Consider the following 56,247-nt stretch of genomic DNA (forward strand, 5'->3'; position numbering starts at 1 on the left):
TTTACGAGGAGACCGAGGAATTGGGGTTCAGCGTCGGCATCGGCCGATCGCAGGACCGCAGCCTGATCTTCATTTCGACCGGCGACAATGCGACGAGCGAGGTGCGCTTCGTCTCCGCCGCCGACCCGTCGCAGCCGCTGACGCTGATCTCTCCGCGTCAGGCCAACCGCGAATATCATGTCGATGCGGCGCATGGGAAACTCTGGATCCACACCAACGACGACCATGTGAATTTCCGCATCGCCGAGGCCGACCTGGGGACCCCCGGCGAGTGGCGGACGGTCGTTCCCGGATCGGACCGGACCTACCTCACGGGGATCGCCGCCTATCGCGATCACCTGGCGATCAGCAGCCGCGTCGACGGCCTCGATCAGCTCCGACTACGCACCTATGCCGACGAAGAGAAAGCGATCGCGTTCGGCGAAGCGACCTACTCTGCCGGCTTCCACGGCAATCCGGAGTTCGCGCCCGCCAGCTACCGCCTCGGCTATTCGTCGATGGTCACGCCGATGACCACCTACGATTACCATCCGGAAACGGGCGAGCTCGAGGTGCGCAAGGTCCAGGAAATCCCGTCGGGCTACGACGCGTCGCAATATGCGACCGAGCGGCTGATGATCACCGCGCGGGACGGGGCGCGCGTGCCGGTGTCGGTGGTCTACCGCAAAGGGTTCGAGAAGGACGGCGCGGGCAGGCTCTTCCTTTATGCTTATGGCGCCTACGGCCTCGCCATCCCGCCGGTGTTCAACAGCAATCGCATCAGCCTGCTCGACCGCGGCTGGGCCTGCGCCATCGCCCACATCCGCGGCGGCGATGACCTAGGCCATCAATGGTTTCTCGACGGCAAGCTCCACAAGCGCACCAACACCTTCAACGACTTCGTCGATGTCGCGCGGGGGCTGGTGGCGGAGAAGTTCACGGCGCCTGGAAAGATTGCGATCAACGGCGGTTCGGCGGGCGGCGAGCTGATGGGCGCGGTGGTCAACAGCGATCCCGAGCTGTGGGGCGCGGTGGTCGCCGACGTACCGTTCGTGGACGTGCTCAATACGATGCTCGACGATACCCTGCCGCTGACGCCCGGCGAGTGGCCCGAATGGGGCAACCCGATCACCGACAAGGACGCGTTCGATTACATCCGCAGCTATTCGCCTTACGACAATGTGAAGCGCCAGGCCTATCCGCCGATGCTGATCACCGGCGGCCTGACTGACCCCCGCGTGACCTATTGGGAGCCCGCCAAATGGGGCGCCAAGCTGCGCGCCCACAAGACCGACGACAATCTGCTGCTGGTCAAGATCAACATGGGCGCCGGCCACGGCGGCAAGTCCGGCCGCTGGGAAAAGCTCCACGAGGTGGCGGAGACCTATGCGTTCATCATGACGCAGGTGGGGGACGAGTGACGCGCCCCGTCTTCGAGATGGCGCTGATCGCGGGGCCCGAGCACATTGATGAGCTCGGCCACGTCAACAATGCCGTGTGGGTGCAGTGGATGGAGCAGGTCGCGGTCACGCACTGGCGAACGGTCGCCGATCCCGCGCACGATGCCGCCTACTTCTGGGTCATCGTGCGGCACGAGATCGATTATCTGCGCTCGGCGCTTGAGGGGAGCGGATCATTGCGCGGACCTGGGCGGGCGAGACGCCCAAGGGCGCGCGCTTCGACCGGCACATGGAATTCCTTGGCGAGGACGGGAAGGTCCGCGTCCGCGCGCGCAGCTGGTGGGCGATTATCGATAAGGCCGCGGGTCGCCCCATCCGCGTCCCCGCCGAGGTGATAGCGCCCTTCCTCGGAGAAGCGTAACAGTCGCGCGATGAGCCGCCCGATCCTCTACGATTACTTCCGCTCCTCGGCCGCCTATCGCGTGCGCATCGCGCTCAACCTCAAAGGCGTCGATTATGAAAGCCGGTCGGTCAATCTGGCCGAGGGCGCGCAGAAGTCGGACGACTATCGCGCGATCAACCCGCAGGGGTTCGTGCCGATGCTGGAGATCGAGGGCCTCCGCCTGACGCAGAGCCTGGCCATCGTCGTCTATCTCGACCAGACGATCCCCGATCCACCGCTGATGCCGCGCGATCCCGCCGACGGCGCGCACGTCCGGGCGATGGCGATGACGATCGCGTGCGACATCCACCCGCTCAACAACCTTCGCGTACTCAAATATCTGAAGGGCGAGCTCGGCCAGCCGCAGGAGACGGTCGACGCCTGGTATGCGCATTGGATTTCCGAAGGGCTGCCGGCACTCGAAGCGATGGCCGCACCGCACGCAGGCGACTTCCTGTTCGGCGACCAGCCGAGCCTCGCCGATGTCTGCCTCGTGCCCCAGCTGTTCAATGCGCGGCGCTTCAACGTGCCGCTCGATGCCTACCCCACCTTGTTGCGCGCCGACGCCAGTGCCGCCAAGCTGGAGGCCTTCACGAAGGCGCATCCGGACAAACAAGGGTCCGATCAAAGTCGTACTTTGATGGGGTCCCAGCAGGAGCAAGCCCAATGAACCGCGTCGCGACGATGACCCGTGGAATGGACGGCGCCTCGCCGCTGCAGTCGGTCGACATCCCCTCACTCCAGGGCAAGGTCAGCGACGAGGAATGGGCGGTCCGCGTTGACCTGGCCTGCGCCTATCGCATGGTCGCTTATTACGGCTGGGACGACCTCATCTTCACGCACTTGTCGGCGCGCGTGCCAGGGCCTGAGCATCACTTCCTGCTCAACCCCTATAATCTGATGTTCGAGGAGGTGACCGCTTCGTCGCTGGTCAAGGTCGATACCCACGGCAATCCGGTCGATCCGACGCCCTTCATCACCAACCCCGCGGGCTTCACCATTCACAGCGCGATCCACATGGCGCGCGAGGATGCGCAAGCGGTGATGCATCTGCACACGCCCCACGGCCAGGCGGTGAGTGCGCACGAAGAAGGGCTGTTGCCGCTGACCCAGACCGCAATGCTGATCCGCGGCGCGCTCGGCTTCCACGATTATGAAGGCGTCGCCACCGACCTTGAGGAGCGCGAGCGGCTGGTCGCCGACCTGGGCGACAAGCAGGGCATGATCCTGCGCAATCACGGCACGCTCGCGGTTGGCGGCACCGTCGGCGAATGCTTCCTGACGCTCTATTATATCGAGCGCGCCTGCCAGGCGCAGATCATGGCGTTGAGCGCGGGCGACAGGATCAGCAACCCGCCGCAGGGCACGCCCGAGCTGGCCGCCGAGCAGGGTGCAGTGGGGCTCAAGGTCGCGGCAAATCTGCTCGCTTGGCCCGCACTTCTGCGCAAGGCCTACCGCCTCGACCCGAGCTTCGCGACGTGAAGAAGAACATGCTCCCCGCGAGTTCGCGGGGAGGGGGACCATCCGAAGGATGGTGGAGGGGTTCTACGTCGTCCGAAGAACCCCTCCACCAGCTTCGCTGGTCCTCCTCCCCAGCAACCGCTGGGGAGGATGCGTGACGGCCGCCTCGATCTCCGATTACCGCGCGCTGGCCCGCGCCCGGCTGCCGCACTTCCTGTTCGAATATCTCGACGGCGGATCGTACGACGAAGTCACGCTGGCGCGGAATGCCGCCGATCTGCAGGCGGTGGCGTTGCGGCAGCGGGTGCTGCGCGATGTGTCGGCGATCGACACCTCGACCGAGCTATTTGGCCAGCGCTGGTCACTGCCCGTCGGACTTGGGCCGGTCGGACTCAGCGGCCTCTATGCGCGGCGCGGCGAAGTGCAGGCGGCGAAAGCGGCGGCGGCGGCGGGCGTACCGTTCACGCTCTCCACGCTAAGCGCCTGCCCGATCGCCGAGGTCGCGCGCGCCGCGCCCCTATGGTTCCAGCTGTACATCGTCAAGGATCGCGACTTCACCCGCGACATGGTCGCGCAAGCCAAGGCGGCCGGATGCGGCGCACTGATGCTGACCGTCGACCTTGCCGTGCCGGGCACGCGCTACCGCGACTATCGCTCGGGCCTGTCAGGCGGCCTGCGCGGCAAGCACACGCAATTTCGCCAGGCGCTGATGCGGCCGGGCTGGGCGTGGGACGTCGGCGTCCACGGTCGTCCGCACACGTTCGGGAATATCGCACCGCTCGTCGGCGCCGGCGCCGTCTTGAAGGACTTGATGGGCTGGGTCGCCAAGAACTTCGACGCGTCGGTCACTTGGAAGGACGTGGAATGGGTCCGCAGCCAGTGGGACGGGCCGCTGGTGATCAAGGGCATCCTCGACCCCGACGACGCGCGCGAAGCCGCGGCCACCGGCGCCGACGGCATCGTCGTGTCGAACCACGGCGGACGCCAGCTCGACGGCGTCGCCTCGACCGCGCGCGCGCTGCCGCGCGTTGCCGAGGCCGCGGATGGCAGGCTCAAGCTGCTGGTCGATGGCGGCGTACGCTCCGGGCTCGACGTGGTGCGGATGCTGGCGCTGGGTGCCGACTTCGTCCTGCTTGGCCGCGCCTGGGGCTATGCGCTGGCGGGCGGCGGACAGGCCGGCGTCGCGCACGTGCTGCGCCTGATCGAGGCGGAAATGCGCGTGACCATGGCGCTCACCGGCGTGACCAGCGTCGCCGGCATCGATGAATCGGTCATCGACAGATGATTGGTCGGGGAGAGAGGATTCGAACCTCCGGCCCCTGCCTCCCGAAGACAGTGCTCTACCAGGCTGAGCTACTCCCCGACCGGAACCCGCACGACAGCGGGAGCCAAGGCGCGGGCTGAATAGGAGGCGGTAGGGTTTAGCGCAACCCATTCCTCCCCGAGGACCTAACGCCCCAGGGACTCCAGCCAGTGCGCGACCCGAACGAACTTTTCGCGCGGGCTCCCCGGGCGCGCGTTGGCGGCCTCGGTTTCCTCAATTTTCCGCCAATCGTCATAGTCGGTGGCCATGATGCCGCGCTCGTCCAGCAGCCGCTTCAGGCCCGCCGCGCCCGGCTTGTCGCCGGCGCTGCCCGGCGGCATCGCCGCCGCGACCTGGTCGGCGACTTCGTAGCCGTCGGGCCGGTTGGTGCCTATCGTCCCGGTCGGCCCGCGCCGCGCCCAACCGACGGCAAACAGGCGGTCGCCGATCCGCCCGCTGTCATTGAGGAACTTGCCGCCGCGCTCGTCATAAGCGACGCCCTCGATCGGCGGGGTCGAATAACCGATGCAACTGATGATCAGCGAGGCCGGCACCGCATAGGTCTCGCCGGTCCCGCGCGCGGCGCCGCTCTCGTCGAGTTCGGTGCGTTCGACGATGATCCGCTCGGCCCGGGCAGCCTGTCCTGAGCCCGCCGAAGGGCCTTCGATCGCGACCGGCTTGGCGAAGAAGTCGAAGACCATGCGCTTGGGTTTGTCGCGCGCGATACCCTCGAACTCGCGCAGCAAGGTGACCGACTTGCGCAGGCCGGGTTCGAGCGCCGCATCGGCGTCGACCGGGGGGAAGTCGGCGGGATCGATTTCGGGCACGGCGGCCGCGAGATGCCCCAGCTCGCCGAGCTCCTTGGGGGTCATCGCAATCTGGTGCGGGCCGCGGCGACCCAAAATGGTGATCGTTCGAATCGCCGACCCGTCGAGCGCATCGAGTGCGTGGCCGACGATGTCCGATCCTTCGAACTCGTCGCGCGTCTTGGACAGGATCCGCGCGCAATCGAGCGCGACATTGCCGTTGCCGATGATCGCGGCGTGCGTGCCGTCGAGCGGCGGATCGAGGTCGGCGAATTCGGGGTGACCGTTATACCAGCCGACGAACTCGGCCGAGCCGAACACGCCCGGCAAATCCTCGCCGGGGATGCCGAGCTTGCGGTCGTGCGGCGCGCCGATGGCAAGAATCACCGCGTCGTAGAGGTCGAGCAGTTCGGCGACCGAAATGTCGCGGCCGAGCGTGACGTTGCCGATGAAGTCGACCCCCGGCGCATCGACCACCTTGTCGTAGCGCTTGGACACCGCCTTCAGCGACTGGTGGTCGGGCGCGACGCCGAAGCGGATCAGGCCGTACGGCACCGGATAGCGGTCGAGGATGTCGATGCGCGCCCCATCGCCATAGGTCTTTTGCAGCGCCTCGGCGGTGTAGAACCCCGCCGGCCCCGATCCGACCACCGCAAAATGCCGCATAGACCCTCCGTCATTGCGAGCGCAGTGAGGCAATCCACAAACGCTACGGCTGGATTGCCGCGTCCCCTCGATCATGTCGAGGGTCGTCGCATTAACGAAATCAGCCTTTCGAGTGATCCTCGAGCAGGACATTGCCCTTCTTGCGGAGCGCTGCCTGGATCGGCCCTGCGAACATGCCGAGCATGCCGGGCAGCAGCACCTTCAGGTGCACGCTCTTGTCGTGGATGTCGATCGTCGCCGCGACCTCCTGCCCCATCGCGCCGATGTCTAGCCGGAGCTGGTCGTCGGTCCACGCCGACTGCACGTTCGCCGCGCCCGGGATGTGGTCGCTGAGCGTATGGATATTGTTCGCGATGCGCCGCCGCGCTTCATCCTTGCCCAGCTGGTGGGGAAGATCGACTTCAATCGGGTGTGCCATATCCGTCATACAGTGGGCGGACGTTCAGCGCTTTTCAAGCGCGGCGAGCGCACTATCCTTACGATGGTGCGCTTGATCCTTGCCCTGCTGATGCTGCTTGCAGCCGTCCCCGCCGCCGCGGCCCCGCCCGATTGGCGGCCCGGCATGCCGTGGGCACCGACCGAGCCTTATATTGTCTCCGGGCAGGATGAGCCGGGCTATCGCAACTGGTACCTCGCTTCACCGCTGCATGCCGGGCAGGTCCGCGCGCTCAACGATTATCTGACGGCCTATGGCGTCGCCGGAATCGTTCCCACGTGGCAGCTGCTGCGCACCGCGAGCGACTGGTACAAATGCGGCGCGCCGGCCTTCGAAGTGCCGCCGACGCAGGAATGGCCCAACCTGGTCCAGACGTTGCGTTATGCGCGCGACCGGGTGATCCCCGCGATCGGCCCGGTCGAGCCGGTGTCGGTCTATCGCAACCCGATGCTCAACCAGTGCGCGGGCGGGGCGCGCGAAAGCGCTCATCGCTTCATGCAGGCGGTCGATCTGGTCCCGCTGCGGCCGATCACGCGCGAAAACCTGATCCAGCAGTTGTGCGCCGTCCATGCCGGCAGCGGTGCCGCTTATGGCGTCGGCCTGGGCTTTTACGTCGGGCTTCGCTTCCATATCGATTCGCGCAAGTTCCGGACCTGGGGCACCAATCACGAAGGCAGCATCGCCTGCGCCCGAAGCTTTGACCTGGCGCGGTCGAGCGATCCCGATGCCGCGGCCGCTCACCCGCCCACTTCGCCGGGAGCGACAACGCCGCAGCAAAAGAACTGAGCGCCGACGCTTGTGTTGCCGATGTGCAACACCATATGGGCGGCGGACTGAGGGGCTGACGAATGGATTTGGAGAAACTGACCGAGCGCGCACGAGGCTTCCTGCAGGCCGCGCAGACGATTGCGGTGCGCGAAAATCACCAGCGAATCACTCCGGCGCATTTGTTCAAGGCGTTGCTCGACGACGAGCAGGGCATGGCCGCCGGGTTGATCGACGCGGCCGGCGGCGACGGCAAGGCCGCCAAGCGCGAGGCCGACCTGCTCGTGTCCGCCATTCCGGTCGTGACCGGCAGCGGCGCCACCCAGGCGCCGGGCCTCGATGGCGACACGATCCGGATCCTCGACCAGGCGCAGCAGGTCGCGCAAAAGGCGGGCGACAGCTTCGTCACCGTCGAACGCATCCTGCTGGCGATGGCGCTGGCGACAAGCACCGACGTCGGCGCCGCGCTCAAGCGCGCGGGCGTGTCGGCGCAGAGCCTCAACGCAGCGATCGACAAATTGCGCGGCGGGCGCACCGCGGACACGCAATCCGCCGAGGACCGCTACGACGCCTTGAAGCGGTTCACGCGCGACCTCACGCAGGCAGCGCGCGACGGCAAGCTCGACCCAGTCATCGGCCGCGACGAGGAAATCCGCCGCACCATCCAGGTGCTTGCCCGCCGCACCAAGAACAACCCGGTGCTGATCGGCGAACCCGGCGTCGGCAAGACCGCGATTGCCGAAGGACTTGCGGTGCGCATCGCCAACGGCGACGTGCCCGACGGGATCAAGGACCGGCGCCTGCTGTCGCTCGACATGGGCGCGCTGATCGCCGGCGCGAAATATCGCGGCGAGTTCGAGGAGCGGTTGAAAGGCGTGCTCGACGAAGTGCGCCAGGCAGCGGGCGACATCATCCTGTTCATCGATGAGATGCATACCCTCGTCGGCGCCGGGAAGGCCGAAGGCGCGATGGACGCGTCCAACCTGCTCAAGCCCGCACTGGCGCGAGGCGAATTGCACTGCATCGGCGCGACGACGCTCGAGGAATATCGCAAGCATGTCGAGAAGGACGCCGCGCTCGAACGGCGCTTCCAGCCGGTGTTCGTCGGCGAGCCGACCGTGCCCGACACCATTTCGATCCTGCGCGGCCTCAAGGAGAAGTATGAGCTTCACCACGGCGTGCGCATCACCGACGCGGCGATCGTCGCGGCGGCGACACTGGGCAACCGCTACATTACCGACCGTTTCCTGCCCGATAAGGCGATCGACCTGATGGACGAGGCGGCGAGCCGCATCCGCATGGAGGTCGAAAGCAAGCCCGAGGAAATCGAGAACCTCGACCGGCGGATCATCCAGCTCAAGATCGAGCGCGAGGCCCTGAAGAAGGAGCCCGACAAGGCGTCGAAAGACCGGCTCGGGAAGCTTGAGGAGGAACTTGCCAATCTCGAGCAGCAATCGTCCGAGCTGACGCAGCGCTGGCAGGCGGAAAAGGAAAAGATCAGCGCCGAAGCCAAGGTCAAGGAGCAGCTTGACGCCGCGCGGCTCGAACTTGAGCAGGCGCAGCGCGGCGGCGATCTCGCGAAAGCAGGGGAGCTTGCCTACGGGCGCATCCCCGAGCTCGAAAAGCAGCTCGCCGACGCGGAGACCGCGGCCAAGGGCGCGATGCTGCGCGAAGAGGTCACCGACCAGGATATCGCCGCGGTCGTCAGCCGCTGGACCGGCATTCCGGTCGAGCGGATGATGGAGGGCGAGCGCGAGAAGCTGCTGCAGATGGAAAACATCATCGGCGCGCGGGTCATCGGGCAGGAAGATGCGGTCAAGGCTGTTGCCGCCGCTGTCCGCCGCGCCCGCGCGGGCCTGCAGGATCCCGACCGCCCGCTGGGGTCGTTCCTGTTCCTTGGCCCCACCGGCGTCGGCAAAACCGAACTGACCAAGGCGCTCGCCGAATTCCTGTTCGACGATGCGGGGGCGATGGTCCGCATCGACATGAGCGAGTTCATGGAAAAGCATGCGGTCGCGCGGCTGATCGGCGCGCCGCCGGGCTATGTCGGCTATGACGAAGGCGGCGTGCTGACCGAGGCGGTGCGGCGGCGGCCGTACCAGGTCGTGCTGTTCGACGAGGTCGAGAAGGCGCACGGCGACGTGTTCAACGTCCTGCTCCAGGTGCTCGACGACGGTCGCCTGACCGACGGGCAGGGCCGCACGGTAGATTTCACCAACACGATCATCATCCTGACCTCGAACCTCGGCTCGCAATATCTCGCGGGCCTCGGCGAGGACGAGCCGGTCGAGAAGGTCGAGCCGCAGGTGATGGAAGTCGTGCGCGGGCATTTCCGCCCCGAATTCCTCAACCGGCTCGACGAGATCATCCTGTTCCACCGCCTGAGCGCGGGGCACATGGGACCGATCGTCGACATCCAGGTCGCACGGCTCGGACGGCTGCTCGAGGACCGCAAGATCCGGCTCGAATTGACCGACGCCGCGCGCGCCTGGCTCGGGCGCGTCGGCTACGATCCCGTGTACGGCGCGCGGCCGCTCAAGCGCGCGGTGCAGAAATATCTGCAGGATCCGCTCGCCGACCGCATCCTGGCGGGCGAGATTGCGGACGGGACCGTAGTGCGCGTCGACGAGGGCGACGGCCAGCTCGTGCTCACCCCGGCGGACGAGGTTCGCGCGGCCGCCGAATGATCAGCCGTCGCGCGCGGCGGCCATGGCCGCGAACATGCTGCGCACCATGGCTTGCTCATGCTCGCTCATATGCGGGTTCCACGCGTCGAGGATGAGCACGGCGCGATCCCGGTCGCTGCGGTTCCACGCCTCGTGCTCGATCGTGTCATCGAACGCGAACGCTTCGCCCTCGCGCCATTCGCGAGTCTCACCGCCGACTCGGAAGGCGCAGTCGCCGGGCACGATCAAGGGCAAATGGACGATGGCGCGGACGTTGGTCACGCCCGTGTGCGGCGGGATCGTCTTGCCGGCCTTGAGGATCGAAAAGAAGACGTGTGGGGCGCGCCCGCGGATGTGGCACAGCGGCATCTTGTCGACGATCGCCGCCGTTTTCGGGGCGCGCGCGCAGGCGCCGTCGATTCGCTCACCATCCTTCCACAAATGGAGCGAACCCCAATCGAGCGAATGGTCGAGCCGCGTCCAGATGTTCTCGGGCGTACCCGAGGGCATGTCGATATAGGGCACCAGCCCGGGATCGGGCGCGGCGAGGATCGCCGCGAGCTCCTCACGGATGATCGGGGTCGCCGCCTCCAACTCCGCGAACCAGGGGAAATGCGCGCGATCGAAGAACTCGTCGGCAGGCAGGAACGGGTAATGGAAACCGTGGCATTCATTGACGAAGATGCGCCGCTTTCCGATCAACCGATCGGCCGCGGCCGTTGCGCGGCGCCTGTCACGCTCGCTGGCACGCCCGACCTCTTCCGCAAGCGCGCTTTCGAGCTTCGCTTCAAGCACTTTGCGCTGCCGGGCGACACTTTCGCGCGCACGCGCGAAGGTCGCGGCGAGCTCCGGTGGCGGATTGGGGATTTGCGTGCCGAGCGCGACGACGCCGCTCCAGCGCCCTGCCGCCGCCGCGAGTTCGCCCCGGCGCTCGTGGAGCTCCGCCATGCGGATCAACGCCATGAGGTGAGTCTGGTCGATCCCCAATGCGCCTTCCAACGCCGCCTGTTCGCCCTCGTCATCGCCTTGAAGCCGCCGCGCTTTCGCGAGGTTCATCCACAGCGCGGCAGCGGCCGGGTCGCCCTCGACGGCGCGCTCGAAATGGCCGGCGGCCGTGCGCGCATCCCCCCGCGCCAGCGCGTCGAGCCCCAGGGCATTACGAGCAAGCGGATGGGTGGGGTCGATATCAACGACCGCGCTGAAATGACGTGTCGCTTCGTCCGCCCGGCCCGCCTGACGCGCCTGGACGGCCGCGCTGAGATGCTGGTCCACTGAAACTTTCGGCATGACGGCAGCTTGGGGGTGCCCACTGCCGGAGGTCAAGCGCGCTTGCGCAGCCGCCGGTCAACATGACAGAAGCCAAGTCCATGGCGACCGTCGCGTCCCCTCCTTTGGCGGAATTGATCCGGGACGGGCGCTGGCTTGCCCATCGCTACGACGAAGCTGGCGATGCAATCCAGTTCCGCCTTGTCGACCGCGAACGGCACCGGGCCGCCACGTTCCTGATCGATGCCGAGCTCGACGATCTGCCGATGGTCGCGGCGCCGCGCGCGGACTGCCTGGCGCAGGCGAAAGCGCTGCAGCCCCCGTCGCCGAGGTTCATTTTTCACTCCGCCTATTGCTGCTCGACACTGCTTGCCCGCGCCTTCGACATTCCCGGCACGGCGATGGGCTTCAAGGAGCCCCTGATCTTGAACGATATCGTCGGTCTGCAGCTACGGGGCGGCGACCCGCGCCAGGTCGCTGCGGCGCTTGATGCGGCATTGTGGTTGCTCGCGCGCCCGCTGAACGGCGCCGAAGTCAGCGTGATCAAGCCGTCCAACGTCTTCAACCCGCTGCTTCCGCTGGTGCTCGGGCTTCGACCCGACGTGCGGATCCTCCTTCTCCACGCGCCGCTGGAGCCGTTCCTGGCGTCCATCGCGCGGAAGGAGATCGAAGGTCGCGCCTGGGTCCGTGAGCTGATGTGGAAACTCATACGGTTGGGCCAGGTCAACCGCTTCGGATTGAGCGAGGAAGATCTTTATCGGCAAACGGACCTGCAGGCCGCGGCTACGGGCTGGCTTGCGCAGCAGGCCTTGTTCGAGGACATCGCCGCGGCGCATCCGCAAACGGTTCGGACGGTCGACAGCGAAGCGTTGATGGCGAATCCCGCCACTGCCGTGGCCGAGCTGGGCCGCCACTTCGCGCTCGACGTCGACGCGGCAGCAATCGCCGCCGGGCCCGCTTTTACCCGCCACAGCAAGGACGGCTCCAGTTACTCGGCGGCCGAACGCTCCGCGGAGGCCGATCGAGGCATTGAGGTCCACAAGCGCGAGGTCGGCATCGTGACCGAATGGAGCCGTCGATTGGCGGACCACCTCGGGATCTCGCTCAACCTTCCCAGACCCCTGCTGACCTAGACGCCAAGTCGTCGCGCCACCGGACTTTAGTCTGGCATCAAGGCGCAAAAAAAGGGCGGGTCCGAAGACCCGCCCTTCCCCTTTGATCTGCTTCGCGTTCGTTAGAACTTGATGCGGGCCGCGGCGCCGAAACGACGGCCGAGGGAGTCGTAGGTGCCCGGATAGGTATTACCCGAGTTGAAGGCCGTCGAACCAACCGAGTTACCAACGTTCGGCGGATCCTTGTCGAACAGGTTCTGGATGGTGAACGTGAAGTCGAAATTCTCGCTCACGTTATACCGGGTCGACAGGTCGAAGTAGTGGTAGGTCGGGATGCGGGTGTACTGCGCATCGGTGACGCAAGCGAACGGATCGAAGCCGTCGACGTCCGGGCAGACACCTTCCGCATCGGCACGCTCCTCAGCAAGCTGGATCGGCTCGTATTGCAGCTTGTGGATGTAGCGCCACAAGACCGAGAGATCGACCTTGCCGAGCGACAGCGTGCTGCGCTGGCTGAAGGTGAACTCAGGGTTCGGCGAGCCGCAGTTCACGCTGTAGAAGCCGGTGCAATCGCGGTTGAGCGCGCTCGGCGTGGCCTGGAACTTGCTGTTGCGCGTCCAGTTGCCCGCGAAGCTGAGGTTGATGCGTGCCGGCGAACCGATCAGCGTGCCGAGGCTCCGCCGATAGTTGGCCACGAGGTCGACACCGTCGGTTTCGATCTTGCCGAGGTTCGACAATGCACCGAACAGGCCCGGCGTGGTCGCCGGGTCACCCGACAGCGAGCCCGTCGCGGGGTTACGGCCGATGACCGTACAAGCCGGGTTGGCCGCATTCGGGCTGCCGAAACATGCCGCGATCAGGTCGCCCGGGGTCGGGGTGGTGATCGCCTCGGTGACCTTGATGTTGTAATAATCGATCGTCGCGTCGAAGCCCGGCAGGAAGCTCGGGCGGATGACCGCACCGACCGTCCAGGTCTTGGCCGTTTCCGGCTGCAGGAACGGGTTACCGCCGGTCGTGATGTTGACCTGGCCGGCCGCCGGCGACGGGATCGACCCGATAAACGACGGATCAGCACCCTGAGCGATACAAACCGCTGTGAGAGCGGCGTTACCAACCGGGTTCTGACCTTGGCAGGGATCGGTACCGAGGTTGGTCAGCACCGTGTTCACCGGCGAGAACAATTCGCCGATGTTCGGAGCGCGGACGGCGCGGTTGAAATTGCCGCGGATCTTGAGATCGCGCACCGGCGCCCAGCTACCGGCGACCTTGTAGGTGGTGGTGTTGAACTTCGGCGAGCCCGCAATGTCGATCGTGTAGTGCGACCGGCGAATACCCGCTTCGACCTGAAGTTCCTGCATGAACGGGCGGTCGGAGACGAGCGGCGCGATGACTTCGGCGAAGCCTTCATACACGTCGAACTGACCGGTGATGTCCGGCGACGCACCGCCCGAGCCACCCAAGTCGCCAGCGCGAGCCAAGGCATCGGCGCGGGTGTTGGCGTAGTCCTTGCGATACTCGCCGCCGATGGCGAACGAGATCGGCTGGTCCGACCACAATTGCACCGGCGTGTCGCCGTTGATCGTGGCGCGAGCCTGCGTGCGCTTGTTGAAGTTGGCCGTCTGCGATTCATCCGACAGGAAATCGAGGCTGCCCGGCGTCAGCGTGCCGTTGCCGCCGAAGAAGTTGGCCGGGACGCAGCCCGCGCTCGAGCTGGTGCCCGACCCGGTGGTCACGTTAAATCCGGCGTTCGGAGAAAGGCAGCTCGTGGCGCTAGAGGCGAACACGGCAGCGCGAATCCGCGAGTTCAAGGCGTAGCCCTGAATGGTCTGACGGCGCGTGCTCTGACCGCGCGAGGCCCAAACGTCCCAGCCGATCTCATTGGTGATGTCACCACGAGCGCCGACGCGGAAGTCGAACACCTGCGTGTTATAGCTGCTGATGCGCGGCCCAAGCTCCGTCGCGCGACGCGAGATATTGACGCGCGCAACCTGGAAGTTCGGGTCGGCCGGGGACAGCGCGGCAGCAGCAGCTGCGCAGCTGACGCCCGTCGAGGACAGCAACTGAACGCCCGCCGCTGCGCCAACGTCGGCACGGGCGCACAGAAGGTCACGCTGCGCCGCGGTCAGGAACGGGTTGCTGAAGGGGATCGCGACCGCGATGTTGAACGCACCCGACGGGGCGATGATCGTGTCGACCGTGTTGTTCGAATAGAGGCCACGGGCATAGACCGTGATCGCATCCGACAAGTCATAGTGACCCGCGCTGTAGAGGTTGTAGCGCTTAAACGGGGTCTGGAATACGTTGTAGGGTGCGAAGTTGAACGGACGGTCGGCGATCCCAAAGGCCGTGCCGTCGTCGGTGACCTGGACGTTGGTGGTCGTTGTCGCCGTGGCCGCAGGCGCGCAAACACCAAGTGCCGTGGGCTCCGCCGGGCACAGGCCGAAGATGGTCGATGGGGTCGCGGTCGGCGAACCGAGCAGCGCCGGGTTCGGCGACTGCGAGTTGTTCGCGAACTGCGAATCCGGACGATCGCCGCCCTGGTAGACGGGGTCCGATTCCTGGTAGCCGACGCCGATCACCGCATTGCCGCGGCCGTCGTCGAAGTTGGCGCCGATGGTCAAATCGCCGCGCAAATAGTGGCCGTCACCGCGCTCGGTGATCTGGTTGGAAACACCCAGCTCCATGCCCGCGAAGTCGCTGCGGGTGATGAAGTTGACGACGCCCGACACCGCGTCGGCGCCGTAAGTCGTGGACGCGCCGCCGGTCAGCGCGTCGACCCGGTCGACCAGCGCCAGCGGGATGTTGTTCAAGTCGGTCGTGCCGGTGAGGTTGGTCGGGACGAGGCGGACGCCGTCGAGCAGGACCAGGTTGCGGTTGACGCCAATGCCGCGCAGGTTGACGAACGACGCACCCGCGTTGCCGTTGTTGATATTGCTGCCGACGCTGGCCGCGGCGCCCGGGATGGTACGCAGCACTTCTTCGGCGACGTTGGTCTGCCGCAGCTGCATTTCTTCCTGGCCGATGACCGAGACCGGAGCGGCGCTGACCAGGTTGGGGTTACGAATGAGCGTGCCGGTAACGACGATCTCTTCGGCGCTGGTCGGCTCGGCCGGGCCAGCCGACTCGTTGCTCTGCGTACCAGCTTCCGGAGTCTCGTCGGCGGCCGGGGCAGCGCCCTCAGCCGGGTTCGCCTGTCCGTACGCCGGTGCGGCAAAAACCATGCCCGCAATCACGGTGGTCGCCAGCAGCGAACCCTTAAAGTTGCTCTTCGACATTCTTATCCCCTTCTCGAAACCCCGGCTCGCAGCCGCATAATATGTTGCAGCCGGGAGACCGGCGCTGATTTGCCGTTCCTACGGGTAAGAAGCGGAGCAAATCAATGAGACGCGCGCCGCCGACCGCAAATCATGGCAGCCATGTTGCATTTGAGGCACAGGTTGCTTTCACGGCAAAGTTGCGCAGGATTGCAGGGGGCTAAGCTTCAACCGGAGAATCATCGAATGCGTTGGCGTAATGCGCTGATCCTTGCCGCCATTGCCGCGGCACCCGCGGGCGTCGCCGCCGCACAGTCGCGCGCGCCGCAAGCGATGCCGACCGATGCCAACAACCCGCTGGTCAAGGCGCTCGAAGCCTGCCGCAAGATCCCCGACGCCGCGCAGCGCGTTGCTTGCTACGACGCGGCAAGCGCGGCGCTGGTCAATGCGACGACGTCCGGCCAGGTCCGCGTGGTCGACCGCAACGAAGTGCGCCGCGCACGGCGTTCGCTGTTCGGCTTTTCCCTGCCGCGACTGCCCTGGTTCTCCGGCGACGACAGCCAGAACGACCCGGACGACCGCCTCGATTCGACGATCAAGTCGGCGTGGCTCCTGAAGGGCGCCGGGCGCTACCGGATCGTCTTGGCCGACAATGCGGTGTGGGAAACGACCGAAAGCAAGCTGAACTGGATCGCGCCCCGGCCGGGACAGAAGATCACGATCCTCAAGGGCGTGCTCGGAAACTACTTCCTTTCAGTCGATGGGCAGGTCGGCCTTCGGGGTCGCCGCGTCGGCTAACCGGCAGCGCTCCGCCGCTCGGCCTCGGCGCTCGCTTCGGCATCGGCGTATGGCTCCTGCCGATCGACGCTCCAATAGCGCAGTTCGTGAAGCGAAATGCGCGTCCCGGTGATCGCACAGACGACATGATCGCCGTCGGCAAGCAGCCTGAACGTGCCCGGCAGATAGCGGACCCGCGCCGTCCGACCGCTTCCAGACATCAACATCGCTGCTACTCCTCGCCGTGATCGAACAGCCCCGGTTGCGGGGGCATGTAGTTCGCGCGGCGCTTGCGCTCAACCGGGGGCGGCCGACCGCCCGGCCCGACCGAGGCGTCGACGCGGCCGTCGGCAAAATGCATGGTCACCGATCCCGCCGACCTGGCAGCGTCCGCGCTGGTCATCGTCACGCCAGCCGTGTCGGTGACCCGTGCGAAGCCGCGTGACAGTGGCCGCTCAGGGTGCACCAGCTCGGCCATCTGCCACAAAGCGGCGAGCCGCTCCGAAAGCCGCGCGACGCGCTGTTCGACAAGGTCGCCGCGAAGCCGCCCGGCAACGAGGTTGAGGTCGCCGCGTGCGTGGCCGGCGCGCGCCGACAGGGCGCGCGGGAGGCGCTCGCCCAGCTCATCGAGGCGCTGCGCGACCGGCGTGAAGAGTGTCGGCGCTTCCGGCCAGCGGCAGGCGGTGAGCTGCAGCCGCTCGCGCGCGCGCTCGGCCTGGCGCGACAGACAATTGTGGCCGCGCCGCCCGAGCTCGGAGAGATGCGCGGCGAGCTCGGCACGCACCGGCACGGCAAGCTCCGCTGCGGCGGTCGGCGTCGGCGCGCGAAGATCGGCGGCGTGATCGATCAGCGTGGTGTCGGTTTCGTGCCCGACGGCGGAGATGATCGGGATCGGCGATTCGGCGGCCGCGCGAACAACCTCCTCTTCGTTGAACGGCCACAAATCCTCGATCGACCCGCCGCCGCGCGCAACGATCAGCAAGTCGGGACGCGGGGCGATCGCCGGAAAGCGCCGGATGGCGTTGGCGATTCGGGCGGCGGCGCCATCACCCTGGACTGCGACCGGCCACAGGATGACGTGCGTCGGAAAACGGTCCTCGAGCCGGTGGAGGATGTCGCGAATGACGGCACCGGTGGGCGAGGTGACGACCCCGATCACGCGCGGCAGATAAGGCAGCCGGCGCTTGCGCGCCGGATCGAACAGCCCTTCCGCGGCAAGCGCCTTGCGCCGTCGTTCGAGCAGCGCGAGCAGCGCGCCCTCGCCCGCCAGCTCGAGCCGTTCGATGACGATCTGATACTTGGACCGGCCGGGAAAGGTGGTCAGCTTGCCGGTCGCGATGACCTCTGCCCCGTCCTCGGGCTTGAACGCCAGCACCGCCGCGCTGCTGCGCCAGATCACCGCGTCGATGCACGCGCTTTCGTCCTTGAGCGTAAAGTAGCAATGGCCCGAACCGTGCCGCTTGAACCCGGAAATCTCGCCGCGCACGCGGACCTGGCCGAAGGCGGTCTCGATCGTCCGCTTGAGCGCGCCCGACAGCTCGCTGACACTTAGCGCAGGCGAATTGTCGCCCGAAGCGACGTTCGCTAACAGGCCGGGTCGGCTGTCGTCAGGGAGATCCATGAATATCCTGCTTTTGGGATCGGGAGGGCGCGAGGATGCGCTTGCCTGGCGGCTTAGGCAATCGCCGAGCTGCGGCCAACTCGTCGCGATGCCGGGCAATCCGGGGATCGCGCGCTGGGCCGAATGTGTGCCCGGCGATCCGAGCGACCCGCAAGCGGTTCTCCAGCTGGCGCGTGACCTTGGCGCGGGGCTCGTCGTCATCGGTCCCGAGGCGCCGCTTGTCGCCGGCGTGGCCGACCGGCTGCGCGAAGCGGGGATCGCCGTCTTCGGGCCGAGCGCCGCAGCAGCGCAGCTCGAAGGGTCGAAGGGCTTCACCAAGGACCTGTGCCGAGAGCACGCAATCCCCACGGCCGACTACGTCCGGGCCGAGACGGTGCAGGACGCATTGCAGGCGCTCGACAGCTTCTCGATCCCCGTCGTGATCAAGGCCGACGGGCTTGCCGCGGGCAAGGGCGTGACCGTTGCCATGACCCGCGACGAAGCGGTCGCGGCGATCGAAGCGGCCGGCGACGGTCCGCTGGTGATCGAGGAATTCCTCGAGGGTGAGGAAGCCAGCCTGTTCGCCCTTGTCGATGGCGAATGCGCCATCGCGCTTGCCTCGGCGCAGGACCACAAGCGCGTCGGCGAAGGCGATACCGGGCCCAACACCGGCGGCATGGGCGCCTACGCCCCTGCCCCGGTGCTGACCCCCGCGCTCGAACGCCGCGCGATGGACGAAATCGTCCTGCCGACGGTGCGCGCCTTGGCCGCCGCGGGAACGCCGTTCGTCGGCGTTCTTTATGCCGGTCTCATGCTGACCTCCGCCGGGCCCAAGCTGATCGAGTATAACGTCCGCTTCGGCGACCCCGAGTGCGAGGCGATCATGCCGCTCATCGAGGGCGACTTTGCCGAGTTGTTGCTCAAGATCGCAACCGGGCGGCTCGCCGGGGAAGCGCCGCGGCTGTCGGGCGCGCACGCGATGACCGTGGTCCTAGCCGCGCGCGGTTATCCCGGCACGCCGATCAGCGGCGGCGCGATTCGCGCGATCGAGGCAGCCGAGCAGGTCGAAGGCGTGACCGTGTTTCATGCCGGGACGGCCGAGGACTCGGGCGGCCTTGTGGCCAAGGGCGGGCGCGTGCTCGCCGTCACTGCCGTCGCGGACACCTTCGCCAATGCGCGGGCGCGCGCCTATCGCGCGATCGACCAGATCGACTTCGCCGACGGTTTTCACCGGCGCGACATCGGCTGGCGCGAACTGGAACGGACCCCGGCATGAACAGCCTGTGGAGCTATTTCTGGCCGCTTTTCGCCCTCGGCCTCGTGCTTGGCGCGATTGCCCGCACCACGGCGTACCGCCACCGGCTCGGCCGCCGCGCGCTGGTCATCGGTGGCGCGGTGGCGCTGGCCGCGACCGCGGCGTGGCATATGTATGCCGCCCCGCCCTTCGTCGCGTCGGTCGAGCGGACCACGCGTCAGGCGCTGACCTATTATGAGATGGCGCGGATCGACGCGCGGCTGCAGCGCGGACCGCTGACGCGCGACCTGCTGCTTCGCGGCCAGGCCGATGATTGGCAGCGCGGCGAGCTCGTCCGGGTGCTCAGCCAGGTGCCCGGCGTCGGCAAGGCGCGCTGGGGCCGCAATCCTTATGGCATCCCCATGATCCTCGAGGGGATTGGAGCGACGTTGCTGGGCTTCCTTCTCGGGATGGCGCTTGGCTATCTTGTCGAGTGGCACCGCCGTCACAACGCGCAATGGAGTTGGTGAGCGATGGAAATGATCCGCGAATATTGGCCCTATCTGCTTCTTGCCATTGGCATCGCCCTGATCCTTGCGTTTCTCCTGCTGCGCCCCAAGCAGCGGGTGACGCTGAGCGACAGCGCGCCAATCCGCCCCCACATGACCCAGGCCGCGCCGCCCGAAGGCCGCGGCATCGCCGGCGAAGCGGCGGCGGCGACCAGCGATGTCACCGGGGAATTCCTCCGCGCGCCCGTGCACCAGCACCTCAAGGACGACGATTCCGACGACCTCCTCCTTCTCAAGGGGGTTGGCCCAAAGCTTGCGGACACGCTGCAAAGCCTTGGCTTTTCGCGCTTCGAACAGATTGCCAAGCTGACCCCTGCCGAAATGGAGCGCGTCGATGCCCAGCTCGGCGCGTTCCGTGGCCGGCTGAGCCGGGACCGGATCGTCGAGCAGGCGGACTATCTGGCGCGCGGTGATACCGACGGATTCGAACAGAGGTTCGGCAAGCTCTAGCGTTTAGCCGACGGCCTGGGCCTCGGCGTCGGCCTTGCGCCGCTTGGGGCGCGAGGCGATCAACTTGTCGATCTTGCGGCCGTCGAGATCGACGATCTCGAACAACCAGCCGTCATGCTTGAATGTCTCGCCAACCTCAGGAAGATGCTTGAGCACCGACAAAGCGAAGCCGGCTACGGTCGAATATTCGCGCTCCTCGGGCATCCGCACACCCAGACGATCGCTTAGGACATCCGCGCTCGCCGCTCCGGACACGAGCCAGCTGCCGTCCTCGCGCTCGATCAGCGGCGGCTCCTCGCCCTGCTCGACATCGTGGGCGAACGTCCCGGCGAGCGCCGCGAGGATGCTCCCGGGCGTGACGATGCCATCGAGGTGACCATATTCATCGTGCACCAGGGCAAGCGGAACGTCGGCCGCGCGAAGCACTGCCAGCGCGTCCATCGCATCCATCAAGTCGGGAATGACCGGCGCCGTCCGGCACAGGCGCTTAAGGTCCAGCTCCTCGCCGCGAATCTGCGCCGCCAACACGTCGCGCGTTTGAATGACGCCGACGATATTTTCGATCGAGCCGTCGGCGACGGGAATTCGGCTGTGCGGGTTGTCGAGCAGTTCCTGCCGGATTTCGGCGGGGCTGGCGCCGACGTCGATCCAGTCGACGTCGGTGCGCGGCGTCATGACTTCGCGCACCGGGCGGTCGGCGAGGCGAACGATCCCGGATATGATCGCCCGCTCGCTTTCTTCGAGCACGCCCGCCGTCTGCGCTTCGGCGACGACCAGATGCAGCTCCTCCGCCGTGACCTGATTCTTCGATTCGCGGTCGAAGCCGAGCAACTTGAAAATCGCGATGCTGGTTCGGTCGAGCAGCCAGACGAACGGCGCGGTCAGCTTCGACAGCCAGCGCATCGGGCGCGCCACGAGCACGGCGATCGGCTCGGGCGAGCGCAACGCAAATTGCTTTGGCACCAGCTCGCCGACGATCAGCGAAAGATAGGTGACGACCACGATCACCAGACCGAAACCCGCGGTCTCCGCCGTGTCGGGATCAAGCCCGAGGAGCTCGAGCCGCTGTGCTGCGGGCTCACCCAGGCTTGCGCCAGAATAGGCGCCGTTGAGCACGCCGATGAGGGTGATGCCGATCTGGACGGTCGACAGGAACCGGCCGGGCTCCGCCGCCAGCGACAAGGCGCATTTGGCGCCGCTGCTGCCGTTCTTGGCAAGCGCGCGGAGCCGCGCCTCGCGCGACGAGACGATGGCAAGCTCGCTCATCGCGAACAGTCCGTTGAGCAGGACCAGTCCGAGGATGATGACAATGTCGAGCCAGGGAAGGGGAAGCAGCTGATCGCTCATAGGCGCTTGCGCGAATGTAGCCTTCCGCCCCATGTGTCCACAAGCGGTGCTTCCACGATAGTGCGGAACCGCCGCTCCGCCATGCCGGTTTGACCGGCGTTGGTTGGTCGAACTGGAGCGTGCTTATGCGATTTCACCGTGGCCTCTTGGGAATCTTTGCCGGAGGCCTGGCCCTCTCGGGATGCGGTTTGTCGCGTTCGGCGCCGCCGCCACCGCCTGTCGTCGCGCCTCCGGCCGCTTTCATTCCGCTGGGATTGAGCGCCGCTTACGTCAGCGGCGACGTTGTCGCGGGCAGACGTGCCCGCGCTGCAAAAATGCGCGCCGCCGGAATTCGTCCGCTTCCACCAGCGGAAGCGCCCGCCTATCTTTCGGCAACGGAAGCCGAGCTTCGGCAACAAACGGCAGGGATCGGCCTCGACGTGCTTCGGCTGCCTGACGGCATCCTCATCCGCATTCCGGCAACACTGACGTTCGCGCCCGGCAGCGCCGACGTGCGGCCGGAATTCGGCGCCACCATCCTGGAAATCGCGCGCACGGTGAAGGGCCGCAACCGCACTTATGTCGATGTGTTCGCGCATACCGACACGACCGGTGCCGCACCGTTCAACCAGACCCTTTCGGACCGGCGCGCGGCGGCGGTAGCTGCCGCATTGTCCCGTCACGGGGTGGCGCGGGCGCGCGTGGCTTCCAGGGGCTATGGCGAATCCGCCCCGCTGCATAATCCCGACATCACGGAAGAGCAGCGCGCAGCGAATCGCCGCGTCGAGATTCGCCTGGTGCCCTATCGTTCAAGCGATGCCCCCGCTACCGGCGTTCGGCGAAGAAGGTCGTAAGCAGCGCCGCGGCTTCCGCCTCGCCAATCCCGCCCAATACGTCAGGCCGGTGGTGGCAGGTCGGCTGCGTAAAGATGCGCGGACCGTGGACCACGCCCCCGCCCTTGGGATCTTCGGCACCGAACCGCAGCGCCTTCATGCGAGCAACCGAGACTGCCGCGGCGCACATCGCGCATGGCTCAAGCGTCACCCACAAGATGCATTCGTCGAGGCGTGAGGTCCCGAGCTTAGCCGCGGCACTGCGGATCGCGACGATTTCCGCATGCGCTGTGGGGTCATTCCCCTCACGCATCGCATTGCGCGATTCGGCGAGAACGCGATCCCCAACCGTGACCACCGCACCAACCGGCACTTCCCCCGCAGCCGCGGCTTCGGCGGCGAGGTCAAGGGCTCGGCGCATCGGTTGAGGTAGCGGGAACGTCATCCTGGCGGCGGGCTAGCGTGCCGGCCGGCCGATGTCAGCTACATCGCATTATTGGTTTGTTGCTGCGCCTGGTCCCCCGGCCTGCTGACTTCCAGTGCCGGAACCTTGACGGTTGCATTGGAAGTGCCAACTCGAACCGAACCCGTTTCCACCTCGAACGCTGGGGCCTGCCCGCCCTGCGCGGTGAGGCCGTTTTGCGTGGCGCTGACCTGAGGCGCCTCGATCCCGCGCACCTGGTTGATGTTGAGGAAGCCTGTCGCGATGGCGGCGATCACGCCGACAATGACGACAATGAGGATCAGGATAACGGCACGCATGGTCGCACCTCGCGGTTGAAAGATGTTTGGTAGCCTAACGCAACCAACTGTATCGGGTTGCCGCCTAACGCGCGCAACGTTGACGGCGCAAGGTGGAACCGCTAACGGGCGGCGCTCTTCGGGCCTTTCGAGGCTCGCTTAAGTAATCAGGATTTGAAACCATGTCGCGCGTTTGCGAGCTGACCGGCAAGGGCCGGCAGGTGGGCAACAATGTTTCCCACGCCAATAACAAGACCAAGCGGACCTTTCTGCCCAACCTGCAGAATGTCACGTTGATCTCCGATTCGCTGGAGCGCAGCGTCAAGCTTCGCGTCTCGACCCACGGCCTGCGTTCGGTCGAGCATGTCGGCGGCCTGGACAATTGGCTGAAGAAGACCAGCGACGACAAGCTCAGCCCGAAGGTGCGCAAGCTCAAGCGGGAAATCGGCAAGAAGCAGGCGGCCCAGCCCGCGGCTTAACTCGCCGGCCGCTGCGGCGGCAGGTCGAAGGCGATGAGCAGCGTCCGCATGGGCGCGTGATAATTGTCGTCGGTCATCATCCAGAACCGGATCGTCCCATTCGCCAGCCGTTCGGCGGTAAGCGCTTCGACATTGTCGATCGGCGAGACCGGCAGGCGCACCGCGGCGGCGTAGCGAAAACCCGCGCCCGACGGTTCGAGAATGCCGAGCCTGTTGCGGAAGCCGAAGACGGTCCAGCGACGTTCGATCACCGCGACCCGGCCCCCGCCAAGCATCATTGCATCAGTGATCCGCCCGCGCGGATTGACGATGGGGAGCTGGCGCACCGGCCCGTCCAGCAATCGCAGGACGCGGTTTCCGCGTTCGGGAAAAGCCAATAGCGCCTCCCCATCGGCCGCCATGCCTTCAATGCCCCCATTCCGATCCCGAATGCCGCGGCCCAGGTTGATCCGCGCGAGCGCGCGCTCGAACCGCAAATCAAACAGCCACAGGCTGTGGCGATTTTCGAACCCGACCCACCAGCCGCGCCCGGCGGGATCGCGCACCAGGCTTTCGGCATCGCGCGCGCGCTTGAACTGCGGGTCGCCCGGACCGTCGGGCACGTCGGTGATGATTGCGGCGACGCGCTTCCCGGCGGGCTTGGCGAATCGGACGACTGCGCCCGAATCGGTTACCGCCAGCAGCGCCTTTTCATGAATGGCCATCGCCGAAATCCCGCCGAAGCGCGGATCGTCGCCGGTCAATCGCCATGCGCCGGCCACGCGCAACGGGCCTGCCGTCGCGGGCAACTGAACCGGGGCAAGTTCGATCTTCACCGCCCTCGCCCCGAGCTCCCTCCGGTCGCTCAGGCCGTCCATCCAGGCTTCGAAGCCAATGGCTGACAGCCCCAGGGCAAGTAGCTGAATAGGAAGGAATTTCCTGAACAATGGCTGCATTCGATGTTCAGGCTTGATTGGGTGCGAATCGGGCAGAAGCCGATCTTGCGACGGGGTTCGTCCCCTTTTCCCCGTCATGCCGGCGACAAGCCGGCGAGTTCCCTCGCGTCGCGTAACGAGGGGGGCCCGGCACGAGTAATTGTGCCGGGCCCATTTTTTTGTCCCGACCGGCCCGTCCTCAAGCGTCTTCGAACAGCTGCGCCAGCTGGTCGATCATCGCGCCGCCCAATTGCTCGGCGTCCATGATCGTCACCGCCCGGCTGTAGTAGCGCGTGACGTCGTGCCCGATGCCGATTGCCAGCAGTTCGACCGTCGATCTTTTCTCGATCCAATCGATGACCTGCCGCAGGTGGCGCTCCAGATAGCTTCCGCCATTGGCCGAGGCAGTCGAATCGTCGACCGGCGCGCCGTCGGAAATGACCATCAGGATGCGCCGCTCCTCGGCCCGGCCGATGAGGCGATTGTGCGCCCAGAGCAGTGCCTCGCCGTCGATATTCTCCTTGAGCAAGCCTTCGCGCATCATCAGCCCGAGCTGCCGCCGCGCATGCCGGTAAGGCTCGTCCGCGGTCTTGTAGATGATGTGCCGGAGGTCGTTGAGCCGCCCCGGCGCCGCCGGCCGGCCGTCGGCCAACCACAGCTCGCGGCTCTGCCCGCCCTTCCAGCCGCGGGTGGTGAAGCCGAGCACTTCGGTCGCGACTCCGCAGCGCTCCAGCGTGCGCGTCAGGATGTCGGCGCAGATAGCGGCGATGGCGATCGGCCGCCCGCGCATCGACCCGCTATTGTCGATGAGGATCGAGACCACGGTGTCCTTGAACTCGGTATCGCGCTCGACCTTGTACGACAGCGAATGGCCGGGACTGACGACGACCCGCGCGAGCCGCGCGGCGTCGAGAATTCCTTCCTCCTGGTCGAAATCCCAGCTGCGCGCCTGCTGCGCCAGCAGCCGCCGCTGCAGCCGGTTGGCGAGGCGGGCGACGACATTCTGCAAGCCCGCCATCTGCTGGTCGAGGTAGGACCGCAGCCGCGCCAGCTCTTCCTCGTCGCACAGGTCGAAGGCATCGACGACCTCATCGAAGCGGGTGGTGAAGGGCTTGTAAGCGGTCGGCGGGGCAAGGTCCCAATTGCGTCGCCCCTGCGAGGCGAAGACATTGTCGCTGAGCTCGTCCCCGGCGAGCGACTGGTCCTCGCCCATCTCCATCTGGTCGGACCCCTGCTCGTCCGCCGAGCCGTCCTCCGCCTGCTCGCCGCGGACATCGGCGTCGCTGCCGGCCGGCGTCCCCTCTTCGCCCTGATCGGCCGTCTCTTCGGTTCCGCCCTCGTCCGCATCCTCGTCGTCGCCCGAATCCTCCGGGGCGTCGGCGGTAGGGTCCTCGGCCACGGCAAGCTCGAGATCCTCGAGCAGGCGCCGCGACAGCGCAGCGAACGCCGCCTGGTCGTCCAGGGTCAGCGCGAGACCGTCGAAATCGCCGCCCGCCTTCTCCTCGATCCACGGTGCGACCAGGCCCAACCCCGGTAACGCCGCCTTGGGCGGTGCCTGGCCCGACAGGCGTTCACGCGCAATCAGCCCGACCGCGGTCGCCAGCGGCACTTCCTCGGCATTGCGCGCCCGCGTGATGGCGTCGCCGCGCACGCGCGCTTCGGTGAGTTGCGTGAGATTGTCGCGGACCCCGGCCATCGCCTTCGACCCCAGGGCTTCGACCCGAGCCGCCTCGAGCGCGTCAAATACTGCGCGCGCTTCGGGATCGATCGGGGCATGCGCGCTGTGGAGCCGGGGATCGTGGTGACGGAGACGCAGCGCGAGCGCATCGGCGGCGCCGCGCGCTTCGGCCACCAGCCGATCTTCCAGACCCGGACCCGGGGACGGCACGCGCGCGGTCTTGCCCGATGCGGGCGCGGCGTCCGATGCGAAGACGACGTCGGCTTCGGGATCCCTGGCAAGGGCCCGCGTTGCCCCGGCGAGGGCGCGGCGGAACAGGTCGATCCGCTCGGCCACGCGCTAGCCCGCTTTCGCGGCCACGCTTTCGGGCAGGTCCTGTCCGAACACCCGCTGATAATATTCGGCGATCAGCGCGCGTTCGGTTTCATCGCACTTGTTGAGGAAGGACACGCGAAAGGCGTAGCCGACGTCGCCGAAGATATGCGCGTTCTGCGCCCAGCTGATCACCGTGCGCGGGCTCATCACGGTCGAGATGTCGCCGTTCATGAAGCCCTGGCGGCTGAGGTCGGCGACCTTGATCATCTTGTCGACCGTCGCCTTGCCGCCCGGCTCGTCATATTCGCCCGACTTGGCGAGCACGATCTGCGCTTCGACCGCAGCCGGCAAATAGTTGAGCGTGGTGACAATGTTCCAGCGATCCATCTGCCCCTGATTGATCGCCTGCGTGCCGTGGTAGAGACCGGTCGTATCGCCCAGGCCCACGGTATTGGTGGTCGCGAACAGGCGGAACCAGGGGTTGGGCCGAATGACGCGGTTCTGGTCGAGCAGCGTCAGTTTCCCTTCCGCCTCTAGCACGCGCTGGATGACGAACATCACGTCGGGCCGGCCCGCGTCATATTCGTCGAACACCAGGGCCACCGGGTGCTGCAGTGCCCACGGCAATAGCCCTTCGCGGAATTCGGTCACCTGCTGGCCGTCGCGCAGCACGATCGCGTCCCGGCCGACAAGGTCGATGCGGCTGATATGCGCGTCGAGGTTGATGCGGATCATCGGCCAGTTCAGCCGCGCCGCAATCTGTTCGATGTGCGTCGACTTGCCCGTGCCGTGATAGCCCTGGACCATCACGCGGCGGTTCTTGGCGAAGCCGGCACAAACGGCGAGCGTGGTGTCGGGGTCGAAGACATAGGTCGGGTCGAGGTCGGGAACCCGCTCGTCCGCCTCGCTAAAGGCCGGCACTTCCATGTCCGAATCGACTCCGAACATGTCGCGCACGGTGACGATCTTGTCGGGCGCCGCCATGAGTGTTTCGGCGCGGCTTTCAGGCTGGACGTTGGGCAGGTCGGTCATGGGATTGCCTTAGGCGCGCCGGCGCCGCGCCTCAATGGCCGGGGACCGGGGCTTTGGGCGGCAAATGGTAGAGATCGACGATGCGGTCGAGCAGGGAGCGGTCGCCCGACCATTGGATTAATTCGTAAGGCGCCTTGCCATAGAGCACGGCGGCGAGGTTGGCCGGGGGGTCGGCCGAAATCTCGAGGTCGTAGGGCCCTGAGCCGCCACGGACGATGTCGATCATGCCGCCATGAAGATGGCCCGAATAGCGGTCGTCGCCAAAAGCAAAGCCGATCCGCGCGTCGAGATCGGCGGCCTTGGCGCGGTCGATCATGGTGCGCATCGACAGCAGGATCGACACGCCGCTGATGGGCAGGGTCGGATCATGGCGCGGGCTCCGCGCGGCCCAGCGGCCAAGGCTCTGCACGATCGGCTCAGCCTCCAGCCCCCATTCGGTCGCTTCGTAAACCTGCACATTGGCAGGGGGAGGCAAGCGCTTCTTCACCACAAGCCCCCGCTCCTCAAGCTCGGTCAGGCGCTGCGTCAACACGTTGGCGCTGATTCCGGGGAGGTCCGCGCGCAGCTGAGAGAAGCGGCGCGGGCCGAGCATCAGTTCGCGCAACACCAGCAACGCCCAGCGCTCCCCGACGAGCTCGAGACCATGCGCCGTCCCGCAAGCGTCGTCATAGGCTCGCTTCGTCTCGGATTTGAACCGTTTGGTTGTTTTTTCTAACTTCACAGTTGTTTTTTATAACGAGTCGCGTCAAAAGGCAAGTGAATCGAGTCGCAGCCAAGAAGGAAACGCACATGTCGCGGATGATTTTCGTCAACCTGCCGGTGGCCGATCTGGCCAAGTCCCGTGAATTCCTGGAAGCGCTCGGCGCGACCAACGAGCCCAAGTTCACCGACGAGACGGCGGCCTGCATGACGATCAGCGACAGCATCTTCGTCATGCTTCTGACCCACGACAAGTTCAGCCAGTTCACGCCGCGGCCCATCGCCGATGCCAAGGCCGGCTCAGAAGTTCTGCTGTGCCTGTCCGCCGACAGCCGCGAACAGGTCGATACGACGGTAGAACGGGCCGTATCGGCTGGCGGGACGGCTGATCCCGGACCCAAACAGGACTATGGTGTGATGTACGGGCGAAGCGTGGCCGACCCGGATGGCCACATCTGGGAAGTCATGTGGATGGACCCCGCCGCTGCCGAGAAGGGTGCCGAGGCCGTTGCCGCCTTGTGATCGCGACCGAGCCAAAAGGAGAGAGACGATGACCTATTTCGAAGGATTCGTGGCTGCCGTGCCCGAGGCCAACAAGGAGGCCTATCGCAAACATGCCGCCGAAGCTGCGCCGATCTTCCAGGAATTCGGCGTAGCCCGCCATGTCGAGGCTTGGGACAGCGACATCCCCGAAGGCAAGGTCACCGATTTCCGCAAGGCCGTCGATGCCAAGGACGATGAGAAGATCGTCTTCGCCTGGTTCGAGTATCCCGACCGCGCGACGCGTGACGCCGTCAACGCCCGGATGATGAGCGACCCGCGGATGGAAGCCATGGGCAAGGACATGCCGTTCGACGGAAAGCGCATGATCTATGGCGGGTTCGACGCCATCGTCGAAGAGGGCAGCGATCGCGGCGGCTATACCGATGGGTTCGTTGTCCCGGTGCCCGAAGGCAAGCAGGGCGACTACACCGCGCTTGCGGCCAAGATGGCCAAGACCTTCCGCGAAAAAGGCGCGACCCGCGTGGTCGAAGCGATTTCGGATGATGTGCCCAAGGGCGATGTCACCGATTATTATCGCGCGGTGAAGGCCGAGGTTGGCGAGAAGATCGTATTCTCGTTCATCGAATGGCCCGACAAGGCGACTCGCGATGCGGCGTGGAAGGACATGATGGAAAATGACCCCGCGCCCGGCGAGCCGATGCCGTTTGACGGCAAGCGCATGTTCTGGGGCGGCTTCGAGCCGATCCACGACACCGCAACGCAGGGATCGCAGCAGGCGACCCCCGTCTCCGCCTGAGCAGCGCTTCAACTTGGATCTGAAAGGAGGGCGACCATGAGCGATGTTCGCACCGACACCAACGCCGCGTCAGCGACGCGGACGGCAAATTCGGACGGCGGGTTCATCTGGTACGAGCTGATGACCACGGATCATGCCGCGGCGAAGCGATTTTACGATGCCGTCGTCGCCGGCTGGACGATCGCTACGGAATCGGTGGCGCCGGGCATGGAGTATCGCATGGTCGGCCGTTCCGACGGCGGCAATGCCGGCGGCGTCCTGACCCTGACTGAAGAGATGCAGGCCGGCGGTGCGCGGCCGATGTGGATGGGGTATCTCCATGCCGCCGACGTCGATGCCAAGGCCGCCGCGATCGCGGCCGACGGCGGAACGGTGACGATGGCGCCGTGGGACCAGCCGGGCGTAGGCCGGTTGGCGATGGTCACTGATCCATCGGGCGCCGCTTTCTATTTGATGGACCCGATCCCGCCCGAGGACGAGGCGAACGCCGTCAGCGACGTCTTTTCCGTCGACCGGCCTGAGCATGTTCGCTGGAATGAATTGTGGAGCGGTGACCCCGCCGGCGCGGTCGACTTCTACCAGCGCCACTTCGGCTGGGTGCAGGAAGGCGACATGGATATGGGCGAAATGGGCAAATACCAGTTCGTCCAGCACAACGGCGTGATGATCGGCGCGATCATGCCGCGCATGCCCGACGTCCCCGCCAGCATGTGGAATTTCTACATCGGCGTCGAAGACATCGACCGCGGCGCCGACGCAGTGCGCTCCGGCGGCGGACAGGTGGTCAATGGGCCGATGGAAATCCCCGGCGGCGAATATGCGCTGAACGCGATCGATCCGCAGGGCGCGTTGTTCGGCCTGGTCGGACCGCGCAAGAATTGAGGAGAGAGAAGATGACCAACAAGCTCACTACCGTCCTGTGGTTCGACCATGGTGAAGCGCGCAAGGCCGCCGAATTCTACGCCGCCACTTTTCCCGACAGCCACGTCGGCGAGGCGATGACGGCGCCAAGCGATTATCCCGACGGCCAGGCCGGCGACGAGCTGACGGTCGATTTCACCGTCCTCGGCCGCGCCTTTTCCGGCCTCAACGGCGGTCCGAACTTCAAGCCGAACGAATCGGTCAGCTTCATGGTGGTGACGGAGGACCAGGCGGAAACCGACAAGTATTGGAACGCGATCGTCGGTAACGGCGGCCAGGAAAGCGAATGCGGCTGGTGCAAGGACAAATGGGGCTATTCCTGGCAGATCACCCCGCGCATCCTGCTCGAGGCGACGACGCACCCCGACAAGGCCGCCGCCAAGCGCGCTTTCGAAGCGATGATGACGATGAAGAAGATCGATGTCGCGAGGATCGAAGCAGCGCTCGCGGGCGAAACCACCGATGCGTGAGTTGACGGGCGCCGTCTTCGTCTCGATCGACGGCGTCATGCAGGCGCCGGGCGGGCCGGAAGAGGATGTCACCGGCGGCTTTGCCAAAGGTGGCTGGGTTCAGCCCTTATGGAGCGAGGACATGGGGCCGTTCGAAACGCTGATCATGGGCGACTATGATCTGCTGCTCGGAAAGCGGACCTACGACATCTTCTCGGGCTTCTGGCCCTTTAATCAGGACGATCCGATCGGCGCCAAATTCCAGGCGATCAACAAGTACGTGCTGACCCATTCCGAGGCTCCGCTTGAATGGGAGAATAGCCATAAGCTCGCCGGAAGCAGCGCCGCCGACGCCGTCGGGGAACTCAAGGAAACCGAAGGTCGCGACCTTCTCATCCAAGGGAGCAGCACGCTCTATCCGCCGCTGCTTTCCGCGCGCCTGATCGACCGGCTGGTCCTGATCACGTTCCCGATTGTGCTGGGACAGGGCAAGCGCATCTTTAACGGCTCCGAGGAGCCGGGCGGGTTCAGGCTCATGGATCATCACACCACCGACAAGGGCGTGACGATCGCCACCTACGAGCCGTCCGGGGATGTGACGACGGGAACGTTCGAAACAAAGACGCCGAGCGAGCAGGAGCTTGAACGGCGCGAGAAAATGGAAGCGGGAACCTGGTGAGCCTTATTCTCTACGCGCACCCCTTCAGCAGCTATTGCTGGAAGGTGCAGATCGCGCTCGATGCCGACGGCACCGCTTACGAATATCGCAACGTCGATCCCTCCAACCCCGGCGCGATGGACGATCTGAAGGCGCTCTGGCCGCTGGGCAAGTTTCCGGTCCTGGTCGATGACCGCGTGCCGGTGGTCGAGACGAGCTGCATCATCGAGCATCTGCAAGCGCATCACCCCGGTCCGAACGTCTGGATCCCGGACGGCGAAGCGGGACGGCGCGTCCGCTTCCTCGACCGCTTCTTCGACAACCACATCCAGGGCAACATGCAGCCCGCGGTCAATCACGCGATCTGGCCCGACGGTGAGGGCCTCCCCGCCAAGCGCGGAATCGATGCGCTGCGGGTCGCCTACGATTGGCTCGAAGCCAATCTGCCCGACAGCGAATGGGCGGCGGGCGACACGTTCACGCTCGCCGACTGTGCCGCTGCTCCTGCTCTTTTCTACGCCGATTGGGTCGATCCGATCGGGAAGGAGCGCCCGCGCGTACAGGCGTATCGCGCGCGACTGCTGGCGCATCCGGCGGTCAGGAAGTCGGTGGATGGGGCGCGACCCTACCGCGCCTATTTCCCGCTCGGGGCGCCCGAGCGCGATTAAGCGAAGGCCGCGTCCTTGCGCAGTAGCTGATAGGCCTCGATCACCTCGCGCAGCCGAACCTCGTGCGTGCGGTCGCCGCCGTTCTTGTCGGGGTGGTAGCGCCGGACGAGGTTCGAATAATTGCTGCGCAACGCGTGCCGGTCGGCATCCTCGCCCAGGCCGAGGACCGAAAGCGCGCGCCGCTCGGCCTTGCCGAAGCGCGATGGCTGCCGGTCACGGATGTGGCGAAAGCGGCCCGATATGGCGTCGAGCGGATCGGCGAAGTCGCTCCATGCCGGCGGCGGGTCGGCGCCGTTCGAGGCGAACGCCCGGCTCGGCCTTTCCCAGCCGTGCAACGGCGACTGCGCCTCGGTAATCTCCTCGGACGTCATCCCGTCGAAGAAATTGTAGCGCGAATTATGCTCGCGGACATGGGCCAGGCAGAGGAAGCGCCAGCTTCCCGGCCCATCGAAATTGGCGGGCTGGAGCGGCGCCTTGAACTCGCCCGGCTCGCGGCAGCCGGGGACCGCGCAATTGGCCTGCGCCCCCTCGACCCGTCCGTGCCAGCGCGTCGGCCTGCTTACCATGTCAGCTCAATGCGCTGGCCCGTGGTGAGGTTTCCCCATTGCGCGGCAAAGTCGGCGATTGTCCGACGCACCGCCGTGATCGTCGCGTCGTCCAACTTAAGTGGCGGCACCAGGGATTGCGACCAGCCGGCGCGGGCCAAGGCGCGCAGCGTGTCATTGTCGTCCCCGCCCGACCAGGCATCCGCTTCGAAACATTCGACCAGCCGCTCGACCTGGACCATTTCGACGATCGCCGGATCGGGCTTGTCAGCGCGCGCGGCGCTGGCGTGACCGCCGCGCTTGGCCATCTCCGCGACCGCGTCCGGATCGGCGCCGGCCGCAACCTTGCCCAGAAAGCCGTCGCGCAAGCCGAAGCCCCGCTCCACCGCAAAGTGGACGAAGTCGTGCGGGATCGGCCCCTTCTTGGGAAAGTGCGCCGCCGCCTCAGAACCATCGCCGCGACGGAATTCGATGCGGTCGTCCTTGAGCCCCTTGATGATCGTGATCCGCACCGCTTCCTCGTTCGCCTTGCGCGCCTATATAAGGGCCGATGACCGCCACCTCCACCGGCCCCGTCGCGACCGAGATGCTGCGCCGCCTCGCCACCCTGTCGCCAACCGCGATTACGCTGGTCGACGAAAGCGAGCAGCATCGTGGTCACGGCGGTTACAATCCCGCGGGCGAAAGTCATTTCCACCTGACGATCGAAAGTGCGGCCTTCGCCGGCCAGTCGCGCGTCGCGCGCCAGCGGCTGGTCTATGCCGCCCTCGGCGACCTGATGCACGAGCGCGTCCACGCTTTGTCCATCCGCGCAACCGCCCCGGGAGAATCCTGATGGCCACCGCCGAGACCGCGATCCTGCAGACCATCACCCCGGTCACGCATGACCTTGGCGCGTTCAAGGTGCATCGCACCTTGCCGTCGCGGCCGCGGACGATGGTTGGGCCCTTCATCTTCGTCGATGAATTCGGCCCGGCGCGGCTGCCGGCAGGCGAAGGGATGGACGTGCGGCCGCACCCGCACATCAACCTCGCCACCGTCACGTACCTGTTCGACGGGGCGATCGAGCATCGCGACAGTATCGGGTCGCACCAGGTGATCGAGCCCGGCGCGATCAACCTGATGACCGCGGGCAGCGGAATCACCCATTCGGAGCGCTCGCCGAAGCAGCTCCGCCCGGATGGCCCGAGCCTGTACGGCATGCAGACCTGGCTCGCGCTGCCCGACGGCAAGGAGGAGGTCGATCCCGCCTTCGACCATATTCCCGGCGACGGCCTGCCGTTCGTCGAGGACGGCGGCGCGCGGGCGCGCGTGCTGATGGGGACGTTGTGGGGCGCGACCGCCACGACGCCGCAGCATTCGCCGACCATCTATGCCGATATCGAGCTTGCCGCCGGCGGATCGATCCCGATTGATGCTGACGCGGACGAGCGGGCGATCACGCTGGTCGCCGGCGAGGCCGAGATCGACGGTCAGCCGATCGCGCCGTTCGCGCTTTACGTACTGCGCCCCGGCCACGCCGCGCGCCTGTCGAGCAGGTCGGGCGGAAAAGCGATGCTGCTCGGCGGCGGCGCGTTCGCGACCCCGCGCCACGTGTTCTGGAACTTCGTCTCGTCGTCGCGCGACCGGATCGACCAGGCCAAAGCGGATTGGGAGGCGATGCGCTTCGCCTTGCCGCCGGGCGACGATCAGGAGTTCATTCCCCTGCCCGAAGTGCCCAAGACGGTCAGTTACCCGTGATCGACATGCGCCGCGTCCCGCTCGCCACCGGCGTTACACTGAACGTTGCGCTGGCGGGCGATCCGGGGCGACCGGCGGTCATTCTCCTTCACGGATTTCCTGAATCCCACCGGACGTGGCGAGAGGTGGCAGCGCGGCTGGATCGGGACTTCTTCCTGATCATGCCCGACCTGCGCGGCTTTGCCGGCTCCGACCGGCCGCAGGAGGTCGACGCCTACAAGGCCGACACGCTGGTCGCCGACGTGCTTGCCTTGGCCAAGGCGCTCGGCATCGACCGCTTCGCCCTGGTCGGGCACGATTGGGGCGGCGCGATCGCCTGGGCCGCGGCGCTGAAAGGCGATCCGCGACTGACCCGCCTCGCCATCGTCAATTCGCCGCATCCGCTGATCTTCCAGAAAAGCCTGATCGCGGACGCAGAGCAGCGCGCGGCTTCGCAATATATCACGGCCTTCCGCACGCCCGGCTTCGAAAAGGTCGTCGAGGCGATGGGCTATGATAAATTCTTCGAGAAGAGTTTTTCCAAGCACGTCGACCTGGCGCTGATCCCCGCTGCGGGGAAGCAGCAATATCTTGCCGACTGGTCGCAGCCCGGCGCGCTGACCGCGATGCTCAACTGGTATCGCGCGTCGAAGATCATCGTCCCGCCGCCGGGCGTGACCCTGCCCTTGCCCGACCTGCTGCTGCGCGCCTTTCCGACGTTGCGGCTGCCCACCCTGGTCGTGTGGGGCATGCGCGATCGCGCATTGCTCCCGCTGCAGCTCGACGGACTCGATGACCTGGTCGAGGATCTGACGGTCGTGCGCCTGCCCGAGGTCGGCCATTTCGCGCCGTGGGAGGCGGGCGACCGAGTCGCGGATGCGCTGCGGGACTTCCTCATACCGGACAGCGCCGCTACGGCCCCTGCGGCATGAGCCAGACTCGTTCCCGTTCCCGATCCGCCGCGCGGCTTGCCGCCGTCCAGGCGCTTTATCAGCAGGACATGGAAGGCACGCCGACCGCGCGCCTGCTCAAGGAATTTCACGACCACCGGCTCGGCGCCACGGTTGGCGACGACGAATATCATGATGCCGAACGCGACTTCTTCGACGATATCGTCATCGGCGCGGAAGCGCGGCGTGAGGAGATCGACGGCCTGATCGCGGGCCGCCTCGCCAAGGGCTGGAGCCTCGAGCGGCTCGACCGGCCGATGCGCGCCATCCTCCGCGCCGGGGCGTATGAGCTGGTCGCCCGCGCCGACGTTCCCGTCGGGTCGGTGATTTCCGAATATGTCGACGTCGCCCACGCCTTTTACGACAAGCGCGAAAGCGGCTTCGTCAACGGCCTGCTCGATGCCATCGCCAAAGAGGCGCGGTCGGGAAGCAAAGGACCCGCGCGCGCGGAATGAAGGAAGCCGACGTCATCGCCAGGTTGCGGCGAAGCGCGACTCATCCGGCGGCGCGCGACCTGCTTGACGATGCCGCGGTCCTCGACGGTTTCGTGATCACGCACGACAGCATCGCCGAGGGGTTCATTTCCTGCCCTTCGACCCGCCGGCGAGCATCGGCTGGAAGCTGGTCGCGGCGAACCTGTCGGACCTGGCGGCCAAGGGCGCGACCCCCGCCGGAGCGTTGCTGTCCTTCACGCTGTCGGACGATGACGATTGGGACGAGGAATTCCTGGGCGGCGTCGAGGCCGCCTGCGAAAGCTATCACCTCCCGCTGATCGGCGGCGACACGATCGCCCTGCCGCGCAGCGCGCCGCGGATCTTCGGCATGACGGCCATCGGCCGAAGCGGGGCGCCGGTCCCGAGCCGCGCCGGCGGGCAGGCGGGCGATGCCTTGTGGGTCGTCGGCACCCTGGGCGATGCCGCCGCCGGCCTCGCCCAGCTTCGCGAAGATGGGAAGGCCGTCGGCCCGCTGGTCGATGTATACCGCCGCCCGGTCCCCTTGCTGGCCGCAGGGTCGGCGCTGGCCGCATATGCACATGCGATGATGGACGTTTCGGACGGCCTGCTGCTCGATGCGCGCCGCATGGCCGAGGCCAGCGGCTGCGGCGTCGAGATCGCGCTCGACGCGGTGCCCATTTCCAGCGCATTCGTCCGCACCCGCGGCGATTCCCAGGCGGCGCGCATGTTCGCCGCGACTGGTGGCGACGATTACGCTTTGCTGGCGGCACTGCCCCCGGACCTAGATCCCACCTCTTTGGCCTCGGCCGGCGCCAGCGCAGTGACGCGCCTCGGCCGGTTGGCGGCTGGCCCGCCGGGCCTTCGTCTCACCTTCGGGGGCGCGCCCATCCCGCTTCCCGAAAGGCTTGGCTACCAGCACGGCCGTTAACTTCCGGATGGTTGCAAGCGCGGGCCGCGCCTCATAAAGGAACCCGAACCTGCCGGCGGGGCATCTTTGCCGGCTGTTTTTGTCTGCCGCGAAAAACGGGGATTTTCCGACGATGAATATGCTTTTGATCGCCATCGCTTGTGGCGTCATTGCCGTGCTTTACGGCATTTTCACAAGCCGCCAGGTGCTTGCCTCTTCGCCGGGCAACCAACGCATGATCGAGGTCGCGGGCGCGATCCAGGAAGGCGCTGGCGCCTACCTTCGCCGCCAGTACACCGCGATCGCCATCGTCGGCGCCGTCGTTGCGGTCGTCATATTCTTCTTCCTCGGCGGATTGTCCGCTGCGGCCTTCTTGGTCGGCGCGATCCTGTCCGGCGCGGCGGGCTTCATCGGCATGAACATCTCGGTTCGCTCGAACGTGCGCACCGCCGAAGCTGCGCGCACCAGCCTGCAGCGCGGCCTGACCGTCGCCTTTCGCGCGGGGGCCATCACCGGCATGCTCGTCGCGGGCCTGGCGCTCCTCGCGATCGCGGGACTGTTCTGGTACCTTATCGGCCCGGCGGGCTTTGCGCCGGAATCGCGTGAAGTCATCACTGCGCTGACCGCGCTTGCTCTCGGCGCGTCGCTGGTATCGATCTTTGCGCGTCTCGGCGGCGGCATCTTCACCAAGGCCGCCGACGTCGGCGCCGACCTGGTCGGCAAGGTCGAAGCCGGAATTCCCGAGGACGATCCCCGCAACCCGGCGGTGATCGCCGACAACGTCGGCGACAATGTCGGCGATTGTGCCGGCATGGCCGCGGACTTGTTCGAAACCTATGTCGTGACCGTCGGCATCACGATGGTCATGGTCGCGCTGCTCGTCGGCGCGGGCGCGCAGCTGCTGCCGCTGATGACCCTTCCGCTGCTGATCGGCGGCGTGTGCATCATCACTTCGATCATCGGCACCTACATGGTCCGCCTCGGCGCCAAGGGATCGATCATGGGCGCGCTCTACAAGGGCTTCTGGACCGCCACCGGCCTTGCCGTTCCGGCGATCTTCGGCGCGGCCTGGTATGCGCTGGGCGGTGATCTCGACCAGGTGATCAGCACCACCGACGGCACCAGCTTCCCGGCCATCAACCTCGTCTGGACCAGCTTCATCGGCCTGGCAGTGACGGCGCTGATCGTCTGGATCACCGAATATTACACCGGCACCAACTATCGCCCGGTGCAGTCCATCGCCAAGGCTTCGCAGACTGGTCACGGCACCAACATCATCCAGGGCCTGGCGATCAGCCTGGAATCGACGGCGCTGCCGACGATCGTGATCATCGCCGGCCTGATCAGCAGCTACCAGCTGGCTGGCTTCCTCGGGGTTGCCTTCGCCGCTTCGGCGATGCTTGCGCTGGCGGGCATGGTCGTCGCGCTCGACGCCTACGGTCCGGTGACCGACAATGCCGGCGGCATCGCCGAAATGGCGGGGCTTGAGGACGAAGTGCGGCATCGCACCGACGCCCTCGATGCGGTCGGCAACACCACCAAGGCGGTGACCAAGGGCTATGCCATCGGTTCGGCCGGCCTGGCCGCGCTGGTGCTGTTCGGCGCCTACACCGCCGACTTGCGCGAGTTCGGTGACGAGATTGGCGTGACCGCCAACCTCGACGTCCTGTTCAGCCTGTCCAACCCCTACGTCATCGTCGGCCTGCTGCTCGGCGCATTGCTGCCCTATTTGTTCGGCGCGATGGGCATGACCGCGGTCGGCCGTGCCGGCGGCGCGGTGGTCGAGGAAGTGCGTGGCCAATTCCGCGACAATCCCGGCATCATGGATGGCACGGTGCGTCCCAACTACGCCCGCACCGTCGACCTGGTGACCAAGGCGGCGATCAAGGAAATGATCGTCCCGTCGCTTCTTCCGGTGCTTGCCCCGATTGTCGTCTATTTCGTCATCGGCGCGGTCGGCGGCAAGGAAAATGGCCTCGCAGCGGTCGGCGCGCTGCTCCTCGGCGTGATCGTCTCCGGCCTGTTCGTCGCGATTTCGATGACCAGCGGCGGCGGTGCCTGGGACAATGCCAAGAAATACATCGAAGACGGCAATTACGGCGGCAAGGGCTCGGAAGCCCACAAGGCCGCAGTGACGGGCGACACCGTTGGCGATCCCTACAAGGACACCGCCGGTCCGGCCGTCAATCCGATGATCAAGATCACCAACATCGTCGCGCTGCTTCTGCTCGCGGCGCTGGCGGGCGGCGCGCACTAGGCGCCGACAGATCGGTCAAGACAGCCCCGTCGCGGTTCGTCCGCGGCGGGGCTTTTCTTTTGCCTCCGAAGCGCGTCAAGCAGCTACATGCCACACGCAATTCGAGTGCATCAGTTCGGCGGACCCGAAGTCCTGCAATGGGAGGCTATCGACGTGGCCGACCCCGGTCCGGGCGAGGCGCGGATTCGCCAGGACGCGGCCGGCCTGAACTTCATCGACGTCTATCACCGCACCGGCCTCTACCCGCAGCCGCTGCCGTTCACGCCGGGCAGCGAAGGCGCGGGCGTGGTCGAAGCGGTCGGGGATGGCGTGACGATCGTCCAGCCCGGCGACCGCGTTGCTTATGCCGGCCCTATCGGAAGCTATGCCGACGTTCGCCTGATCCCCGCCAATCGGCTGATCAAACTCCCTGAAGCGATCTCGACCGAGCAGGCCGCGGCGATGATGCTTCAAGGCATGACCGCGCACATGCTGGTGCGGCAGGTCTATCGCGTCGCGCAGGGCGACACGATCCTGGTCCATGCCGCCGCGGGCGGGGTTGGGTTGATCCTGTGCCAATGGGCAGCGGCGCTCGGCGCGACGGTCATCGGAACGGTGAGCACGGAAGCCAAGGCCGACCTCGCCCGCGCGCACGGCTGCCACCATCCCATTATCTATACTCGCGACGATTTCGTGGCCGAGGTCGAACGGATCACGGGTGGCGCGAAATTGCCGGTCGTGTACGACTCCGTTGGCGCGGACACATTCCTGCGTTCGATCGATTGCCTCCGTCCGCGCGGGATGATGGTCAGCTACGGCAATGCGTCGGGCCCGGTCGATCCGATCTCCCCCTTGCTGCTTGCGCATAAAGGGTCGCTGTTCCTGACCCGTCCGACCCTGTTCAACTACATTGCCACCCGCGACGAACTCGAGCGAAGTGCCGCCGCCCTGTTCGAGATGGTTGAAAACGGGCAGGTGCGTATCGACATCAAGCAACGATTCGCGCTTCGTGACGCAGCCGAGGCGCATCGCGCGCTGGAAAGTCGGCTTACGACCGGATCGACGATCCTGACGATCTGACCCGCCGCCTTCACATTCGGCGGCTCGCGGAGTAAGGCTCCGCGACTTTTTGCCCGATCTAACCAACAAGCGAGGAAGCATTTGGCCAAGGAAGAACTGCTCGAGATGCGCGGCAAGGTGGTGGAATTGCTGCCCAATGCGATGTTCCGCGTCGAGCTCGAGAACGGCCACGAAATCCTCGGCCACACGGCGGGCAAGATGCGCAAGAACCGCATCCGCGTGCTGACCGGCGACGAAGTGCTGGTCGAACTGACGCCCTACGACCTGACCAAGGGCCGGATCACCTACCGCTTCATGCCCGGCCGCGGAGGCCCGCCCGGCTATACCGGCTAAGCGGCGCGCGTGCGGCTGATCCTCGCTTCGGCGAGCCCACGGCGCCTCGACCTGCTGGCGCGCATCGGCGTCGTGCCCGACGCCGTGATCCCTGCCGATGTCGATGAAAGCGTCCTTGCCGGCGAGCTGCCCCGCGGCCACGCGCAGCGCCTTGCGCGGGAAAAAGCGCAGGCGGTGGCGACGCCCGACGCGCTGGTTTTGGCTGCCGATACGGTGGTCGCCGTCGGTCGCCGGATCCTCCCCAAGGTCGAGGACGAACCCACCCTGCGACGGTGCCTCGAGCTCCTGTCCGGACGGCGTCATCGCGTCCTGACCGGCGTTGCCCTCGCGCTTCCCGGCGGGGAAGTCCGCGAACGCCTGGTCGAAACGATGATCGCAATGAAGCGCCTCTCCGCGGAGGAGATCGATTACTACGCCGGCCACGGCGAATGGCGCGGCAAAGCCGGCGGCTACGCCCTGCAAGGCTATGGCGAAGTTTACGTCCGCCACATCGCCGGCAGCTATTCCAATGTCGTCGGACTGCCGCTGGCGGAAACGCGCATGCTGCTGAAGTCCGCGGGATACCCGCTTGCCTGAATGGATTCGCGAGCGCGGCATCGGCGAGACGCGGCTCGCGCTCGTCGACGGCCACGACATTGTCGAAGCCCGCGTCCTCCTCGACGACGTCATTCCCGCGGGCCGGTTGATTGACGCGCGCCTCATGCGATCCGGCCGGAACGGGCTCGCGCGCGATGCGGCGGGAAACGAATATCTGCTCCCGGCCGGTGCGGGTCGGATCGCGGAAGGCGCCGCAGTCACGATCGTCGTCACGCGCTCGGCTATTCCCGGCGCCGAACCGTGGAAGCGGCCGCTGGCGAAGGTCGCGACGGGGGCCGACACCGATATTGCCAGTCGAGACGTGCGCGACGGCCGGTTGCCGGCCTCGTGGAACGACCTGATCGAGGAGGCGCGGTCGGGCATCGTCCGCTTTGATGGCGGCGAACTGCGGCTTTCCCCAACGCCGGCGATGACCTTGATCGATGTCGATGGCACGCGGACCGCCGAAGACTTGTCGATGGATGGCGCGCGGGCCGCGGCACAGGCGATCCGCCGCCTCGACATCGGCGGGTCAATCGGCATCGACCTTCCGACGACGGGGAGCAAGTCGGCGCGGCAGGCGGCGGCCGTCGCAATCGACGAGGCGCTTCCGCAGCCGTTCGAGCGCACGGCGGTCAACGGCTTTGGCTTCGTCCAGATTGTCCGCCCGCGGAAGCGCGCGTCCCTGCTCGAGCTTGCGCAAGACCGCGCAGCGTTCGAAGCACGCGATCTGCTTCGCCGGACATCGTCCGAGGCGCCCGGCGCACGGCGGCTCGTCGCCCATCCCGTGGTGGTCGAGCTTCTCGAGCGCCATCCGGATTGGCTGGCGTCGCTGGCACGTCTGTTGGGCGGCGAAATCGGCTTGCGAGCGGACGCCAAGCTTCCCATGTCCGGCGGATATGCCGAGCCGTTCTAAGCCGAAGCCCTGCCCGCTGTGCGGCCGCGCACCGTCACCCGCCCACGCGCCCCTCTGTGGTCAGGGCTGCAAGGACCGCGACCTTCTGAAATGGCTGGGCGAGGGCTACCGCATCCCCGGCCCACCTGCCGAGGACAGCCTGCCGACCGTCGGGGTGGACAGCGCGGAAGGGGAAAGCTAGGGAGCCGGCTCCTTCGCCCGCCCGTTGGCCGAGGGGCGCGTCCGCGCATGGGCCCAGGTAGCTCAGTTGGTAGAGCATGCGACTGAAAATCGCAGTGTCGGTGGTTCGATCCCGCCCCTGGGCACCATCCCGTTAACCGCGAAAATCCGCCAAAAGACTCGATTCGTCGCGAACCCGTAACGGTTTAGCGTTGACCGTTTATCTGTCGTTAATTGTGACCTTCGCAATCCGACCGTCTCGTGTTTCCCTGTCTTCGAACTAGGGAATGAGGGGAATATGGGTCGGATTTTGCTGGGCGCGTTATGCGCCGCTGCGGCGGTTACTTGCAGTCCCGCCGCAGCGGAACCCGCCCCGGTCGCGAGCGCCGGTCCGGCCATTATCGTGACCGCCAATGCCGGCCCCAACATGCTTGGTACGATCGCATTGCCGATCCGCGCCGCCCGTTTTGCCGAAAGCTGGGCGCGCGCCAGCGCCGATGCGACCCGTTCACCCGAATTGCAGAGGATGATTGCACCCGGGCGCGCCATGGGGCGGCTGCAGAAGGTCAATTTTGTGCAAGCGGCGGTGCACGCACGCGTGCGGTGGATGTCCGACGCCACGCAATGGGGCCAACACGATTATTGGGCAACCGCCGAACAGACGCTCGCCAAGGGCGCCGGCGACATGGAAGATCGCGCGATCGTGAAGATGCAGGCGCTACGGGCGCTCGGCTTTGATCATCGCGACCTGTTTCTGACGCTTGGACGCGACCGCGTTGGCGGCCCGATCACCGTGTTGATGGTGCGCATCGATGACCGTTACTTCATGGTCGACGATACCGGCGGACCAGCGACCTTGCTCGATCGCCGCGGCTTTGAATTCCAGCCGCAATTGAGCTTCGGTTCTGCCGGCAGCTGGATCCACGCCCGCAAGATTCCGGCAAAGCGCACCGCCGCCGCGATTTCCGCCGCTTCGGCAAGCCGCAACTGACGGACGTTCTGCGCTTGTCCCGGCGCGTGCTATGACCGCGCATTGGGAGAAGGCACAATGCGCAAAACGCTAATCCACCTCGCTGTTCTGGGTCTGCCGTTGCTTGCCGCGGGCTGCGGCGGGAGTGACCGGCCGCCGCCTTTGGCCGCGTCCACCGCCGCCCGCCCGCTGGCCGCAACCGCTGCTCCGGCCGGCCCCGCGATCTCCGCCGCCGCTTACATCTCGAACGCGGCATCGATCGATCTGTTTGCCGTGCGCTCGGCCAACGTTGCGCTCCAGCGGTCGACCAATCTGCGCACGCGCGAATTTGCCAGCATGATGGTCGCCGCGCATCGCGGGACCGCGGCGCAATTGTCGCTCGCGGGGCGCCGGCTCAACCTCCTCCCCGGCGCCGATCTCATGCCGCGGCATGACGCGATGATGGCGCAACTGGTTGCCGCCGGCGACTTCGACGCGACTTACCGCGCGCTGCAGTTGCAGGTCCACCAGGATGCCTTGACGCTGCACCGCAATTTTGCCGCGCGCGGCGCCAGCCCGACCTTGCGGCCGGTTGCGGCGGCCGCCGTGCCGATCATCGAGCGTCACTTGCGGCTGCTGCGCACGCTTTGACCGCCGTGGGTTAAGCGGGATGTAACCATAGTCCTCAAGCGGAATTTTGCCTTGACCTGCGAAATGCAGGGTCATGGGCAAGACGGTCATCCGCCGCGCGCTGCCGCGGCTCGCATCCTGCGCTGCACTGACGGCATTCTTCGCGGCGCTTCCGGCGCATGCGCAAACGGCGTCGGCGCGCTTCGCCAAGTCCGAAGCCATCCTCGGCGGCAGCAGCGCGCTCGAAGCCATCCTTGCCACGCAAAAGGTCATCGCGGGCCCCGTGCGCGCGCCGCTGGTGCAGCCGGCGTCGTACGGCCCCGCGCGCAACGCGGTCGCGGCCGAATTGCCCCGCCCGCTGATCAGCCCGGCGGTGCTCAGCGGCCGCCCGGATATTTTCGGCTCGGTCGCGCTACGCGTTGGCCGCACGCCGCTGACCGCGCGCTGGCGCCGGGTTGAAAGCGCGGCGATTTCCGGCGCGCCGGCACGCTTTGCGCAAGGCCTTGCCGACCTCGACCCGATCGCCCGGCTGGAGGCGGTCAACCGCTACGTCAACCGCCGCGTGACTTTCACCGAGGACCGCGCGCAGCATGGCCGCGCCGACGTTTGGTCCGCCGCCGCCGACACCTTCGCGCGCAAGCGCGGCGATTGTGAAGATTATGCGATCGCCAAGATGCAGATGCTGCGCCGCGCCGGGTTCGAGGATCGCGACCTGTACCTGGCCATCGTCAAGGACCTGGTGACCCGCGCGGATCATGCCGTGTTGGTGGTGCGGGCGGATGATCGCATGATCGTGCTCGACAATGGCACCGAGGAGCTGCTCGATAGCGAGGCGTTGCGCGACTATCGGCCGATCCTGACCTTCAACCGCGTGAGTGCATGGACGCACGGCTATCGCGTCCGCGACGCCGGCGTGAACATTGCATCGAACGAACCTGAGCAGCGCCAGGCGCTGGCGCCGTCCGCCGAAACTCAGCGCTCGCGCAGCGCCTCGCTCCTCGCCTTGAGCACCGGCTTCAACAAATAAGTCAGGACGCTTTTGCGCCCGGTGATGATCTGCGTGTCGGTCATCATCCCGGGCGTGATCGGCAGCCGGTTGCCCGATGCCATCAGGTAGGATTTGCCGGTCTCGACGATGACCGTGAAATAGGCCTGCTTTTCCGCTTCGTCGTAGATCGAATCCGCCGACACCTGGACCACGCGGCCGTCTAGCCCGCCGTAGGTCGAGAAGTCGTAGGCGGTGACCTTGACGAGCGCCCGGTCGCCGACCTTGATGAATGCGATGTCGCTTGGGCGCACCCGCGTTTCGACGAGCAATTTGTCGCCCATCGGCACGACTTCCATGATCTTCTGCCCGGGCTGGACGTAGCCGCCGATGGTCGTCACCTGGACGTCGTTGACCACGCCGTCGACTGGGGATCGAACTTCCTGTCCGCGCGCACCGCGCAGCGATTCCTCATTGACCGCAATCTTCTGCGTCACCTGGCTGCGCTCGTTCAACGCCTCCTGGCGGAACCCGAAATTGGCTTCGCTCGCCTGCGCCTGCGCTTCGCGCACCGCGGCCATGGCGCGGCCCTGTTGTTCGCGGGCAGCGGCAATCCGGCCCTGGAGGTCGACCACTTCGCGCTGCGCCGTCGCCAGGTCGGTCTGCGGCACGATGTTCTTGGCCGCAAGCGGCGCCAGCCGGTCGACATTGTCCTGTGCCAGGACAAGGCTGCGTTGAAGCGAGTTGATCGTCGCCGCGGCTTCGGCGGCCTCGCGGCGGCGCTGGTCGGCAGCGGCGCCGAGCGCGGCGATGCGGCTCGACAAGGCCTGGCGGCGAACGACGCTGAGCGCGCCTTCCGCCCCGCTTCCGCCCGATCCGCCGCCGCCTTCCGCGGCGAGGCGCGCGGCGCGCTGCTGAAGCGATTCGGTTTCCGCCTGGATCTGCCGGCTCGACGGATTGTCCAGCCGCGCGAGCAACTGGCCACGGCGCACCCGCTGGCCCGAGCGGACCAGCAATTCCTGTACCGTCGCCGGCTCGGACGCGGTGATGACCTGCAGCTTGCTAGATGGGATCACCCGCCCCTGCCCCATCGTCACTTCGTCAACCTTGGCGAGGCTTGCCCAGATCAGGAACAGGATGAAGGCGACCGCGGACGCGACGATGATCATCTGCGCCCCGCTCATCGGCTTGCGGTGCTTCAATGCGGGACCGACGAACGGCAGACTGGCCATGACAAGCTTACTCCGGAAATCTTTTTAGCGAGTGCCGGAGATCGCGCCAGCGACCGTTCCGGCCGCCGCGGTCTCCACCGGCTTCGCTGCCTTGCGTTCCTGTGCGGCGATCAGCTTGGACGCCGCGCCACTCGTTTCGCGCGGATCGGGGATCGACAAGGTCCACCCCTTGGTCGTGTCGAGCAAGCCGCCGACGTCGTTTTCGGCGCGCGGCACCGGCGGTCCGGCAACCACCGGCGCGGCGGTGACGGCGTCGGCCGTGATCGGCCCGAACACCGCAGGTGCAACCGGGCGCAAGCTGAGCGGATCGCGCGGCTCGCCAACGTAGCGGCCGGTGAAGGCGGCGGGCTGCCCCCACGATCCGGGCCAGCGATAGAAGATATGCTGTCCAAGCTGCGATACCTTGGCGAGCAGCGGCGCCCAACGCGGCGCGACGTAATTGGCGTGATAGTGCGTTGCCGATCCGACCGATTTTTCGACGTAGCCGGCCAGCGCGGCACGCGCGATCGTTTCCGCCTGCTGCCACGCCGCACCCGCCGGCCGGCGCGTCAGCGCGCCGTCGCAGACGAAGGTGAACTGACAAATGCGGCCGTTATTTTGGTACACGACGCCGCAGATCGACTTGGGAAAGGCCGGGTGACGCATGCGGTTGAGGATGACCTGCGCCACCGCGCGGCGGCCGTCCATCGGCTCGAAGCCCGCCTCGTAATAAACCGCCTGAGTCAGGCACAACAACGCGCGGCGCTGGTCGACGTCGCTCCCGGCTGCGGCGAACGGACGCGCCGACAGCAGTGGGCCCGATGCGAACGGTAGCGCGGCGTTGATCACCTTTGCGCGATCGCCGATCGCCTGCATGTCGTTGGCTGCCTCGCCGGTGGTCGCCTGGACCAGCGACGCTGCCCGCGCCGGGGTGAGCGGCACGCTGTACGTCGCCGCATTGGCGGGCTGCCGCGTCGGCGACAGCAGGAATCCCGCCACCGCCGCGCACACAACCATTGCCGCGATCGCCGCCTTGGTCCCCAGCGAGAGCAATTTCAGCCGATTGCCGGCCATGGCGAGCGCGGTCACTGGCGATTCTCCTTGGCCGAACCGGCTGCGGCGGTGAGATGCTTGAGCACCTCGTCGCGCGGCCCGTCGGCAATGATTCTTCCGCCATCGATGACGATCAGGCGGTCGAGGATCGACAGCATATTGTGCCGATGCGTGGCCACGACCAGCGACTGGTCGGGGCTAAGTGCAGTCTTCAGATGCTCGATGAAATAAAGCTCGGTCTGCGTGTCCATCGAACCGGTCGGTTCGTCCAGGTACAGCAGCTTGGACGGACTGACCAGTGCGCGCGCCAGCACCAGCAGCGAACGCTGCCCGCCCGACAGGCGCGATCCACGCTCCCCGACTGGCAGGTCGAACCCCGCCGCGTCGCGCGACAGGAAGATGTCGGCGCCCGAGCGCATGACGGCATCGATCAGCTGCTGGTCGTCGGCCTGGGCGGCGCCCAGCGTCAAATTGTCGCGCACCGTGCCGCTGAACACTTCGGCGTCCTGCGCCACGAAACGGAAGGAATCGCGCAGTTGGTGCGGATGATATTGCCGGCTGTCGAGGCCATCGACGGTCAGGACCCCTTCGGACGGGGCATAAAGTCCGCACAGGACCCGGCCCAGGGTCGATTTGCCTGAGGCGACCCGACCGATCACGCCGACCCGCTCACCCGGATTGATCTTGAGGTTGATCCCAGCCAGCGACGGCCGCGAAGCATTGGGATAGCTGAACGATACATCGGCTAGCTCGATGTGGCCGGCGCGGATTTCCGGAACGATGCTGCGCTGCGCGACCTGACGCTCGTCCTGCATATCCATCATGCGTTGCAGCGAATCGAGGGTCGCGAACGCCTGACGGCCACGCGTGATGAGGAAGGCGAGCTGACCCACCGGCTGCAGCGAACGCCCAGCGAGCATGATGATCGCGATAATCGCGCCCATCGTCATATTGCCTTGCTGGAACTGATAGAAGCCGCCGATCAGCAAGCCCACGCTGATGATCTGCTGCGCGCTGCTGGCGAGATTGACGGCCACCGCGGTCAGCCGGCGCATGCGTTCCTGAGTCGCCGCGGACATCGCCGAATAGCGCCGCCAGCGGCCGAGCATCTGCCCTTCCGCCCGCGCAGCCTTGAGCGTTTCCGATCCGCCAATCGATTCGACCAGTACCGAATGCTGCAAGCTCGAATCCGCCTGTGCGTCGATGGCCGCGCGGCCCATCGACCGCTGCAGGCTCATGCCCGCGATCAGCATGATCGCGATGGCGACGATCGGCACCATTACCAGCCAGCCGGCCAGAACGGTGATGAGGACGAGGAAGAGCACCAGGAACACGACGTCGACGACGAGCACGACCGTGGTCGAGGCGAAGAAGTCGCGCACCAGTTCATAGTCGGACACGCGGCGCGCGAACGCGCCGGTGCTGCCCTGACGGTCGGCCAGCGGCAGGTTCATCACTTTTTCGAACAATTTCTGCGACAGCTTGGCGTCGAGCTTGCGGCCCACTTCGTCGATCAGCCGCGCCCGCGCGATGCGCAGAACAAAATCGAACGCTAGCGCGATGAGCACGCCCAGCGCCAACACCCACAAGGTTGCCACCGCTTCATTCGGGATGACCCGGTCATAGACGTGCATGGTGAACAGCGGCACTGCAAACGACAGCAGGTTGATGATCAGCGCGGCCAGCAGGACGGGCCAGAATTCGCGGCGCACCTTGTAGATTTCGGACCAGAACCAATGCTTGCGCTTGGCCACGTCCCACGGTCGCTCGCCCTGGCGTTCCTTGGTCGGATCGGTTTCGACCACGACCGCCCGGCCGGTGAACGCCGGTGCAAGCTCGGCGAGCTTGATCCACATCGGCTCATCGACGCCGGGCGCGTAGATCAGGCCGTCGCGGTCCCGGACCTCGAGGAGGACGGCGGCGCGGTCATCGTCGAGCTCGAGGACGGCCGGGGTCTTGCTTGCCGGCCAGCGCCTGAGGTTACGGCTGACGGGCTCGGCGCGCATCCCGACCTGCTCGAGCGCCGGCTCGACCTGATGGAACGGCAATTTGCCGTCGGCGGTGACGGCCAGGCCTGCGCGCAGGAGGACCGGCGATGACGGCCGGTCCGCCTGCCGCGCGAGGTACGTTAGGCATTCAAGGACGGGGTCGATCTCACTCGACTGCTCCGTATCAAGCCAGCGCATGAAGCTCACTGCCCGTCCTTTTCACTTAGCGGCCCGAGCCCGGCGCGGCCGCGCCATCGCCGGTCGCCGGCGCAGCAGCAGACGGCGGCGGCGGCGCAAGGGCCGGCAGCGGCATGCTGTTTTCCTGCAGGTCAGACGGCGGGATCGGATTGACCCGGAAACGCTGACGCTCGCTGCCGTAAGCGGCGGCGGGCATCTGCACGTTCAGGCATTCGATCAGCCGGTTGGCCGAGGCAAGCACGCGATATTGCGCGTACAGCTTCGACAGTCGCGACGTTTCCGTCTGCGCCTGGACGTTGAAGCGCGTGTTCTGCGCGTCGAGCACGTCGAGCAGCGAGCGGCGTCCGATATTGAACTGCTCGCGATAGGACAGGAGAAGGTCGTCGGAAATGCGGCCTTGGGTCTCGAGCTCCGTGGTCAGCGCCGTCTGGTTCTGCAGCCGGCTCCATGCCGAACGCACATCCTCTTCGGCCTGGCGGGTGCGCTGGAACAGACGTCCATGCACCTCGTCGGCTCGGTTCTGCTGTTCACGGACATTGGCTTCCTTGATGCCGCCGTTGAACAGGTCCCAGCGCAGCACGCCGCGGGCCTGAAGGTCGGTCGTGCGCCCTTCGAAGCCGTCGATATCGTGACCGGCACGCGCCCGGCCTTCGATGTTGAAGCGCGGGCCAAGGTCGGCGCGGGCGGCGCGAATCTCTTCGCGGGCCGTTGCCAGGTCGGCGATCGCTTCCTGCACGCGCGGGTTCTGCGTGCGCGCCAGCGCCTCCGCCTCGGCCAGCGTGCCGGGCATGCATTGCGACAGATCGGGCGGCATCGACACCGTGTCGACCGGCATTCCCGTCAACGTCTGAAAGGCGATCGACGCGGTGTCGAGGTCCTCGCGGGCCTCGGTCACGCGGGCGCGAGCGGCCTGGAGGCGCTCCTCCGCCTGCTGCTGGTCGGCAATGCTGATCGAGCCTTTCGAAACGCCCTCGCGAAGATCGCCGGCGAGCCGTTCGTGGAACGTGACGTTGTCCTGAGAAATGGCGACCAGCCGCTGTTGCAGCAGATAGTCGATGTAGGTCCGTGCGACGTTGAGCGCGACGAATTCCGAACGCTCCTCGACTCGCGCGGCGGCGGCGTCGGTGCGTGCGGCCTGGCGGCGGATTTCCGCTTCGCGGCCGCCGCTGTCGAACACCAGCTGGTCGACGATCAGATCGCCTTCGATAGGATAGAGCGTCTCGCCCGCGATCCCGATCCGGCGGCGCGTCGGATTGCGCAGGCTGCGGATCCCCGCCGACCCTTCGACCGACACGCGAGGATAATATAGGCCTTGCGCCTGCACACGCTCTTCCTGCGTGGCGAGGCGGTTCGCGACCGCCTGACGAATTTCCGGATTCGATGTGAGCGCCGATTGAACTGCATCGCGAAGTTCAACGCCGAACGTCGGTGTTGCGCAAAGCAGCACCGCCCCGGGAACGATGATCGTCCAGTGCTTCCTTTTCATGTTTACCCCCTTCTGGTCATTACGGGGCCTCCACTGTCCACACGTGGAGACCCCGCACTCTTGCGTTGAACTGGGACGGCTCAGGCGACGGCCGGAGCAGCGTCCTGATGCGTCATCATTTGCTCCATGATGGGCATGTCGTGCGCCATCGTGAAGCCGGCGAAATGCCCTGTGTCCCCACCTGGAACATGTGCGGGGTCGAGGGTTGCCACCGGTTCGAGGCTCGGCGTGCCGCCAGAAATGGCGTTGATCAGCGCGTCGAGGTTCGGACTGCTGCCGCCCCCGTCGAGCGCGTCGACCAGCACCTTGCCGACAATGGCGTTGTGCTGCACCCCGCCTCCATCAAGCTCCAGCATTTCGGCCGGAAGCGCGATGTCCTGTGCCACGATGGGCGAAGGCGCATTCTCGGCGGCCGGCAACTCGGTGCCCGCGTCGAGCTCGGACGCCTCGCTTCCAGCCGCAGCCGAGTCGTCGGTCAGGCTGTTGTCGTTGGCCTGGCCGGTCGCCCGAGCGCCGCTGCTTTCGACCGCGTCATCCTGACCGATCGAAGAGGTTTCGCTGGACCCGCTGACCGACATCGAAACGTCGGCATCGTTCGGCGCGCTGCCGGCGATGGTGGCGACCGTCAGCGCCTCGACGCTCGGTTCGTCGTAGGATCCCACGACCTCCGCGGCGGCGATCGACTTCTCCAGGCCGGCTGCAGCAAGCGTGCTCATCATCACCGTGTTGAACGCGGTTTGCGAGTTGCGCTCCATCTGCTGATTGTCGTTCGACGGCTGGTTCATGGTGCTGAACGATTCGCCGGGAGCCGACTGGACCGTGGTCACCGGCGCGCCCAGCGTGATCGGCGTCGACGTGTCGGAAGTCCCACCCACCGTTGCCGTCAGCTGCTGCGTGACGCTGTCGTTGTCGCCATCCTGGATGGTGACGTCGAACTTCAGCTCCGCCGTCTGGTTGGTCGTATTCTCGATCAGGAAGCCGACCGATTTCACCTTGAAGGGCTGACTCTCGGCGTCCGTCTGGAAATCTTGGTAGGTCGCGGTGTTCGCCACGTTGCTGGCGACATTCACCCCACCCTGGAAATCAATTCCGAGACCATCGACATCCTCGTCGGAATTGATGATCTGCGCACCGACGATCCGGAAATTCTCACCGGCCTTGTTGAAGTCGTTGGCCTCGAAGATCACGACGCCGTCGTTGTTGTCGAGGTTGATGCCCTGATAGGCGGTTCCCGTCAGTGCCGCCGCACTCTTGATGATATCGCTGTTCTGAACGACCAGAGCGCGGGTGGTGAAGGTATCGCTCGCTTCGATAACTCCGTCGCCGTCATCCTGCCACAGCTTCAGAACGACAATGAAGTCCTCGGCTGTCCCGACGCCGTCGAGCGTAATGAACATCGAAGGCGAACTTGCGGTCGGCAGGTTGAATGCCGTGGTACCCTGGCTGCTGGAATAGAGGTTGAACTCCAGCACTTCGCCGCCGCCGACGGTATTGCCGCCGACGCCGATCGCCGAGCTCGATGCCTGGACGGTGCTGGCCGATTGATTGAACAGCTCGCCTTCGACCCACTGGCCCGGCGCCGGAAGCTCGGGAGTCGGTGCGACGCCCGTGGACGGGTCCGGATCATAGTCGATCGTCCGCAGGTTGTTCGCGCCGTCGCCGCTTGCCGGCTCCTTCACCGAGGTGAACTGCGCCGAAAGGTTGGTCGCCAACTGGATGTTGGTCACCGCCGGGCTCGCTTCGACGAAGGCCGCGGTGGCAAGCGTACTCGTCTCGACGATGGTGAAGCCCGAAATCGCGCTGGCAAGATCCACCGTGTAGGTTCCGGGTGTCTGGCCGCCCGCGCTGGTCTTCCAGAACGTGATGGTCCCGGTGTTGGTCGTGTTGGTCGTTGCGCTCGTGGCGTAGGTGAAGCTGAAGCTGAAGATCGCCTTGTCGGCATCTTCGCTCACCTGCGTCAGGGGAACGTTGGTCGCGACCGTCGTGGTGTTGACCTTCGCGTTGAACACGACGCCCTTGAACACGTCGTTCGTCGCCTTCACGCCATCCGCACCAAGATCATAAGCGAACGTCCCCGTGTGGGCGAAGTCGCCGTTGTTCGCGATGTTGATGTTCGACGCAGCAGTCAGCACCGGACCGGAGTCCTGGAAGATGATGCGATTGCCGATGTCCGTCGGCGCGCTGTGCTTGTCGCCGTCGCTGTCGGTCACTTCGACCACGGCTTTGAGCGCGCCGTCCAGGATCGACACCGCGTCGTCCGGGTTCAGCCCGTCAAGGTTGTGCTGGATCGACAGATACTGGGCCATGCTGATCTTGCCGGCCTGGTCGATCGCGATCGCAAAGGCCGCCGGCCCGCCTGCCGCGGTCAGCGCGGTCGCGCCCACACGGCCGACAACCAGCCCGTTCTCAACGAACAGCCAGATGTTGACGCCTTCCGTGGTATCGAGACCGGAGTCGGCGCCACCGGTCGGATTGGACGTGGTCAGGCTGAACACGGTCGAAACCGGCGCATCGGCGCCCGCAAGAACGCCCGAAGCGCTGACGATGGCAGTGTTGTTGAATGCGAACTGGAATGCGCCGGTGCCGGCCACGTCCAGATCATTGCCCTGGTTCGTGACCCCGTTGAATTCCGCCCGCGGGCCGGAAACGTCGTTCGAGTCCAGCTGATTGCCGGCGGATTCATCGATGCTGACATTCTGACCCGTCTCGGCAATGGCCGCGATCGGCACGTCATTTTCGATCAGCAGCGTCGCGCCGGCATCGATGATGACCTTGTCGCCGTCGGTGTCGGTGGCAACGAACGCCCCCGCCAGGCTGAGGCTGTCGGTGTCCGCGTCGCCCGCACCCGTCAGCGGGTTGTTGTCGATGTTGTCGAGAAGCGTGAACGTGAAGTTCGCGTCGCCCGCATTGTCGGTGATCGTGAACACCACCTTGGTCGCATCGGTCGCAAGCACGCCGCGGAGTTCCGCGCCGACCACGTCCCACACGATGTTGGTGCCGTTCTGCGTCAGGCCCGTGTTGGTGCCTTCGATCGATCCCGTCTGACCCGCCGGAAGCAGGTTCAGCGCGATCGTCACCGGCGCGTCCGCACCCGGCGCAACCAGCGTCGCCAGGCTCGCGCCCAGGATCTGGATGGTCGTCGGCTTGGCGCCTTCGCCCGTCGCATTGCCAACCGCGCCCGCAGTGTTCAGGCCGTCCTCATAGACGGTGCCCACCGCATAGCTCGCGCCATTGTTGATCGGCACGTCATTCTCGATCAGCAGCGTCGCGCCGGCATCGATGATGACCTTGTCGCCGTCGGTGTCGGTGGCAACGAACGCCCCCGCCAGGCTGAGGCTGTCGGTGTCCGCGTCGCCCGCACCCGTCAGCGGGTTGTTGTCGATGTTGTCGAGAAGCGTGAACGTGAAGTTCGCGTCGCCCGCATTGTCGGTGATCGTGAACACCACCTTGGTCGCATCGGTCGCAAGCACGCCGCGGAGTTCCGCGCCGACCACGTCCCACACGATGTTGGTGCCGTTCTGCGTCAGGCCCGTGTTGGTGCCTTCGATCGATCCCGTCTGACCCGCCGGAAGCAGGTTCAGCGCGATCGTCACCGGCGCGTCCGCACCCGGCGCAACCAGCGTCGCCAGGCTCGCGCCCAGGATCTGGATGGTCGTCGGCTTGGCGCCTTCGCCCGTCTCATTGCCAACCGCGCCCGCAGTGTTCAGGCCGTCCTCATAGACGGTGCCCACCGCATAGCTCGCGCCATTGTTGATCGGCACGTCATTCTCGATCAGCAGCGTCGCGCCGGCATCGATGATGACCTTGTCGCCGTCGGTGTCGGTGGCAACGAACGCCCCCGCCAGGCTGAGGCTGTCGGTGTCCGCGTCGCCCGCGCCCGTCAGCGGGTTGTTGTCGATGTTGTCGAGAAGCGTGAACGTGAAGTTCGCGTCGCCCGCATTGTCGGCGATCGTGAACACCACCTTGGTCGCATCGGTCGCAAGCACGCCGCGGAGTTCCGCGCCGACCACGTCCCACACGATGTTGGTGCCGTTCTGCGTCAGGCCCGTGTTGGTGCCTTCGATCGATCCCGTCTGACCCGCCGGAAGCAGGTTCAGCGCGATCGTCACCGGCGCGTCCGCACCCGGCGCAACCAGCGTCGCCAGGCTCGCGCCCAGGATCTGGATGGTCGTCGGCTTGGCGCCTTCGCCCGTCGCATTGCCAACCGCGCCCGCAGTGTTCAGGCCGTCCTCATAGACGGTGCCCACCGCATAGCTCGCGCCATTGTTGATCGGCACGTCATTCTCGATCAGCAGCGTCGCGCCGGCATCGATGATGACCTTGTCGCCGTCGGTGTCGGTGGCAACGAACGCCCCCGCCAGGCTGAGGCTGTCGGTGTCCGCGTCGCCCGCACCCGTCAGCGGGTTGTTGTCGATGTTGTCGAGAAGCGTGAACGTGAAGTTCGCGTCGCCCGCATTGTCGGTGATCGTGAACACCACCTTGGTCGCATCGGTCGCAAGCACGCCGCGGAGTTCCGCGCCGACCACGTCCCACACGATGTTGGTGCCGTTCTGCGTCAGGCCCGTGTTGGTGCCTTCGATCGATCCCGTCTGACCCGCCGGAAGCAGGTTCAGCGCGATCGTCACCGGCGCGTCCGCACCCGGCGCAACCAGCGTCGCCAGGCTCGCGCCCAGGATCTGGATGGTCGTCGGCTTGGCGCCTTCGCCCGTCGCATTGCCAACCGCGCCCGCAGTGTTCAGGCCGTCCTCATAGACGGTGCCCACCGCATAGCTCGCGCCATTGTTGATCGGCACGTCATTCTCGATGTTGATGGTGGCGCCGCCGTCGATGACGATGGTGTCGCCGTCCGCATCGGTCGCGGTGAAGACGCTCGTCAGCTGCAGCGTGTCCGTGTCCGCATCGCCAGCGCCTGTCAGCGGATTGTTGTCGATATTGTCCAACAGGACGAAATCATACTTTTGGCCGACCGCATCGAAGGTCAGCGTAAACACCACCTTGGTGGCATCGCCATTGACCAGGCCGCGGACCTGCGTCTCGCTGACGTAGTCCCACAGGATCGGAATGCCGAGCTGGGTCAGACCGGTGTTGGTGCCCTCTATGCCGGCATTCAGGCCGATGGTGATCGGCGTGTCGGCACCCGCGTCGACGAGGCCCTTGAGCTGCGCAACAGTCAAGGAGACGGTGGCGGTCTTCGCACCTTCCCCGCCCGCATTCCCGACCGCGCCCGCAGTGTTGAGCGCATCTTCATGCACGGTGGCGGAAAGCGTCGTGCCATTATTCTCCGGCGTGTCGTCATCCACCGTGATGACCAGGTTCTTCGGCGCCGACTGATCGGCCGGGACGTCCGAATCCTGCACGTAGAAGCTGACATTGATCTGGGAGACCAGGTTGCCGAGAAGGATTTCGCCCTCGGTGTCGCCATCTTCCGCATGATCGATCGCCGCAAGCTGCGTGACCGTATAGTCGCCGCTTTCGTTCACCAGCGTCACCTTGATGACCGCGGTCCCGCCCTGCGAAATGATCAGCCACTGTTGTCCGACCGGGGCGGCCGGATCGAAGGCGTAGGTGAAGCCGGACGGCAACGTCTGGGTCGCCGACAGGAAGACGTCGAGATCGCCATCGCCCCCCGTGCCGCTGAGCGTGCCCGTGGTATTCTGGGTGTCGGGCGTGCG

The 56,247-nt window shown here is 66.3% G+C and carries 52 protein-coding genes, 2 tRNA genes and 2 pseudogenes (2 of these 56 only partly in view); 35 read left to right on the forward strand and 21 right to left on the reverse strand.

The genetic code is table 11. The features are described 5' to 3' along the window. The 5 genes and pseudogenes from H9L13_RS00305 to H9L13_RS00325 form a co-directional block, all read left to right on the forward strand. Positions 1–1,400, forward strand: partial view of a S9 family peptidase gene (locus H9L13_RS00305; RefSeq protein WP_187538045.1) — the 3' portion only. 742 nt of this gene lie to the left of the window's left edge; only the last 1,400 of its 2,142 coding nucleotides appear in the window; its start codon lies off the left edge, out of view; it ends in the stop codon at positions 1,398–1,400. 17 nt (positions 1,401–1,417) lie between these two features. After that, positions 1,418–1,800, forward strand: a pseudogene (locus H9L13_RS00310) (acyl-CoA thioesterase). A 10-nt stretch (positions 1,801–1,810) separates the two neighbouring features. Beyond that, positions 1,811–2,491: a maleylacetoacetate isomerase gene (gene maiA, locus H9L13_RS00315; RefSeq protein WP_187538046.1), complete on the forward strand. Its 681-nt coding sequence runs from the start codon at positions 1,811–1,813 to the stop codon at positions 2,489–2,491. Positions 2,492–2,517: 26 nt separating this feature from the next. Continuing rightward, entirely contained in the window at positions 2,518–3,303 is a 786-nt protein-coding gene (locus tag H9L13_RS00320) for a class II aldolase/adducin family protein (protein ID WP_187539985.1), read from the forward strand. 133 nt (positions 3,304–3,436) lie between these two features. Further along, entirely contained in the window at positions 3,437–4,567 is a 1,131-nt protein-coding gene (locus tag H9L13_RS00325; protein ID WP_187538047.1) for an L-lactate dehydrogenase, read from the forward strand. A gap of 1 nt (position 4,568) precedes the next feature. Here the strand turns inward: H9L13_RS00325 and H9L13_RS00330 are convergent. From H9L13_RS00330 to H9L13_RS00340, 3 genes are all read right to left on the reverse strand, one after another. Next, a tRNA-Pro gene (locus H9L13_RS00330) sits at positions 4,569–4,645 on the reverse strand. An 86-nt stretch (positions 4,646–4,731) separates the two neighbouring features. Beyond that, positions 4,732–6,057: an FAD-dependent oxidoreductase gene (locus H9L13_RS00335; protein ID WP_187538048.1), complete on the reverse strand. Its 1,326-nt coding sequence runs from the start codon at positions 6,055–6,057 to the stop codon at positions 4,732–4,734. A 100-nt stretch (positions 6,058–6,157) separates the two neighbouring features. Beyond that, positions 6,158–6,475 (reverse strand): polyhydroxyalkanoic acid system family protein, encoded by a 318-nt coding sequence (locus H9L13_RS00340; protein ID WP_187538049.1) that lies wholly within the window; start codon positions 6,473–6,475, stop codon positions 6,158–6,160. Between the two features lie 63 nt (positions 6,476–6,538). Here H9L13_RS00340 and H9L13_RS00345 point away from each other — a divergent pair, with 63 nt between their 5' ends. Then, positions 6,539–7,279 (forward strand): D-Ala-D-Ala carboxypeptidase family metallohydrolase, encoded by a 741-nt coding sequence (locus H9L13_RS00345; protein WP_187538050.1) that lies wholly within the window; start codon positions 6,539–6,541, stop codon positions 7,277–7,279. 62 nt (positions 7,280–7,341) lie between these two features. Beyond that, positions 7,342–9,945 (forward strand): ATP-dependent chaperone ClpB, encoded by a 2,604-nt coding sequence (clpB, locus tag H9L13_RS00350; protein ID WP_187538051.1) that lies wholly within the window; start codon positions 7,342–7,344, stop codon positions 9,943–9,945. On the opposite strand, the gene H9L13_RS00355 is transcribed toward clpB, so the two are convergent. Then, positions 9,946–11,211: an aspartyl/asparaginyl beta-hydroxylase domain-containing protein gene (locus tag H9L13_RS00355; protein WP_187538052.1), complete on the reverse strand. Its 1,266-nt coding sequence runs from the start codon at positions 11,209–11,211 to the stop codon at positions 9,946–9,948. 80 nt (positions 11,212–11,291) lie between these two features. Here H9L13_RS00355 and H9L13_RS00360 point away from each other — a divergent pair, with 80 nt between their 5' ends. Beyond that, positions 11,292–12,323 carry a hypothetical protein gene (locus H9L13_RS00360; RefSeq protein WP_187538053.1) on the forward strand — a complete coding sequence of 344 codons (1,032 nt, stop codon included), beginning with the start codon at positions 11,292–11,294 and terminating at the stop codon, positions 12,321–12,323. 101 nt (positions 12,324–12,424) lie between these two features. Here H9L13_RS00360 and H9L13_RS00365 read toward each other — a convergent pair whose 3' ends face one another. After that, on the reverse strand, positions 12,425–15,577 hold the full coding sequence (locus tag H9L13_RS00365; protein ID WP_187538054.1) for a TonB-dependent receptor domain-containing protein: 3,153 nt from the start codon (positions 15,575–15,577) through the stop codon (positions 12,425–12,427). Positions 15,578–15,802: 225 nt separating this feature from the next. Between H9L13_RS00365 and H9L13_RS00370 the strand changes: the two genes are divergently transcribed. Further along, on the forward strand, positions 15,803–16,354 hold the full coding sequence (locus tag H9L13_RS00370) for a hypothetical protein (protein WP_187538055.1): 552 nt from the start codon (positions 15,803–15,805) through the stop codon (positions 16,352–16,354). Here H9L13_RS00370 and H9L13_RS00375 read toward each other — a convergent pair. Next, complete coding sequence (locus H9L13_RS00375; RefSeq protein ID WP_187538056.1) at positions 16,351–16,560, reverse strand: DUF2093 domain-containing protein; 210 nt, start codon at positions 16,558–16,560, stop codon at positions 16,351–16,353. The two genes, H9L13_RS00370 and H9L13_RS00375, sit on opposite strands and share 4 nt — an antisense overlap. 5 nt (positions 16,561–16,565) lie before the next feature. Beyond that, on the reverse strand, positions 16,566–17,954 hold the full coding sequence (gene xseA, locus H9L13_RS00380) for an exodeoxyribonuclease VII large subunit (RefSeq protein ID WP_187538057.1): 1,389 nt from the start codon (positions 17,952–17,954) through the stop codon (positions 16,566–16,568). Here xseA and purD point away from each other — a divergent pair. Genes purD through H9L13_RS00395 form a run of 3 tightly spaced genes read left to right on the forward strand, consistent with a single transcriptional unit; the run spans position 17,953 to position 20,186 of the window. After that, complete coding sequence (purD, locus tag H9L13_RS00385) at positions 17,953–19,209, forward strand: phosphoribosylamine--glycine ligase (protein WP_187538058.1); 1,257 nt, start codon at positions 17,953–17,955, stop codon at positions 19,207–19,209. The genes xseA and purD overlap by 2 nt on opposite strands. Then, positions 19,206–19,697, forward strand: a complete 492-nt coding sequence (locus H9L13_RS00390) for a hypothetical protein (RefSeq protein ID WP_187538059.1) — start codon at positions 19,206–19,208, stop codon at positions 19,695–19,697. The genes purD and H9L13_RS00390 overlap by 4 nt, the downstream gene beginning before the upstream one ends. 3 nt (positions 19,698–19,700) lie before the next feature. After that, positions 19,701–20,186 (forward strand): hypothetical protein, encoded by a 486-nt coding sequence (locus H9L13_RS00395; protein ID WP_235091016.1) that lies wholly within the window; start codon positions 19,701–19,703, stop codon positions 20,184–20,186. A 3-nt stretch (positions 20,187–20,189) separates the two neighbouring features. Here the strand turns inward: H9L13_RS00395 and H9L13_RS00400 are convergent, their stop codons facing one another. After that, positions 20,190–21,533 (reverse strand): hemolysin family protein, encoded by a 1,344-nt coding sequence (locus H9L13_RS00400; RefSeq protein ID WP_187538060.1) that lies wholly within the window; start codon positions 21,531–21,533, stop codon positions 20,190–20,192. 254 nt (positions 21,534–21,787) lie between these two features. Between H9L13_RS00400 and H9L13_RS00405 the strand changes: the two genes are divergently transcribed. Further along, positions 21,788–22,366 (forward strand): OmpA family protein, encoded by a 579-nt coding sequence (locus tag H9L13_RS00405; RefSeq protein ID WP_187538061.1) that lies wholly within the window; start codon positions 21,788–21,790, stop codon positions 22,364–22,366. On the opposite strand, the gene H9L13_RS00410 is transcribed toward H9L13_RS00405, so the two are convergent. Both H9L13_RS00410 and H9L13_RS00415 read right to left on the reverse strand, forming a co-directional pair. Beyond that, positions 22,338–22,766 carry a nucleoside deaminase gene (locus H9L13_RS00410; RefSeq protein ID WP_187538062.1) on the reverse strand — a complete coding sequence of 143 codons (429 nt, stop codon included), beginning with the start codon at positions 22,764–22,766 and terminating at the stop codon, positions 22,338–22,340. The two genes, H9L13_RS00405 and H9L13_RS00410, sit on opposite strands and share 29 nt — an antisense overlap. Before the next feature lie 62 nt (positions 22,767–22,828). After that, entirely contained in the window at positions 22,829–23,107 is a 279-nt protein-coding gene (locus H9L13_RS00415) for a hypothetical protein (RefSeq protein ID WP_187538063.1), read from the reverse strand. 161 nt (positions 23,108–23,268) lie between these two features. Between H9L13_RS00415 and rpmB the strand changes: the two genes are divergently transcribed. Then, positions 23,269–23,565 carry a 50S ribosomal protein L28 gene (gene rpmB / locus H9L13_RS00420; RefSeq protein WP_187538064.1) on the forward strand — a complete coding sequence of 99 codons (297 nt, stop codon included), beginning with the start codon at positions 23,269–23,271 and terminating at the stop codon, positions 23,563–23,565. Here rpmB and H9L13_RS00425 read toward each other — a convergent pair. From H9L13_RS00425 to H9L13_RS00440, 4 genes are all read right to left on the reverse strand, one after another. Next, positions 23,562–24,380: an esterase-like activity of phytase family protein gene (locus tag H9L13_RS00425; protein WP_187538065.1), complete on the reverse strand. Its 819-nt coding sequence runs from the start codon at positions 24,378–24,380 to the stop codon at positions 23,562–23,564. The genes rpmB and H9L13_RS00425 overlap by 4 nt on opposite strands. A 298-nt stretch (positions 24,381–24,678) precedes the next feature. After that, on the reverse strand, positions 24,679–26,493 hold the full coding sequence (gene cobT, locus H9L13_RS00430) for a cobaltochelatase subunit CobT (RefSeq protein ID WP_187538068.1): 1,815 nt from the start codon (positions 26,491–26,493) through the stop codon (positions 24,679–24,681). Positions 26,494–26,496: 3 nt separating this feature from the next. Then, positions 26,497–27,504, reverse strand: coding sequence for a cobaltochelatase subunit CobS (gene cobS, locus H9L13_RS00435; RefSeq protein ID WP_187538070.1), 1,008 nt, complete (start codon positions 27,502–27,504; stop codon positions 26,497–26,499). Between the two features lie 31 nt (positions 27,505–27,535). Beyond that, a complete protein-coding gene (locus H9L13_RS00440) occupies positions 27,536–28,225 on the reverse strand; it encodes a winged helix-turn-helix transcriptional regulator (RefSeq protein WP_187538072.1) in 690 nt (229 codons plus the stop codon). Positions 28,226–28,293: 68 nt separating this feature from the next. Here H9L13_RS00440 and H9L13_RS00445 point away from each other — a divergent pair, with 68 nt between their 5' ends. Genes H9L13_RS00445 through H9L13_RS00470 form a run of 6 tightly spaced genes read left to right on the forward strand, consistent with a single transcriptional unit; the run spans position 28,294 to position 32,199 of the window. After that, positions 28,294–28,725: a VOC family protein gene (locus tag H9L13_RS00445; protein WP_187538074.1), complete on the forward strand. Its 432-nt coding sequence runs from the start codon at positions 28,294–28,296 to the stop codon at positions 28,723–28,725. Positions 28,726–28,753: 28 nt separating this feature from the next. Further along, positions 28,754–29,503, forward strand: coding sequence for a DUF1428 domain-containing protein (locus H9L13_RS12965; RefSeq protein WP_187538076.1), 750 nt, complete (start codon positions 28,754–28,756; stop codon positions 29,501–29,503). Positions 29,504–29,539: 36 nt separating this feature from the next. Further along, on the forward strand, positions 29,540–30,385 hold the full coding sequence (locus H9L13_RS00455) for a VOC family protein (RefSeq protein ID WP_235091019.1): 846 nt from the start codon (positions 29,540–29,542) through the stop codon (positions 30,383–30,385). An 11-nt stretch (positions 30,386–30,396) separates the two neighbouring features. Then, a complete protein-coding gene (locus H9L13_RS00460) occupies positions 30,397–30,894 on the forward strand; it encodes a VOC family protein (RefSeq protein WP_187538078.1) in 498 nt (165 codons plus the stop codon). Between the two features lie 37 nt (positions 30,895–30,931). Continuing rightward, on the forward strand, positions 30,932–31,552 hold the full coding sequence (locus H9L13_RS00465; RefSeq protein ID WP_235091020.1) for a dihydrofolate reductase family protein: 621 nt from the start codon (positions 30,932–30,934) through the stop codon (positions 31,550–31,552). Beyond that, positions 31,549–32,199: a glutathione S-transferase family protein gene (locus H9L13_RS00470; protein ID WP_187538082.1), complete on the forward strand. Its 651-nt coding sequence runs from the start codon at positions 31,549–31,551 to the stop codon at positions 32,197–32,199. The genes H9L13_RS00465 and H9L13_RS00470 overlap by 4 nt, the downstream gene beginning before the upstream one ends. Here the strand turns inward: H9L13_RS00470 and H9L13_RS00475 are convergent. After that, positions 32,196–32,765: a J domain-containing protein gene (locus H9L13_RS00475; protein ID WP_187538084.1), complete on the reverse strand. Its 570-nt coding sequence runs from the start codon at positions 32,763–32,765 to the stop codon at positions 32,196–32,198. The two genes, H9L13_RS00470 and H9L13_RS00475, sit on opposite strands and share 4 nt — an antisense overlap. Then, on the reverse strand, positions 32,759–33,256 hold the full coding sequence (locus H9L13_RS00480; RefSeq protein ID WP_187538085.1) for a hypothetical protein: 498 nt from the start codon (positions 33,254–33,256) through the stop codon (positions 32,759–32,761). Before H9L13_RS00480 ends, H9L13_RS00475 begins: the two co-directional genes overlap by 7 nt. 38 nt (positions 33,257–33,294) lie before the next feature. Here H9L13_RS00480 and H9L13_RS00485 point away from each other — a divergent pair, with 38 nt between their 5' ends. The 15 genes and pseudogenes from H9L13_RS00485 to H9L13_RS00555 all read left to right on the forward strand — a co-directional run bounded on the left by H9L13_RS00485 (position 33,295) and on the right by H9L13_RS00555 (position 44,681). Beyond that, on the forward strand, positions 33,295–33,579 hold the full coding sequence (locus tag H9L13_RS00485) for a BolA family protein (protein WP_187538086.1): 285 nt from the start codon (positions 33,295–33,297) through the stop codon (positions 33,577–33,579). After that, positions 33,579–34,484 (forward strand): pirin family protein, encoded by a 906-nt coding sequence (locus H9L13_RS00490; RefSeq protein ID WP_187538087.1) that lies wholly within the window; start codon positions 33,579–33,581, stop codon positions 34,482–34,484. Before H9L13_RS00485 ends, H9L13_RS00490 begins: the two co-directional genes overlap by 1 nt. Positions 34,485–34,489: 5 nt before the next feature. Next, positions 34,490–35,395 carry an alpha/beta fold hydrolase gene (locus tag H9L13_RS00495; RefSeq protein ID WP_187539992.1) on the forward strand — a complete coding sequence of 302 codons (906 nt, stop codon included), beginning with the start codon at positions 34,490–34,492 and terminating at the stop codon, positions 35,393–35,395. Further along, complete coding sequence (gene nusB / locus H9L13_RS00500; RefSeq protein WP_187538088.1) at positions 35,392–35,868, forward strand: transcription antitermination factor NusB; 477 nt, start codon at positions 35,392–35,394, stop codon at positions 35,866–35,868. Before H9L13_RS00495 ends, nusB begins: the two co-directional genes overlap by 4 nt. Further along, positions 35,865–36,796: pseudogene (gene thiL / locus H9L13_RS00505) on the forward strand (thiamine-phosphate kinase). The gene nusB and the pseudogene thiL overlap by 4 nt, the downstream one beginning before the upstream one ends. A 112-nt stretch (positions 36,797–36,908) precedes the next feature. Further along, complete coding sequence (locus tag H9L13_RS00510) at positions 36,909–39,032, forward strand: sodium-translocating pyrophosphatase (RefSeq protein ID WP_187538089.1); 2,124 nt, start codon at positions 36,909–36,911, stop codon at positions 39,030–39,032. 87 nt (positions 39,033–39,119) lie between these two features. After that, entirely contained in the window at positions 39,120–40,091 is a 972-nt protein-coding gene (locus tag H9L13_RS00515; RefSeq protein WP_187538090.1) for a quinone oxidoreductase family protein, read from the forward strand. Between the two features lie 81 nt (positions 40,092–40,172). Next, the gene (infA, locus tag H9L13_RS00520; RefSeq protein ID WP_187538091.1) at positions 40,173–40,424 is read left to right on the forward strand and encodes a translation initiation factor IF-1; all 252 of its coding nucleotides are present in this window, start codon (positions 40,173–40,175) and stop codon (positions 40,422–40,424) included. A 9-nt stretch (positions 40,425–40,433) separates the two neighbouring features. Continuing rightward, positions 40,434–41,000 carry a Maf family protein gene (locus H9L13_RS00525; protein WP_187538093.1) on the forward strand — a complete coding sequence of 189 codons (567 nt, stop codon included), beginning with the start codon at positions 40,434–40,436 and terminating at the stop codon, positions 40,998–41,000. After that, positions 40,993–41,916 carry an Rne/Rng family ribonuclease gene (locus tag H9L13_RS00530; protein WP_187538095.1) on the forward strand — a complete coding sequence of 308 codons (924 nt, stop codon included), beginning with the start codon at positions 40,993–40,995 and terminating at the stop codon, positions 41,914–41,916. Before H9L13_RS00525 ends, H9L13_RS00530 begins: the two co-directional genes overlap by 8 nt. Beyond that, positions 41,900–42,097 (forward strand): DNA gyrase inhibitor YacG, encoded by a 198-nt coding sequence (locus H9L13_RS00535; protein WP_187538097.1) that lies wholly within the window; start codon positions 41,900–41,902, stop codon positions 42,095–42,097. Before H9L13_RS00530 ends, H9L13_RS00535 begins: the two co-directional genes overlap by 17 nt. A 51-nt stretch (positions 42,098–42,148) precedes the next feature. Then, positions 42,149–42,224, forward strand: a tRNA-Phe gene (locus H9L13_RS00540). Between the two features lie 149 nt (positions 42,225–42,373). Beyond that, entirely contained in the window at positions 42,374–43,066 is a 693-nt protein-coding gene (locus H9L13_RS00545; protein ID WP_187538098.1) for a transglutaminase-like cysteine peptidase, read from the forward strand. Between the two features lie 57 nt (positions 43,067–43,123). Further along, positions 43,124–43,675, forward strand: a complete 552-nt coding sequence (locus tag H9L13_RS00550; RefSeq protein ID WP_187538100.1) for a DUF4142 domain-containing protein — start codon at positions 43,124–43,126, stop codon at positions 43,673–43,675. A 73-nt stretch (positions 43,676–43,748) separates the two neighbouring features. Further along, complete coding sequence (locus tag H9L13_RS00555) at positions 43,749–44,681, forward strand: transglutaminase-like cysteine peptidase (protein WP_187538102.1); 933 nt, start codon at positions 43,749–43,751, stop codon at positions 44,679–44,681. On the opposite strand, the gene H9L13_RS00560 is transcribed toward H9L13_RS00555, so the two are convergent. The 5 genes from H9L13_RS00560 to H9L13_RS00580 all read right to left on the reverse strand — a co-directional run. After that, positions 44,627–45,871, reverse strand: a complete 1,245-nt coding sequence (locus tag H9L13_RS00560; protein WP_235091022.1) for an HlyD family type I secretion periplasmic adaptor subunit — start codon at positions 45,869–45,871, stop codon at positions 44,627–44,629. The two genes, H9L13_RS00555 and H9L13_RS00560, sit on opposite strands and share 55 nt — an antisense overlap. Before the next feature lie 24 nt (positions 45,872–45,895). Further along, positions 45,896–46,939 (reverse strand): cell wall hydrolase, encoded by a 1,044-nt coding sequence (locus H9L13_RS00565; protein WP_235091023.1) that lies wholly within the window; start codon positions 46,937–46,939, stop codon positions 45,896–45,898. Then, positions 46,936–49,089, reverse strand: a complete 2,154-nt coding sequence (locus tag H9L13_RS00570; RefSeq protein WP_187539999.1) for a type I secretion system permease/ATPase — start codon at positions 49,087–49,089, stop codon at positions 46,936–46,938. The genes H9L13_RS00565 and H9L13_RS00570 overlap by 4 nt, the downstream gene beginning before the upstream one ends. A 25-nt stretch (positions 49,090–49,114) precedes the next feature. Next, positions 49,115–50,575 (reverse strand): TolC family protein, encoded by a 1,461-nt coding sequence (locus H9L13_RS00575; RefSeq protein ID WP_187538104.1) that lies wholly within the window; start codon positions 50,573–50,575, stop codon positions 49,115–49,117. Positions 50,576–50,655: 80 nt separating this feature from the next. Beyond that, positions 50,656–56,247 carry the 3' portion of a DUF5801 repeats-in-toxin domain-containing protein gene (locus tag H9L13_RS00580; protein WP_425326503.1) on the reverse strand. Its footprint extends 1,281 nt past the window's final position, so the window shows 5,592 of its 6,873 coding nt (coding positions 1,282–6,873); the start codon falls outside the window, past its right edge; the stop codon is at positions 50,656–50,658.

Origin of the sequence: Sphingomonas lutea, assembly GCF_014396785.1 — a bacterium.
Lineage (GTDB): Bacteria > Pseudomonadota > Alphaproteobacteria > Sphingomonadales > Sphingomonadaceae > Sphingomicrobium > Sphingomicrobium luteum.

Excerpts from the sequence above, each read along its gene's own strand:
- maiA (WP_187538046.1), top strand. The coding sequence starts at position 1,811 with ATGAGCCGCCCGATCCTCTACGATTACTTCCGCTCCTCGGCCGCCTAT.
- H9L13_RS00320 (WP_187539985.1), top strand. The coding sequence starts at position 2,518 with ATGGACGGCGCCTCGCCGCTGCAGTCGGTCGACATCCCCTCACTCCAG.
- H9L13_RS00335 (WP_187538048.1), bottom strand. The coding sequence starts at position 6,057 with ATGCGGCATTTTGCGGTGGTCGGATCGGGGCCGGCGGGGTTCTACACC.
- H9L13_RS00340 (WP_187538049.1), bottom strand. The coding sequence starts at position 6,475 with ATGGCACACCCGATTGAAGTCGATCTTCCCCACCAGCTGGGCAAGGAT.
- H9L13_RS00345 (WP_187538050.1), top strand. The coding sequence starts at position 6,539 with ATGGTGCGCTTGATCCTTGCCCTGCTGATGCTGCTTGCAGCCGTCCCC.
- clpB (WP_187538051.1), top strand. The coding sequence starts at position 7,342 with ATGGATTTGGAGAAACTGACCGAGCGCGCACGAGGCTTCCTGCAGGCC.
- H9L13_RS00355 (WP_187538052.1), bottom strand. The coding sequence starts at position 11,211 with ATGCCGAAAGTTTCAGTGGACCAGCATCTCAGCGCGGCCGTCCAGGCG.
- H9L13_RS00360 (WP_187538053.1), top strand. The coding sequence starts at position 11,292 with ATGGCGACCGTCGCGTCCCCTCCTTTGGCGGAATTGATCCGGGACGGG.
- H9L13_RS00365 (WP_187538054.1), bottom strand. The coding sequence starts at position 15,577 with ATGTCGAAGAGCAACTTTAAGGGTTCGCTGCTGGCGACCACCGTGATT.
- H9L13_RS00370 (WP_187538055.1), top strand. The coding sequence starts at position 15,803 with ATGCGTTGGCGTAATGCGCTGATCCTTGCCGCCATTGCCGCGGCACCC.
- H9L13_RS00375 (WP_187538056.1), bottom strand. The coding sequence starts at position 16,560 with ATGTTGATGTCTGGAAGCGGTCGGACGGCGCGGGTCCGCTATCTGCCG.
- purD (WP_187538058.1), top strand. The coding sequence starts at position 17,953 with ATGAATATCCTGCTTTTGGGATCGGGAGGGCGCGAGGATGCGCTTGCC.
- xseA (WP_187538057.1), bottom strand. The coding sequence starts at position 17,954 with ATGGATCTCCCTGACGACAGCCGACCCGGCCTGTTAGCGAACGTCGCT.
- H9L13_RS00390 (WP_187538059.1), top strand. The coding sequence starts at position 19,206 with ATGAACAGCCTGTGGAGCTATTTCTGGCCGCTTTTCGCCCTCGGCCTC.
- H9L13_RS00395 (WP_235091016.1), top strand. The coding sequence starts at position 19,701 with ATGGAAATGATCCGCGAATATTGGCCCTATCTGCTTCTTGCCATTGGC.
- H9L13_RS00400 (WP_187538060.1), bottom strand. The coding sequence starts at position 21,533 with ATGAGCGATCAGCTGCTTCCCCTTCCCTGGCTCGACATTGTCATCATC.
- H9L13_RS00410 (WP_187538062.1), bottom strand. The coding sequence starts at position 22,766 with ATGCGCCGAGCCCTTGACCTCGCCGCCGAAGCCGCGGCTGCGGGGGAA.
- H9L13_RS00415 (WP_187538063.1), bottom strand. The coding sequence starts at position 23,107 with ATGCGTGCCGTTATCCTGATCCTCATTGTCGTCATTGTCGGCGTGATC.
- rpmB (WP_187538064.1), top strand. The coding sequence starts at position 23,269 with ATGTCGCGCGTTTGCGAGCTGACCGGCAAGGGCCGGCAGGTGGGCAAC.
- cobS (WP_187538070.1), bottom strand. The coding sequence starts at position 27,504 with ATGACCGACCTGCCCAACGTCCAGCCTGAAAGCCGCGCCGAAACACTC.
- H9L13_RS00445 (WP_187538074.1), top strand. The coding sequence starts at position 28,294 with ATGTCGCGGATGATTTTCGTCAACCTGCCGGTGGCCGATCTGGCCAAG.
- H9L13_RS12965 (WP_187538076.1), top strand. The coding sequence starts at position 28,754 with ATGACCTATTTCGAAGGATTCGTGGCTGCCGTGCCCGAGGCCAACAAG.
- H9L13_RS00455 (WP_235091019.1), top strand. The coding sequence starts at position 29,540 with ATGAGCGATGTTCGCACCGACACCAACGCCGCGTCAGCGACGCGGACG.
- H9L13_RS00460 (WP_187538078.1), top strand. The coding sequence starts at position 30,397 with ATGACCAACAAGCTCACTACCGTCCTGTGGTTCGACCATGGTGAAGCG.
- H9L13_RS00465 (WP_235091020.1), top strand. The coding sequence starts at position 30,932 with ATGCAGGCGCCGGGCGGGCCGGAAGAGGATGTCACCGGCGGCTTTGCC.
- H9L13_RS00475 (WP_187538084.1), bottom strand. The coding sequence starts at position 32,765 with ATGGTAAGCAGGCCGACGCGCTGGCACGGACGGGTCGAGGGGGCGCAG.
- H9L13_RS00485 (WP_187538086.1), top strand. The coding sequence starts at position 33,295 with ATGACCGCCACCTCCACCGGCCCCGTCGCGACCGAGATGCTGCGCCGC.
- H9L13_RS00490 (WP_187538087.1), top strand. The coding sequence starts at position 33,579 with ATGGCCACCGCCGAGACCGCGATCCTGCAGACCATCACCCCGGTCACG.
- H9L13_RS00495 (WP_187539992.1), top strand. The coding sequence starts at position 34,490 with ATGCGCCGCGTCCCGCTCGCCACCGGCGTTACACTGAACGTTGCGCTG.
- nusB (WP_187538088.1), top strand. The coding sequence starts at position 35,392 with ATGAGCCAGACTCGTTCCCGTTCCCGATCCGCCGCGCGGCTTGCCGCC.
- H9L13_RS00510 (WP_187538089.1), top strand. The coding sequence starts at position 36,909 with ATGAATATGCTTTTGATCGCCATCGCTTGTGGCGTCATTGCCGTGCTT.
- H9L13_RS00515 (WP_187538090.1), top strand. The coding sequence starts at position 39,120 with ATGCCACACGCAATTCGAGTGCATCAGTTCGGCGGACCCGAAGTCCTG.
- H9L13_RS00535 (WP_187538097.1), top strand. The coding sequence starts at position 41,900 with ATGCCGAGCCGTTCTAAGCCGAAGCCCTGCCCGCTGTGCGGCCGCGCA.
- H9L13_RS00545 (WP_187538098.1), top strand. The coding sequence starts at position 42,374 with ATGGGTCGGATTTTGCTGGGCGCGTTATGCGCCGCTGCGGCGGTTACT.
- H9L13_RS00550 (WP_187538100.1), top strand. The coding sequence starts at position 43,124 with ATGCGCAAAACGCTAATCCACCTCGCTGTTCTGGGTCTGCCGTTGCTT.
- H9L13_RS00555 (WP_187538102.1), top strand. The coding sequence starts at position 43,749 with ATGGGCAAGACGGTCATCCGCCGCGCGCTGCCGCGGCTCGCATCCTGC.
- H9L13_RS00560 (WP_235091022.1), bottom strand. The coding sequence starts at position 45,871 with ATGGCCAGTCTGCCGTTCGTCGGTCCCGCATTGAAGCACCGCAAGCCG.
- H9L13_RS00570 (WP_187539999.1), bottom strand. The coding sequence starts at position 49,089 with ATGCGCTGGCTTGATACGGAGCAGTCGAGTGAGATCGACCCCGTCCTT.
- H9L13_RS00575 (WP_187538104.1), bottom strand. The coding sequence starts at position 50,575 with ATGAAAAGGAAGCACTGGACGATCATCGTTCCCGGGGCGGTGCTGCTT.